This is a genomic window from Photobacterium rosenbergii, assembly GCF_003026455.1.
In the GTDB taxonomy this organism is placed as follows: Bacteria; Pseudomonadota; Gammaproteobacteria; order Enterobacterales; family Vibrionaceae; genus Photobacterium; species Photobacterium rosenbergii.
In genome coordinates this window covers 1-57,671 of sequence record NZ_PYMB01000023.1, presented here as the reverse complement: position 1 = coordinate 57,671, position 57,671 = coordinate 1, and the positions used below count along the sequence as shown (strand labels likewise).

The window sequence follows — 57,671 nt, the reverse complement described above, 5'->3', positions numbered from 1 at the left end:
AAGTGCAAGTGGTGCACCGAACAAAAACCCGCGAGCTTCAGTTCCGATCACTTTGGTGATCCCTTTGTCCTTGTAGCGATCGATAAGGATCTGCATAGTTGCACGGTATGCTTCTGGATCTTCCATCAGGCTCGTGACATCGCGGAACAGGATCCCTGGCTTTGGATAATCAGGGATGGATTTGATGCTATTTTTGATCAACGCGAGCTTTTCTTGAGTCATAATCTTTTTCCATTAAACAATACGGCAGCATGATCACAGGCCACCGAAAAACTGGTTCAAATAGTAGTTTTTTTCCCCAAGCGGAGCAAGGATTGTGATGCACTCATCGCTGATAGGATGATCCAGATAGCATCAATCGAAGGCGTTAGAGCGACTCTCCCTGCGGCGCAGGGTCGTCCCTCTCAGGCAGGCGGTTAAACCAAACCAGCAAGACCACCAGCATGGTGACCAACATCGCTTTGTGCCAAAGCAAAGGGACAAGGTAAATAGATAAGGCAAAACTGGCCACAATCATAATATTTGCCCGCCGTTTAACCTGTTTGGAGACCGCACGGTGGTGGTGCCAATTGTGCAGAATAGGACCAAATTTAGGGTGGTTGAGCAACCAATGGTTCAACTTTGGCGAACCACGCATAAAGCAAGCGCTGGCTAGCAGTAAAAAAGGCGTTGTCGGCAGCAGTGGCAAAAAGGCGCCAAGTAGCCCCAGGGCCACACAAATCCAACCACACAACAACAGAAGTGTTTTTCTAACCATACTGCTTAACCATTCTTTGTAACTTGCTCAAACCCTTTATACGAGTTTATACCTAATGCTAGCGCAAACAAAAATACCAACATCCATATCTTGTCAGTATGAATTGTTGGTATTTGTTTCAGGATTAGCAGACTTGCCGAACTTGTTACCTTGCCTTACGACGACAGCATGCCAACCCAAGTCAGGATAGCGGGTAGCGTCGGCAATGACAGCACGGCAATAAACCCGAAGAAATATTTAACGTTGTATGGATCTTGAAATCCCTGCTCCATGGTACACTTCCTTTATTGACTGATTACCTATTAATGGTTCATTGACCATCTTTTATTAATACCGCCAATATAGCGGAATCACCCTCTAACAAAAACCGAGAGAATTTAGGGTTATTGTCATACAACCCCATAATTGTTTGATTCAAATCACAATCGTTCTCAGGAATCGTCTTAGACTGAAATAATCACTAATAACAACAATGAAAGGCTTATGACAACGTCAGATAAAGTTTACGAGCAGCTGCAACAGCGCCTGGAGCAAGAGCACGGGATGTTGTCACGCGAGCTCAAGCACGAAATGCTACTCAATACCCTGGTACCATCGGCAACCGCGATTGAGAATGCAGAGCTTAGCGAATTGATCGTAATGGCCAAATCCTCCTTTATTCCCAACCTGTTCGATTTGGCAACCCGGATGGAACGAGTCGACGCCGCAGTATGCTCGGTCAAACTCGGAATGTACGGACTTTGCGTGGATTGCGAAGAAGAGATTGCAATCGATGATCTTGAACAAGATCCAGCCCAGCCACGCTGCAGCAGTTGCCGCGAGCACAGCCGCTACCACCACGACAGCTAAAACGACAATAAGCGGGATCTCCCGCCTATTGTTTTCTGCCATCTCACGTATCTATATCGGCCTTATTGAGCTGACTGCTGTTTTACCCACTGCTCAAAAGCAGCTCTTTCCTCAGCATTGGCCTTGCTATACCAAAGCTTAAGCTGGACAAATGCATCGCCAGTGATGCTCACTTCCCCTTTATCGCTCACTTCGACGGCTGCCTGCTCTAGGTCAACCGCATAACCTTCTTCGAAGGTAATACCGTTCTCACGGTTATAATCTGCGACCAAACCTTCCATATCGCTATAAGCGGCAAAGCCTTTACCCTGCAGCTCAACATGATCAAGAGTCCGGGTAGTACCATCAGCCAACTCAAGCTGCCACTCAGGTCCGCGCTGGAAGTAGGCTTTCGCTTGGCTCATTGTAGACAGACGAGGCAATACAATCGTGGCATCTTGCTTGGGCACGTCCATCTCAAAAAGGTAAGGGCGTGTGGTAAATATCTTGTTTTTCGAGCCATCTCTCAATTCACCATCAAAGCGTACCACCACCTGATGACGGCCTTCTGTCAGTTCGATACTGTCTGCTTCAGACCAAAATGATGAATCAACTTTTTTGCCATCGACTACCAACAACTTAATGTTGTCGCCAGTACTCAACGTGGCTGCCTGCAGGCCCAACGGCAGTACCAATAACCCTAGAGTCACTAACCATTTGTTCATTGTTATTCCCTTACTAACTGTCATAACACAATTTTGTCATCACTAAGATAACAAAAAGCCGCCCAGGGGAGGCGGCTTTTTTAGGAGAGTTTTCTTATCGTAGAAAACGATTAGAAGATTACTTCCATACCTACTAGGTAACCCATATCCAAGTCTTTTGAATCTTGGTCAGCCCAACCTAGTTCACCGTAAACTTTCACGTTGCTGTGTAATTGGTGAGTGATGTTACCGTATACGTTGTCGATTGTATCGTTTGAAAAATCATCATCAATACGGTTGTAACCTAGAGCAAATGTGTTTTTGCCCATGGTGTAAGAACCAGCTAGCTCGATTGCATCTGCATCAAAATCTGTGCTACCACCAATTTTTTCTTCAACTTGGCCGTAAGATGCCGCGAATGCCCACTGGCCCATTACGTATTCAGCTTCAATGTTGAATGCATCTGTTTCTTCTTTAGTTGTGCCAGTACCAGCTTCAAATGTGTAGTAGTAAGCACGTACATCGAAGTCTGCAAAGCGCGCACCGATACGACCATCAGTGATAGTACCATCGTTACCTTGGAAATCAGTACCATCAGCGTCTAGGTCATGAGAAAGACCAAAGTAGAACTGACCGTTATCGAATACGTACTTGATAGTTTCGTTACCTTCAGCACGGCCAAAACCGATTTGCTCGAAACCTAGTTCGTAATCTTTACCGATACCAGCATCATCAGCAATCAGTAGCTGACGACCGAAAGTTAGCGTACCGAAGTCGCCGCCAAGACCAACCCAAAGCTCATCATTAGATACGTTTGATTTGCTGTCATCAAAATCTAGAGGTGCTTCAAATCTAAAGCCAAGGCCAGAAACTACGTTTAGCTGGTCGTTTACTGCGATAGTAGTGTTTAGCTGTAGGTCACCGTCATCAATACGGATACCTGCGTCGTTGTCATTGTTTTTGTCTTGGATCTTCTGGATGTACTGAACTTCAGCTGCACCAGAAAGGTCAACGATAACGCCGTTTGCGTCGTATAGGTTAATGCCAGCTTGTGCTGAACCTGCTGCTAGTACTGATAGTGCTAGAAGAGTCTTTTTCATGATATCCACTGCCTTTTCTTATTTAGACTGGAATTCCTGTTTCCAGAATTCCTTTTCTTTTTTTATCCCCAGTTTTCCATGCCTTATAAACATACAACGCATTAAGAAAACTAAAGAGTCGAAATTTATGGAACTCATCCTGACAGAAGATTCCTCTTCATGTCAAATCTTCTAAAGGCGAACTAAAAAAACATCAACACCCATCAAATTCAACAACTTACACAACACCTGAATGCTAATTGAGCATTGTTTTTATATAAAAAATGTCTATTCATAAAAAAGTAACCTGCAAAATATCAACACAAAAAACTACAAATTTAGCAAAATAAAGCAAATAGAAGCACAAAACACCATGACTAGCAGATATTTGTGGTGATTTAGGGTTGAAAACGAGTTGCACAGATCCGCTTTTAACTAGTTCAATCTTATTTCGTGAACTGGTTCTCATTTTTAAAAGGCAAATAACAAAAACCTGCGAGCGGTCACATTCAGATGTTCGTGCTATACTGCGCGCCCCTGTCCCGATGAAGTTTCAGTTATGCTACACAACCAGATAAAGAGTGATATCAAGCAGTGCTATGAAAACCTGAGCAACCAACTCGATAACTTTATACCTAGAAGGGCTCAAAACTATCTGGTGGCAGAAATCGCCAAGACCTTGGGTGGGGAATACCATGCCAAACACCGCATGCTGGTGGGTGAAGCAGGAACTGGGATCGGTAAATCTCTCTCCTACCTATTAGGTGCAATTCCTTTTGCTGTGTTCAATAACAAAAAGGTGTTGATATCCACCGCGACTGTGGCCCTGCAAGAGCAGCTCATCAACAAAGATTTGCCGCTATTCAACCGTATTTACCCTAAAGAGTTCAGCTTTATCCTCGCCAAAGGCCGTCAGCGCTATTGTTGCAACCATAAATTGGAGGCCAGCTGTAGTAGTGATGAAAATCAACAGGTTAGCTTGTGGGAAGAAAAACCTAAAAAGGCTGATTTAGATCTTTTGAAGCGGATGTTGAAAGCCAGTGAGAGCGGTAAATGGGACGGTGACCGTGACAGCTGGCCAACAACCATTCCAGATCGCGTCTGGCAACAGATTGTCGCCGACAAACACAGCTGTCATTCCGGCCTACCCAAACACCGGGACTGCCCGTTTGCCAAGGCTCGTGAGCACCTAGAAAAAGCCGACGTCATTATTGCCAACCATGCCCTATTGATGGCTGATATTGAATTGGGCGGCGGTATTATCTTGCCTGAGCCGGAAAAAACCATCTATGTGATTGATGAGGCACACCACCTGCCCCAAGTCGCGCGTGACTTCTCATCAGCCGCGGCGAGCTTGAAAGGGGCCGCTAGCTGGCTGGAAAAGCTCAATCAGTCTGTTGGTAAACTGGCAGAATTGGCCGATTACAAGAAATCTGGCCGCTTCCAGACCGCATTGAGCGAAAACATCGCTTTACTGATCCCGTCACTGCGTCAAATCGCCAGTAATATCGACGAATCGCAGTTCAATAAAGATGGTGTCTACCGGTTTGAGCATGGCGAGTTGCCAGCCTGGCTACAAGAAGAAGCCAAAGGCTGTAAAGATGCTAGCAAGAAAGCCTTGCAGGCACTGGGGAAAATCCACGATTTGATTTCCGAACGCAGCAAAGACAATGAAATCTTGCCTCGGGTTGGTGAGCAGGCACTTGCCGAGTCTGGCTTTTATCTACAACGGCTAGAAAACCTTGAAAAAGTCTGGACCTTAATGGCCCAGCCTAACAAGGACAAAGGCGCACCTTTGGCTCGCTGGATAGAAAAAAGCCCAGACCGTGAAAATGACTACATCATTGAAGTCTCACCGCTTGAAGTCGGCCATCGTCTCGACCAACTGTTGTGGAGCCGCGCCGTGGGTTCAATATTAGTGTCTGCGACCCTGCGAGCCTTGAACCAATTCGATTATTTTTGCCGGCAGGCGGGAATATTCGAGAAAGAAGCTACCCGCTTCTTGGCGCTGGCTTCGCCATTTGACTACAAGAACAACGCACGTTTGGTGATCCCGGCCTTGCCACTTGAACCTCAGGCAGAAAAGTTTACTGATTTGCTTATCGACACCTTGCCGGAATACCTTGAGGGGGAGACCGCCAGCTTGGTGTTGTTCTCTTCCTATTGGCAGATGAACCAAGTCGCGGACAAATTACGGCCATTGGCTAAGAAAAACCGCTGGGAGCTGCTCATCCAAGGTGAAGAATCGCGCCACATCATCCTAAAAAAACATAAAGAGAACTGTGAAAAAGGTAAAACCAGCATTTTGTTTGGCACTGGAAGCTTCTCTGAAGGGCTTGATTTACCAGGTAATTTACTCAAAAACCTGATCATCACTAAAATTCCTTTCGCGGTTCCTACCTCTCCGGTAGAAGAAGCCCATGCCGAATATATCGAAAGCCGTGGCGGTAACCCGTTTTTGCAAATTTCAGTTCCAGAAGCGAGTAAAAAACTGATCCAATCCGTCGGCCGCTTGCTACGTAAAGAAGAAGATACTGGCCGAGTAGTACTCCTCGACCGTCGGGTGATCACTCGACGTTACGGTAAAGCCCTGCTCGACTCGTTGCCACCCTTCGAGCGTGTCATCGAGCACGTCTAACCCAGATCGCTGTCACGATTACTGATAGAAATTGATGATGATTGAAATGATTGAGCCAGGAATGTGGCTCTTACTTGGATTGGTTGCCTTACTTGCCGGATTTATTGATGCGGTCGCCGGTGGCGGTGGCATGCTAACTGTCCCCGCCCTGCTCTCTATTGGTTTACCTCCGCATATTGCACTGGGTACCAATAAACTGGCGGCGACATTTGCCTCTTCAACGGCCGCTTGGACCTATTATAAAAAACAGCTATTTTCACCGTTGTTTTGGCGCCAATCCTTTATTGCCACGCTCATTGGTGCCATCGGCGGGACCTTGGTTGTCGATTTGCTCTCGACAGAGTGGCTGGAAAAAGCGTTGCCTTTAATCATTCTCGCGACAGCCGTGTACACTGTTTGGCACCCCCACCCTAAGGGAGACAAGCATAGCTTGCCCGAGAAATCGGCCAGTCTGACCCAAAAGCAATGGCTACAAGGTACCAGCTTGGGCTTCTACGATGGTGTGGCTGGTCCTGGGACTGGGGCATTCTGGACGGTTTCCAATATGGCCCTTTACCGGTTGGATATCCTGATGGCTTCAGGCCTTGCCAAGGCCATGAATTTCACCAGTAACCTGACCTCTTTGGTGACTTTTGCTATCTTAGGCCATATCAACATTGTATTGGGTCTGACGATGGGGGTTTGCCTGATGCTCGGTGCTTATATCGGCGCCCATTCAGCCATCCGCTTCGGCTCGCGCTTCATCCGCCCAGTCTTTGTTACCGTTGTTATTATTCTGGCAGTCAAACTGGCCTTGCAGGCTTGGTTTTAATCCGCCGCTGTCACTTGGAGTTATTCCGTGCTTGATTTCCGACGACTGGAAGATATTGCTACCCAGCTAGCTCATGAAGCGGCCAGTACCGACCGTAAACGTGGTGAAGCTCCGCGCCCATTATTCGATGAGCAGCTGTTTCATTGCCGAAGTAAATTACTGGTACCTTGCGTAAATGAAATTCGTGACGAGATCCGCGCCCTCAACCGGGAGCACAAAGCTGGTAAACTACACCCTAGCCGCACCCAGCATGTTTGTGAGCGTATCGTGTCTCAGATCCAGGCTGTACAACGTGAGTTAGCAACCCAGCAAATTCGTAAAAATGAACCTAAGCGATCTGCAGGCTGGCGCAAACCTATCCATGAACTCTACCAAGATCTTGCCCAGCACCAAGATTGGGAAAGACGTCTGGCGGCAATGCAGCGCGACAAAGAACTGATGATCGCCCGCTGCACGACACTTGCTGAACAACAAAAAATGCAAAAAGAAGTGTTGGCGCTCGAAGGCCGTTTGGCTCGTTGCCGCACAGCACTCGCCAAAATAGAAAAAGACATCAGCTTGCGGGAGCGTAAAGGCTAATGGCACTTCACCTGGTTTACCACCCAATATATTCACAGCTAGAATTGCCACCAGAGCACCGCTACCCGATAAACAAGTACCGGATGCTGTATCAGCACCTGGATCAAGAGTTGGATTTCGAATCGCACCCTGATTTGCAACTGCATCAACCACAAGCTGTCAGTGTTGATGAAGTCAAACAACTTCACCATCCTGACTATATCGATGCATTGTTTGGTAACACACTTCCAGCCGCAAAAATGCGCCGAATAGGTTTTCCGTGGAGCCCGCAGCTTATCGAACGAACCTTGACCTCTTCCGGTGGCACCAAGTTAACGGTTGATTTGGCCTATCAGTATGGCATCGGTATTCACCTCAGCGGCGGCTATCATCATGCCCATCATGATTTTGGTAGTGGCTTTTGTTTGGTCAACGATCTCGCTCTTGCCGCCCGCCATGCAATGACGCTTGATGGTATCGATAAAGTCATGATCGTTGATTGTGATGTTCACCATGGTGACGGCACCGCAACCTTATTGGCGGATGATCCTGACATCATCACCTTTTCCGTACACTGCGACAAAAACTTCCCGGCCCGCAAACCCGATTCCGATATTGATCTCGCCTTGCCGAGAGAGACCACAACCGAAGAATACTTGGATGCCTTTGGTGGCTTGCTGCATCTTGCTCTGGCTCAACACCAACCGGATATGGTGATATACGATGCTGGCGTCGATATCCACCAGCAAGATGAGTTGGGTTATTTCAATGTCTGTACAGACGGGATCTACCAGCGGGATCACTTGGTACTGAGCCTATGTGATCAGGCCGGGATCCCTGTCGCGGCTGTTGTCGGAGGCGGCTATCGTAGCGAGCACCAGCATCTGGTCAACCTACATGCCCAGCTTATATACTCCGCATTAGATGTACTAGCCAAGCGCTAGCCCTTTTACTTACCTTTGAACGAGCACTATGACTGAACCCACCCCATCATCACTCGACAATGCACCTGAAGACATCAAGCTCGCTGTCGATCTCATTTACCTTCTCGAAAGTAACGAGATAGACCCAGAAACAGCACTCTCTGCCCTCAAGATAGTCAAAAGTGATCTAGAGGCAAAAGTTAAAGCCAAACAAGGGAAGTAACCACTTCCCTTTCCTTCATCCGTCAAATAAATCACACTCTCGCCAAGTTGCGCTGTCCTTTACTACCCAGCACCACCCCTGACACCTCATCACCCGAGTATTCACCCCGAATAAAAGGGCATTATAAAAGTCAGCATTAACGTCAAAATAATGGCACAAACAAACCACTCCTTTTTGGCTATATATATTTCAATATTTAATAGCTCAAAAGAAAAAATATTATATTAATAAGTATTTATCTTGTTTTTATATCGTTCTACAATTCTTTCCTTCAAGAAAACTAATAATAATTCTTTATATTATTTTAACTCATATACACCAATTGGAGCCGTAATGAAAAAGGGACTAACATTAACAGCCATTGCTGTTACTGTACTTCTATCGGGCTGTGCATCAGATTCCGATGCGACAAAAACTCTTCCGCTAGAAAGTAATCAATCGGAAGCATCAACCCAAATCCACTCAATCGCAAACCAAATCAGTCAAGCTGAAGAAAAACATAACAACGCAAAGTCTGATGAACTTCAATGGTTTGCAACCAAGCACTTTCAACAAGCAGACAAAGCGTTGAAAGAAGCAAAAGAATACTACGCAGTGTTTGAAACTGACCCGAGTAAAGCCCATAGTAGTACAGGTTTCTTTAGCTCGAGAACCAATCTACAAGCCTCAGAAGAAGCATTGAATCAATTTAATCTCAGTATTGCCAAAGCCGAAATGATTCGTGAAAAAGCATTATCTACTTTAGATGAAGCTTTTTCTTATCGCGCTCAGTTGCAGTCTTTGAATGTTAATAAATATTATCCAAAATCCAATGAGCGGTTAGAATCTCAGTTAAAAACCTTGGTTAACTATATTGCTGATGACCGAGCTGAACGGGCAACATCAGGTCAACCGGATCTTGTCAGCAAGCAACGTGCACTTGAAGTCAAAACCGTTACTCGGATTTACCTTTCGGAAGCAAAAAAAGAGCTCGCACGCCTGAAAAATAGCAATACAGCACTTCATGCGCCTGATACCTTAGCCGTTGCCTCTACTCGAATAACGGCAGCAGAAGCCTTTATCGGTGCAGAGCCACGTGCCTATGGCAAAATTGAAGAAAAATCGGCTGACGCCGAATTTGCACTCAAGCATGCCGAGCATATTGCTGATGTTGTGCAAAAACTTAAAGCACTTCCAGAAAAAGACTACGAGCGTCATGTTCTCGCCTTCGAAAAATTGCTGGTCAATATTTCTAAGGCCCTAGGTAGCGATGATCTGCGTGACAACCCAATAAACCAACAGGGCAAACTGCTTGTCTCCCTGATTGAAGAACAAAAAGCTCAATCTAGCGAAGGGGAGCAAAATCTGCAGAATATCCTTGCACAGCTATCAGAAGAGCAAGAGAAAGTTAACGACCTAGAAGCATCTCTGTCAGACGAGAAGCAAGCAAACTTTCAATCAGGCGAGAAAGTAAAACAGCTTGAAACTAAGATTGCGGAGCTCAATGCATCTCTCGTTGCCGCTTACACCATAAAAGCGGATCACGCTGTAAAAGCCGAAGCCAGTACCGAGGCAAACCCAGAGAACCTTGAAGAAGCGGTCACCATTGCTGCTGCCGAGGAAGAGCAAGTCGCCATAGAAGCGGTTGCCGAAGAGGCTGCTGAAGTAGAAACGGCTCCGCAAAAACTGACTGCGGATATTGAACCGGATACTGCCAGCTAATCCTTAAAAGCGTATCAAAAACAAGAAGTGGCTAATTTGCCACTTCTTTTTTATTGACCTTTCCCTAGGGGCAAGGTTTAAACTTGCTGAAGTATTGTACTTTTTTGTGTCTTGTTGATGACCTTTCGCCGACCACATAACATGCTGGCTCTACTTATGGTGTTGATGATTAGCCTAATTATCAACCCAGCTTTTGCTATGCCTGGTCACCAGCTAATGTTTTATCAGCAGTCCACAACGGGTCACCATACCAACTCTGATATCTCTTCTGCCCAAGAGATGCCTGCAGTCCAAAATCCATCTATGGCCCACGCCGGTTCTCACCACCCAGTTAAGCAGCAGGAAATGCTCCACTGTAATGACTGTAGTAGCGGAACAATGATGGACTCAGACCATTGCGGTAATGATGGGGACAGTAAGCACTGCAAAAGCTGTAATAGCAGCCATTGCCAGTATTCTGCCCTACCGGTATTCCATCTCGCCCAGTCAAATTTATCCAGTCAAGAGGCCCCCCTGCGCTTGCTGGTAAGTGCCCCTATCTCACGCCAAGAGACTAGCCTCCGCCCCCCTATTCACTAATTCGAACTTTGTCGTCACTGGACATCGATACCTGAGATCCCTATACGTCTGTACGGTAACTCGCCATATCTATGCCCAGCCATTAGTTAATGTCGAATAAGTGAAAACAACATGCATAACAATAAGATCTACCGTGCGCTAGGCATGGTGTCTTTGATAGGTTTTGCGGCCAGCTCTTGGGCCAGCAGTGAACCTATCAACACGCTAGCGGCGCCAGCAACGTTACCAGGCTTAATTGAGTGGGCCGTTGAACACGATGTAGCCCAACAACAAATTCAGTACCAAGCCGATGCCATCAGTGAAATGGGCATCGCCAATAGCCAATTGATGGACCCGAAAATGAAAGTCGGCATCGGTGGTTTACCCGTCGATAGCTTTGCTTTTGATGAAGATCCTATGACCAATATTTCTGTGGGCCTCATGCAGCAATTTGGTCGCGGTAATAGCTTGTCTTTGCAGCAAAAACAGAGCCAGCAGCAAGCAGGCAGTGTTCGCAAGCAAGCGGATGTGCGCAAGCTGGATGTCACCAAAGCCATCACCACATCATGGATCGAACTGGCTTACCTCGAGCAAAGTCATCAGCTGATTAAACAAAACCAAGATCTGTTCCGCGAGCTTACCCGCTACCTGAGTACTAACTACGGTGTCGGGGCCAGTCAGGCGCAGGACTTGATCCAGGCTGAGCTGCAAGTCAACAAAATTGATGAGCAACTGCAGTCAAACCAGCAGATGCAGCAACGCCTCCGTGCCCAACTATCCGAATGGTTGGGCGAGCAAGCATGGCAGGTAAAACCCCATGCCTATCCGCAATGGCAGGTACTGAATACCTATTTCAACGCCTCTCCGCTGGACCATTACCCAGCGCTTGCCAGTCACCCGAGCATTCAAGTGGCTGATGAGCTGATCAAAAGTAACGAGACGGGTGTAGAGCTTGCCAACGAGTCCTACCAGCCGCAGTTCGGTGTCGAGGTGATGTATGCCCATCGCCAGGCGGACCGGATGGACGGCTCCCCTGCACCGGATCTTGTTAGTGCTTTTGTCACTGTGGATCTCCCGTTGTTCACAGAAAAACGCCAGGACAAAAAGCTGTCTGCCGCCCAGCATCAGGTTGGGGCAGCCAAAACCCAGCGTGATCTGATGTTGCGCCAGATGAATGCGCAAATCCGTGCTGCTGCCATCGACCGTGAGAACACTCTGCAACGTTTGGAGCGATACCGTTCAACGTTACTCAAACAAGCCAAAGAAAAAACCCAGGCTGTCGAGCGAGGTTATCAAAACAACACTAGCCAACTGGATGAGTATATCCGGGCCGCCAGTGAAGAATTGGTTATCGAACTAGAGCAGGCACGCCTTGCCGCCGACTTACAACAAGCAAATAACAACCTGGCTTACCTGCTGAACAAATATTAAGGGATACCATGAAACAGTCATTTTCTGTTGCCTTCATCGCTCTCGCCATCGGTGGCGCCCTGGGCTATTTCGCAAACGGTTATTTTGCCGACGGGCAATCAAGCAGCAACAATAAAGCCGCCAGCAATGAGCCGCTGTACTGGGTTGCTCCGATGGACCCGAACTACAAACTTGACAAGCCCGGCAAGTCACCAATGGGGATGGATTTAATCCCAGTCTATGAAGATGATCTTGCCGGCGGTAATGATGACCCGACAGGCACGGTTACCATCAGCCCTGCTGTCGAAAATAACCTTGGTGTCAAAACCACCCAAGTCAAGCGCCAGCAACTTGCACCGAAGATTGATAGCGTCGGCTATGTCAGCTTCGACGAAAGCCAACTGTGGCAAATCAACAGCCGGGTCAGCGGCTGGATCAAAAACCTCAGTGTCAACGCTATCGGTGAGCGTGTGCTGGCCGGACAGGTATTGTTCGAGGTCTACTCACCTGATTTAGTCCGGGCACAAGAAGAGCTTATCAATGCCAAGCGAATGGGCAAGGCCGTGCTGGTCAACGGTGCTAAGGACCGCTTGCATTCATTAGGTGTGGATAACGGCCAGATCAACGATATCCTACGCCGTGGCAAAACCCGCCAATACATCGCAATCAAAGCCCCTGCTGACGGCGTCATCGCGACCCTAAACATCCGGAATGGTGCTTACCTGTCGCCACAGCAAACCGTCATTAGCGGTGGCTCTTTGTCCGATGTCTGGGTTGATGCCGAAGTCTTTGAGCGACAGGCCCATTGGATCACACCGGGAACCAGTGCGGATATGTGGGTTGATGCCCTGCCGGGTAAAAGCTGGCAAGGCAAGGTCGACTATATCTACCCGATCCTCGACCCGGCAACCCGTACTTTGCGGGTGCGATTAAAATTCAGCAACAGTGAAGCCAACCTCAAGCCAAATATGTTTGCAAACCTCAACCTGATCCCTCAAACCAAGGAATCAGTCTTGGTGGTACCAGAGCAAGCCGTGATCCGTTCCGGAAATATGGCACGAGTTGTCCTTGCCCTTGGTGAAGGGAAGTACCGCTCTGCCCGCATTGAAACCGGCCGAACAGCGGCAGGCATGGTAGAGATTATTGATGGCCTAACAGCCAATGATACTGTAGTGACTTCAGCTCATTTCATGCTGGATTCTGAATCGAGCCAAAGTGCTGACCTGAGCCGGATCAATGCGCCTACCCCAACCGAGCCCGTCAATCAGGTCCACACCACCGGCGTGATCAAAAACATCATGCTGGGTCATAAAATGCTGACACTGGATCACCCACCTATCCCTGAATGGGGCTGGCCGGCAATGACTATGGATTTCACTGTCAGCGACGACAGCGATCTAAGCCAGTTGGTCGGAGGGCAGTCAGTCCGGTTTCTAATGACCAAACAAGATAACGGCCAATATACGCTGTCTGAAGTCAAAGTCGATGATGGGCAAAGTGGCGCCATGGATCACAGTACCATGGACCACAGCACCATGGACCATAGCACCATGGACCACAGCCCTCAGGCTCCAGCGAATCAGGAGGCTGAGCAATGATCAGTGCCGTGATTCGATGGTCAATACAAAACCGCTTTCTGGTTTTGGTTGCCACCGCTTTTTTGGTTGCTTCAGGCATCTACAGCGTCAAGCAAACCCCGATTGATGCAATCCCAGACTTGTCTGACGTACAGGTCATTATCAAAACCAGCTACCCGGGCCAAGCGCCGCAGGTCGTTGAAGATCAGGTTACCTACCCGCTGACCACAGCCATGCTGGCCGTACCGGGAGCCGAGACAGTACGGGGATATTCGTTTTTCGGTGACTCCTATGTGTATATCATCTTCAACGATGATACTGACATGTACTGGGCGCGCTCACGGGTACTGGAGTACCTAAGTCAGGTCACGCCAAACTTGCCCGATAGTGCCAAGCCCACACTGGGCCCTGATGCGACCGGTGTAGGCTGGATTTACAGTTATGTATTAGTTGATAAAACTGGCCAGCACGACCTGAGTGAGCTTAGAAGCCTGCAAGACTGGTTCCTGAAATACGAACTGCAAACGGTTGAAGGGGTCTCGGAAATCGCCACTGTCGGCGGTATGGTCAAGCAGTACCAAGTGCAGATTGACCCGAACAAACTGCGTGCCTACAACCTGACCCTGCAGCAGATAAACATGGCGATCCAAGCCGGTAACCAAGAAGCTGGGGCGTCTGTGGTCGAACTTGCCGAAGCGGAACATATGGTTCGTGCAACAGGTTATGTCTCTAACATTGACGACCTTAAGAGTCTGCCATTGAAAGTCACCGAGAAAGGCACGCCACTGTTACTTGGGGATATTGCCGATATCAACCTCGGGCCACAAATGCGCCGTGGGATCTCAGAGCTAAACGGTGAGGGCGAAGCGGTGGGTGGTGTTGTCGTCATGCGCTTTGGCGAGAATGCCCAGGAAGTGATTAGCAAAGTCAAAGACAAACTGGCGGATCTCGAACGCAGCCTGCCTGACGGGGTAGAAATCGTCACCACCTATGACCGCTCAGGCCTGATCGACGACGCGGTCAATAACCTGTATGAAAAACTCATCGAAGAGTTCATTGTCGTTGCTATCGTCTGTGCCCTGTTCCTGTTCCATTTCCGCTCATCTTTGGTGGTCATGATCAGTTTGCCGATTGGTATCCTGTCAGCTTTCATCATCATGCACTGGCAAGGGATCAACGCCAACATCATGTCGCTGGGAGGGATTGCGATTGCGATTGGGGCCATGGTCGATGGTGCTATCGTGATGATTGAGAACGTCCACAAGCACATTGAGCGAACCCCACTAACAGATGAAAACCGCTGGCAGGTGATCAGCCGGGCAGCCGAGGAAGTTGGCGCACCGCTGTTTTTCTCGTTGATCATCATCACCTTGAGCTTCGTACCGGTGTTTGCCCTTGAGGGGCAAGAAGGCAAGATGTTCTCACCACTAGCCTTCACCAAAACCTACGCCATGGCAGCAGCAGCCGGTTTGGCCATCACCTTGGTCCCGGTACTGATGGGTTACCTGATCCGTGGCAAAGTGATGCCCGAGCACAAGAACCCGATCAACCGCTTGGTGATTGCGCTTTATCGTCCCCTGCTGAATTTCAGCTTGGCTTTCCCTAAAACGGTCATTGTCATTGCACTGGCATTGATGGCATCAGCCTATTACCCAATGCAGAAAATGGGTAGTGAATTCATCCCACCGTTGGATGAAGGTGATTTGATGTATATGCCAACCACCTACCCGGGGATTTCCATCGGCAAGGCCCGTGAACTGCTGCAACAAACCGACAAACTGATCAAAACCATCCCTGAGGTGAAAACCGTGTGGGGCAAAATCGGCCGGGCAGAAACCGCTACCGATCCTGCGCCATTGACGATGATAGAGACCATTATCCAACTCAAGCCTAAAGAGGAGTGGCGTGAAGGCGTCACCACGGAAAGCCTGCGCCGTGAGCTGGATAATTTGGTGCAATTCCCGGGCTTGACCAACGCATGGGTAATGCCAATCAAAACCCGTATCGACATGCTGGCAACCGGTATCAAGACGCCTATCGGGATCAAGATTGCCGGCCCGGACCTGAAGCAAATTGAAAAAATTGGTTCTGATCTTGAAACCTTGCTGCAAAACGTAGAAGGCACAGCATCGGTCTATGCCGAACGGGTCGCCGGTGGCCGTTACATCACCATGGACATCAAACGCCGTGAAGCCGCCCGTTATGGTTTGAGCATTCGTGATATCCAGCAGGTGATCAGCACCGCAGTTGGCGGGATGAAGGTCGGTGAATCAGTCGAAGGGCTGGAGCGCTACCCAATCAATGTCCGCTATCCGCAGAGTTACCGTAACTCTTTGGATAAGTTACGTAACCTGCCGCTGGTCACCCCCAACGGTGCCCGTATTGCGTTGGCTGATGTTGCCGATATCCGCTTCGAAGACGGCCCACCGATGATCAAAACCGAAAACGCCCGCCCGAATGGCTGGGTCTTCATCGACATTGATGGCCGCGATCTGGGTTCCTATGTCCAAGATGCCCAGCAAGTGGTTGCGGAGCAACTTGCATTACCAGCGGGTTATTCGTTGGTATGGTCCGGCCAATACGAGTATATGGAACGGGCCAAGGCTCGGCTGACCGTCGTCGTACCTGCCACGATTGCCATCATCATGATGTTGCTCTATCTCAGCTTCCGCCGTGTCGGCGAGGTGATGATCATCATGGGCACCCTGCCACTGGCAATGGTCGGCGGTATCTGGCTGATGGAATGGCTCGGCTACAACTTCTCGATTGCTGTCGGTGTGGGCTTTATTGCCCTCGCCGGTGTTGCGGTCGAAATTGGCGTCATCATGCTGGTTTACCTCAACCAGGCCTGGAAATACCAATTGGAAGAAGCCGAACACGCCAAACAACCGCTTACACTTGCCTCACTCAACAAGGCTATTCAAGAAGGCGCTGGCTTGCGTGTACGACCAATCATGATGACTGTTTCCACCGTCATCATCGGCCTCATTCCCATCATGTATGGTTCGGGCACGGGATCAGAAGTGATGCAGCGCATTGCCGCGCCGATGATCGGCGGTATGTCCTCGGCACTGCTACTCACACTGGTGGTATTACCTGCCGCTTTCCAACTATGGAAGCGTTTTAGTTACAAACTAACGAAATAACAACTAACGATTATCCCGGTGCTCGGCACCGGGTAAGGATTTATGATGAAAGTAAACGCTGCGCTAACCCTTGCTCTAATGCTAACAACACCGGTAACTTTCGCGGCCGGCGATCACGCCCATACTCATGTTGAAGGCCACGAAGGCCATGGCACTATGTCGGGCCACCATGAGATGTCAGGTCATCACGATATGTCAGGACACGGGGCGATGGCTTCTGCAGTCGGTATGCCGGCACCAGCAAACCAAGCAACTCAAACCTATAACGTCATTCTGACCGATGACATGAAAATGCAATTCGAACCAAGCTTGGCCATCAAGCAAGGTGATGTAGTGCGCTTTGTGGTGACCAACAAAGGCCAGATCCCTCATGAATTCTCGATTGGCAGTATTGACGAGCAAGCCAAGCACCGCGAGATGATGCGCGCTATGCCAGATATGGAACACCACGACGGCACCACGGTCACTCTGGCTGCGGGTGAAACAGCAGAGATGGGCTGGCACTTCATGGGACAGAACTTTGTTGAGTTCTCTTGCAACATTCCAGGCCACTCTGAAGCTGGCATGAAGCGTAATACGATTTTGAAATAACAGGATGGAACACACGATGAAATACTTACTACCTGCAATTTTCCTTGCCCTCAGCAGCAGCCACGCTCTAGCCAGCGTTGATACCTTAGACAAAGCACAGGCCTTCGCTGAATTGACACCACAACAAGCCCTTGAGCAATCACATCAATGGCACCGCACAGGAGAGGCAACAGTGCGCGTCATGCCAGATGCTATCCATGCCGAGTTTGCTGACGGCACTAAAGCTTCAGTGCCCGTTAAAGATGACTTCCTGCTCTCTATCGCCCCCTTTGAGCAAGTCACCCACGGCTGTACTTACCATGTTCCAACTGGCTGTCAGGGGGAAATGGTCAACAAAGCGATGATGGTAGAAATCACCGACACCCAAACCAAAGAAGTGATCCAGTCCGGTATGGTCAAAACCCAAAAAGACGGATTCATAGATTTCTGGATGCCAAAGAACGGCAACTACCAGTTCACCTTCACCTACAACGGCAAAACAGCCTCAGAGGTCTTGAGCACCGAAGGTAACAGCCGTACCTGTATCACTACCATGCAGTTGCTATAGATAATCAACATCCCTCCTGTAGACATATGGCTGTAGGAGGGACTTCATATTTCATACTCTTCACTCTTCTTCGACCCTCTTATCTCGTCTACAATATACTTTGACAATCAAACTATATGACCACAAAATACATTGATGATCAAAATATATAATTTTCAAACAAAATAGCTTACACCAAGGTGAGGACCACCCATGCACAGCGAGAATTTGCAGCAATGGCAACACAACCATGATTTTGTTTCTATTAATCGACAAGGTGAACGTCGGACGTTATGGGTCCTCGGATTAACACTCGTCACTATGGTGGCAGAAATCACCGCAGGTACAGTATATGGATCTATGGCATTACTAGCCGATGGTTGGCATATGGGTACCCATGCTGCAGCTTTCCTCATCACCCTGTTTGCCTACCGCTATGCCCGCAAGCATGCCAACAACCCGGCATTTTCATTTGGTACCGGTAAGGTCAGTGTTTTAGGGGGGTTTACCAGTGCCATCGCCCTTGGCCTGGTAGCCTTGATAATGCTGGTCGAATCGGTCCACCGCCTGTTCAACCCACAAGCGATACAATTCAATGAAGCGATTATGGTCGCAGTGATTGGTTTAGTGGTTAACGTTATCAGTGTGTTCCTGCTGCATGACCATCATAGCCATGAGCACCACCATGGACACAGCCACGGTCACGGCCACGACCATAACCTCCGAGCGGCTTATTTCCACGTGCTAGCAGATGCCCTGACCTCACTGCTGGCGATTGTCGCCCTGCTATTTGGTAAATATCTGGGCTATGACTGGCTCGATGCCATTATGGGAATGGTCGGGGCAGTAATTATCACCCGTTGGGCGTGGGGGTTGATGAGACAGACCAGCCCAATTCTGCTCGACGGCAATATCGACCATAACTACCAGCAAAAAATTATCAATACCCTTGAGCAAGACGCCGATAACAAGGTCAGCGATATCCATATCTGGAAAGTCAGTGCTGACCATTATGCTGCGATGATTTCACTGGTGACTCACCACCCGAAAGCAGCTAATGAATACAAGCAATTACTGTCGGAGTTCGATAAACTTAGCCATCTCACCATAGAGGTCAACAAGTGCCAAGAGGCACACTGACAGCGAGAACAAAATGAAAGACATTGAGCAGTTGAACCACACCATTATCGAATTCTACGAAAAGCTCTCTTCTTGGGAGCAATCTGTTGTCCGTGGCAAGGGCTTTTCCCTGCCTCAGGTCCATGTCGTTGAAATTCTTGGTGCCCACGGTGCAATGAGGATGAAGGAGCTAGCCGATAAAATTGGCGTTACAACCGGTACCCTCACTGTTCAAGTCGATAAGATGGTCAAGCTGGGCTTGCTGCTACGCCGCCCCCATGAATCGGATCGCCGCTCTATTCTGGTTGAGCTAACCGCTGAAGGTGAAGAGCTTTATCGTGAACATGATCAGCTTCACCTCAGCCTGACTCAGGACATTACCGCCAAGCTCAGTGCTGAAGAGTGTCAACAGCTGCTTACCAGCCTGACAAAAATAAACCAAGAATTCTAAACGACTTACTCTTCATTCTCTGCATGATTTCGCCATATAGGTACTCGTCCGGTACCTGTATGGCCACTCCAAATACGCACTAGCATTAATGCGCACTCATGCTCTTATATATTGGCCAAATAAGCGTCACATAATTTGTCTTCTATCAATAAATAGTTGGTAAGCTCTGATCTCCCGACTAAAATACTGAACCTTTCCTGAATAACAGTTGCCTGCTTCTAGACACAACATTCAATACACGGCGATATACCGCCTTGGCCACATAGCTTGCTTGACTGGTATAGACATGATTAAGCTTGGCCTGACACGGATACGGACATGAGTGATACCACCTACGGGCAATATAACCCGGCCTTCCAGTTTTCTTTTTTACACCCTCGCCACTGGCTCATTTGGGCAGCAATGCCACTGATCCTGCTACTGGCTTTACTACCACATAGCGCTCGCAAGGGTATTGCCCGTTTTGCCGCTAAGCTGATATTGAAGAAGAAAAAAGGCGCCAAGCGCCGGGCACTTAAGAACATTGAACTTTGCTTTCCTGACTACAACGAAAACCAACGCCTAGCCTTACTCGAAGAGACCTTCACTGTCGCAGGCTGTATTTTACTCGGCTTTGCCCAACCCTTTATCAAAGGCCGCCGCTACGTACTAAACAGCCATGATGTTCACGGGCTTGAACACCTAGAAGCCCTCCAAGGCCAAGATAAAAACATCATCATGCTGGTGCCACACAACTGGGCGATCGACTTCTCGGCACTTTATTTTGCAGCCAATGACATGCCGATGGTGGCAATGATCAAGCCGCAAAACAGCCCTATCATCAACTGGTTAATGAACATTCAACGCAAGCAATTTGGGGGTAGGATCTACCAGCGCAGCCAGGGTATCAAACCTTACCTACGCTCTATCAAAGAGGGCTACCTAGCCTATTACCTGCCAGATGAGGAACACCAGCTTCAGCAAAGTGTCTTCGCGCCATTCTTTGGTCACGAGAAAGCGACCGTTAAGGGGGTTGGCAAACTCGCTAAGCTATCGAACGCCGCCGTGTTGCCCGTTTTTCCTGCCTACGATTTAAACACAGGAAAATTTACCATTTCTATTCAGCCACCTTTGGCAGATTTTCCTTCCGGCAATGAATATCAGGATGCAACACGGATGAATCAAGAACTAGAGAACATGATCCGCCAGCAACCCGAACAGTATATGTGGATCCTCAAGATCTTACGTACCCAACCAGATGGCAGCCGACGGTATTAATTTCCTTGTCGCACGATGAATAGCTGAAATGAAAAGAGCCGGGCGCATTACGCGTCCGGCTCTATTTATTATTGTTGGTCTGTCTTTTCTACACGTTGTTACAACGAGAAACCGCTACGCAGTTTCTAGCACTTTCACTCTCAAGCCATCATCAACTTGCTGCAAGGCTTCAAGTAGTTGCTCGGTATCGACTTCAGTTGGCACATCAACCTGCAGCTCAGCAAAAAACAAAGCCTGACCCAGATCGGGCACACCAATACGATGGTTTTCAATTTTAACAATACCGATCCCGATATTATCCAAGATACGGGTAATGTCATTCACGATACCCGGGCGGTCACTCGACTCGACTTTTAAGGTGAGGTGATCGGTTTTGATCTCGCCTGCTTCCTGGGCTTCAATAATACGGATATCCAATGCCTGCTGGGCTTGGAATAACTCCCTCAACTGGCTAACAGACTGCGCAGGAATATCAATTTTCAAGATCCCGACAACCTGATTATCCAGCCTATTGATTTTACTGATCAGCCATTTTCCCCCAAGCTCGTGGGTTTTAGCTGCTAATTTATTGATAAGTTGAGGATGATCTTGTCCCGCTAGCGTGACGGTTAATTGAGTATTCATACGCGCTCCCCCTCTACAATCCAGCCAGAAACACACTGGCTATATAGTCAGACTAGCAAGCAAGATGAAACTGTGCCGTGATAAGGCTCGATTCTGGTTACGAAAATCTCTAATAACCTTGTATTTAATTCACAAATCCGCATAAAAAAGCCAGTTACTTGCGTAACTGGCTCATTTCTAACGTGCTGGTTTACTCGCTTTAGCCGTTGGTGCGATATTTCTGCAAAATCTCACCTAGCTGGCGGGAGGTATCACCCAAACTTGAGCTGTTATGTATCGACTGCTCACTCATGGTACGGATCACTTCCGACTGGGAGCGGATATCATGCAGCTCAGAGGCAATATCATTAGCAACGGTTGTCTGCTGGTGGGCTGCCGTCGCTATCTGGGTGCTCATATCCATCACCTGCCGGGCCGACTCAGCGATACTATTTACATCATGGCCAATCTCGGTGATCATCTCACGGCTTTGGTGGGATTGCTCCATGGTCACCGCAGTGATATTGGAAATACTGGAGGTTTCCAGCTGCAGCTTGTCAATCATGGCCTGGATCTCAACCGTTGCCTGTTGGGTTCGCCCTGCCAACGTCCTTACTTCATCAGCCACCACGGCAAAGCCACGGCCTTGCTCACCGGCACGAGCCGCTTCAATCGCCGCATTCAACGCCAGCAAATTGGTTTGCTCGGAAATCGCATTGATGGTGGTGATCACCGCATTGATTTCCTCGGCCTTCTCGTTAAGGCTACCTACCGCGCGAGAGGCTTCATCGGTTTGCTCTGACAACTGGGTCACCTTGATGATCGCCTGCTGAACATTGCGGTTCCCCTGTTCGATACTTTGCATGTCAGAGTCAGACTGCTCTGAGGTTTGCTGGGCTAGGCCGGCAATATCTTTTGCCGAGGCCGTCATTTCTTCCATAGCGGTAGCGACGGAATCCAGTGAGGTATATTGCTGATTCACCTGCTGGCCCGCGCCTTGTGCATCATTGCTAAAATGACCTGCTGCAACCTGCAAGTTCTGGGCGCTTTGCTTCACTGTGTCCACCAACTCGCTCAACGTGTCCATGGTACGGTCCAGCTCAAAGCCAATGATACCGAATTCATCACGGCCAACATGGAAGCCCAAACGGGAGGTCAAGTCACCATCCGCAATACGCTTGGTGGCCTGGTGCATTACCCACAGTGCACCACCCAAGAAGGTTGCCATCCAATAACACAGCAGACCAATTGGTAGAAGGGTGAGAAGGGAATAGAAAAAGCGCTGCAAGGCCTGATCTTTTCCAGCATCAATAGCCTGTGAACTGCCCTGCGGCAAACTTGCGGTTCCTAACGGGGTCACAGCAACGACATCTTTACCAACGCCACGGGAAGTGAAGTTAACCCCCTGTTGTTGCAATATATTACGCTGGGCATCTGCATCCAGCCCTGTTGCCTGAACGATGTCGACCATCACCGCAAGCCTAGTTTCAGTAAGGGCAATCTGCTGTTGTTCCAACTGTCCCACCGTTTGGCGGTATTGCAGGCCTGCAATCGCCGTCACTACTGTTGCAATTAGCGCAAAGAGCACCCAAAACTTGTCATTAACCGACATTTTGACAAACATCCGGTCAATAGTACGGAATTCAACCTCTCTCATCGTCGTTCCCTGTAATCATTATGGTTTGCGGCATATGGTAGCAGCTCGCCAACCACAGTTGTGATAGAGGGTTTATTTTTCAGACAACAGAATCTATCAATTTCACTAAAAGTCGATCTTAATCACAGTTGCAATTACTCTTCTGCTTTTATCCAAAACAAAGACATAAAAAAACCGGCTGCAACTATCCTATCAAGGGTAGTTCCAACCGGTTTTTACTAAACAATTGAAAGCGAGAGGGTTAAATACCGGCGCGCTTGAACAGGCCAGCCATCAACGGTGAGTTTGCTTTCACTTGCTTCGATTTGTTTTTAAACTCTTTAGCCAGCGATGTATCGTTGATTGAATTGGCGATGTAAATCATTGACTGGTACATATCGCCCGCAGTCTTGATACGAGCCGTATCATTCATCGGGCTAATGATGTTCACCACATCAGTTCCTTTCATACCATTTTTAGTCGCGTGGTTCTCAACTGAGTCCAGCAACTTATCTAAATCCACAACGAAGTCAGAGTTTTCAGCACCTAACTTCTTAATCTCTTTCAGGTTACGCTTGCGAACCCGATTAATAATAAATGAAGGCTTGTTGATAAACTTAAAGCCAGCAAAACCAGCAACAATCAGCAAGGCAACACCACCAGCTACATAACCCCAAATCGAACCCGAAGATTCAGCAACCGGCTGGATCACTTCGGCGGCGGTTGTAACAGACACTGGTACATCAGACATATTGGTAACCTTTCATTTCTCTGGAACAGAACAACAGTGACATTATGCACTCCAGCAACAAAGAACTATGCGTTTTATCAATTTTTGTTGCAAATAGGGTGATCGACTTCAAGCTTTGGCAAAAGCGTGGGCGTCAATATCGTGCCACAGAGCATAACATTTCATAAAACCCATGTCGAAAATTCAAATTTCGACGGTTGAAGTACGGCAACCTTTTGCTACCGAAATGAGGCTACGGCCCCACTATTGGACGTTATTCTGTGTCACAAAGAGAACGGATGGATAAAAGTGCTCGCAACAAGGTTTATTATGTCGCTTGATATAAAAAACCGCGAAATTAATCAAGAAAGTTATATTATTTAATCCTAAAAAGATAAATAAATATTATTCAATTAGAAATTAAGAAAAGAATACCAAGTAAATAAGACTCGTAATAAAACTGACGATAAACATCCCTGCACTGATCTTAATATAAAGCCAAAGGAATTTTAACACTATCGCCTCCATTTCTAACTACAAAGGACTTACATAAAAATCTGTTATTACTTAATAAACTTAGTTACTAATACCAGCGTTATTTGTCTCATAGTGGCAACTAACTATTTAGGTCGCTGAGATAAAATAAAAAATTGGATTGTTGATCAGTTGAATAAATAACGAAATACAAGGGGAGTTGAAGAAAAAGATTTTGCAGATTACAAAAACGCTAGATGGGTGGAAGCCCCACCAGCCACATCTCGGCACACACGTCGCTCGCTGCGGCTGCTCCCTTCCGGGCCTGACCGGGTTCACGAGGTAGTGTTGCGAGAGGACCAGCAGGGCCTCCATAGATTCTTTGTCTCTTTACGAGAACGGGATGGATTATCCGCTATGGTCGGAGCGATTGCAATAGCACAATCGCACATTCCCGACTGACTGCCGATTTATTACCCAAACCTTACCAATTTCACACAGTTACTGGTGCTTATAGCTCTTCTTCTGGGTCTTCGAGCAGATACTCCCCTAGCAAAGCTCCGCCTAGCACCAGTAGCCAAGCAACCAATATCGGATTGGGTACCTCAAACCACGGAACGAGCACCAGTGTGGCAAAACCGACGGCAGGCAAAATCCACATCATTCGTGGTACCCACTCATTGAGTTTGCTTTTGGCCATCCCCTGCAAAGACGCAATCAAACCTGTCACACACAGGGCGACCAATGCGGCATGGGCTAATCCACCGACCCACAGCGGGATCACTAAAAACAGTGGCCACCAGGTATTACCTTGAACCGGCCGCCAACTTCGAGCGGCAATCCAGATAACGCCAACCGCCAGGATCTGGATAATGGTATAAACCGGCGCCCCTTGAAGCTTACCCTCAGTTTGCAATGCCATGAGGCCAACATCCATCGCTAGTACGATAGAAATCAACAATGCAGCCAATTGCCATGAGCTTTTGGGCGAAAAGCTGACAGCAAACACTGGTAGCATCATAAAGACACTGATTGAGAGTGCGACAGGTTGTTCGGGGAGAACAAAACCAAAAGTGCCCAGGCCAATCAACAATAGCCAGGCAGACACACCACCTTGTGGTAGCAACCACAAAGCGGGAATGGCAAGGGCTAGTGCAGGCAGCTCTCCTTGGCTTTGCCCCAATGCACTAACTCCAACAACGGTCAACGCAATGCTGACCATAACAAGTAACGCGGCATACAACATGGCAGCACCTCCTTGCGTTCTCTGATAACCGTAATACCATGATCGGCAATCAGGTTTTGTTTGGTACAGGTATAAATATGGATGATTTTGCGGCGCAAATCTACACCCAAGTTCACCAAATTCCACATGGAAAAGTCGCAACTTATGGTGATATTGCCAAATTTGCAGGTTTTCCCGGTTATGCACGCCAAGTGGGGCGATTGATGGCTACCCTGCCAGAAGGTTCAACCATCCCCTGGCATCGTGTCGTAAATGCAAAAGGGGAGATTTCCCTGACGGGGCATGATTTACAGCGCCAACGCCGTAAATTAATCGAAGAAGGTGTGGAGGTTAACGAGACTGGCAGACTTAAACTGAGAGTGTATCGCTGGGACGGTTTTTGATAACACCTAGAGTAAGTCGTTGCCGCTTACTCTAGATGATAACTAACCGATAGTGGGTATCCCTTGGGTTAATTGACCTTCACTAAAACCAAATCCTTACGGGTCGATTCAGCCTGGTCAGTCAACACATGGTTAGCCGTGTCAGTGATAAACAGCAACTTGCCATCTACCTCAATACGCGCACTCACCGCATAGGTATGGTTCGGGACAATTTCCTGACGAGAAAAGTTAAGCTGGTAATTGAAAGGCACTTGCTGGCCATCAGCCAGAAAAGCCTGGCTGCTGATAACATCAGCCGCTACATCCATTTTCGACACATCAGCCAGCGTAACCGTAATACGGGCATTGTTTGGCAATGCAATACGCTCTTTGTAGGTCAAGGTTCCCGTCACCGTTTCCAAATCTGCATCTTGTTGAATCATACTGGTACAAGCCGACACAACTAATGCCACTGCCAATGCCGAAATCAGTGCAAAAACCTTTTTCATTGTCTCTCCTAATGCAACACTGTCATTTTCATGTGTGACAAGCACTTGAACTCACGTTTAAACTGAATGATCATCATCCAATATTTGAAGAGTTTTGCACTCTCCCACGGCGCGTAATAATAACATTATTTTTGGAGATCCGATGAGCAAAGAACTGAATGAACTTCTCAATCTGCTACATTTAGAACAGCTTGAACAAGGATTATTCCGTGGACAAAGTGAACATTTGGGTTTGCCACAAGTTTACGGCGGGCAAGTGCTTGGACAAGCCCTTTCAGCGGCGAAAGAAACCGTCGATGAAGACCGCCAGGTACATTCTTTCCATAGCTATTTTCTCCGCCCTGGTGATCCGCACAAACCGATTATTTACGATGTGGAGAACTTACGTGACGGCAACAGTTTCAGTACCCGTAGGGTAAAGGCCATTCAATACGGCCGTCCAATTTTCTACATTACCGCCTCATACCAAGGGGAAGAAAAAGGCTTCGAGCACCAATCGCCAATGCCAAATGCGCCTTCTTATGAAGGATTGATGTCTGAGCAACAACTGGTTTTAGCCATGGCCGACAAACTCCTAAAAAGTGCGGTAAAGCATTTTGGCCGAGAGCGCCCGATTGAGGTTCGCCCCGTCAATGTGGTCAACCCATTGGCACCGAAACCAACCGAGGCCAAGCAATACCTGTGGATCAAAGCCAATGGCGAAATGCCAGATGACCCACGGATCCACCAGTACGTCCTAGCCTACGCATCTGATTGGGGATTCCTCGTCACCGCCCTGCAACCGCACGGGGTAAGCCTATTCAACCCTCAAATGAAGGTGGCGACCATCGACCATTCAATGTGGTTCCACCGTCCATTCCGTATGGATGAGTGGCTGCTATATGCTATCGACAGCCCGTCCGCAAGTAATTCCCGAGGCTTGGTTCGAGGTGAAATTTACAACCAGAAAGGCGAACTGGTTGCTTCTGCGGTGCAGGAAGGGTTAATGCGCCACACCGGAGAGAAATAGAGCGGCAGGTGCCGCTCTCATTGAGTTTCTACCTGAGGCGGCTTAGCCCGCCTCTTGCTTTTCAGTGCGAGAAGTTTCGTCTATTCCTCTCTCGCCCTCGAGTTGCTGCAAGTGATCACCCAATTGTTGCAGTTGGTACATCTGCCGGTAATGCCCATCATACTCCAATAGCTCATGATGCTTACCGCGCTCAACAGCTTCTCCACGATGCAAAACCAATATTTCATCGGCATCGATCACCGTCGATAGGCGGTGGGCAATCACCACCACACTCATATCCTGACGCAAGTTATTCAGAGCCTGCTGAATATGGCGTTCGGTCCCCGAATCTATATTGGCAGTGGCTTCATCGAGGATCAGAATTTTCGGTTTGCGATACCACACCCTCGCCAAGGCCAGTAACTGTTTCTGCCCCGCAGACAGGTTAGCAGCACCACTCCCAAGCAAGGTGTCCAAACCCTCATCATAACGCTGGACTTGCTCGGCTAACCCGACCGCTTCCAAGGCTTGCCAAATGACCCGATCATCAACTTCGCTGGCAGACTGCCGACCCAATGTTACGTTCTCTCGCACCGAAGCGCTGAGGATATGCGGATCTTGCTGCACCATGGCAACTCCGGAACGCAATACCTCATGGGACAAACTGGATAACGGACGCCCATCAAGGGAAATCAGCCCTTTTCCTACCGGGTAGAAGCCCATCATCAAAGAAGCAAGGGTGCTCTTACCGCTCCCGGTATGTCCGACTAAGGCAAGAAAACCACGGTGGGACAGACCGACATTAATCCCCTGCAATACGGGTTGTTTACCGTCATAACTAAAATCAACCTCACGGCACTCTAACCGTCCGCTTGCCAGAGGCTTGGGATCGTCTCCATACCCTTGCTGTTTAGCGTCGATAAATCCAAAAATGCGCTCACTGGCGACCAATGCCTGTTGCAACAAAGAAAGCTGCTGCGTCAGTTCAATAAGCGGTTCAGTCACCCGCCCCAAATAGCTAATAAAGGCATACAGCACCCCGACTCCGATGAGTTCCACCCCACTGACGCCAAACAAAGCAACCAGCGACAGCAAGGCGACACCAGAGAGGAAATCGATCAGCGGACGGAGCATAAAACCGTTGAGCTTAATCACGCTTCGCTGGGCAGCCAAATGCTTAGCTGTCAGTTCGGAAAACTGGTTATAGAACGCTTTTTCCTGACGCATTAACTGGATAAGGCTCATCCCTTGTATTGACTCACTCATCGAGGCGTTGATATCGGCCAGTAAATCCCGCATCTTGCGGTAAGCCTCGGAACTGTTGCGCTGATATAGCATCATAACGCCAACCACCACCGGAAGCAGCACCAAGACCACGAGGGTTAACCGCCAACTGAGCAACGACATCGCCACCAGCATAACCAGTATCAATGTGACATTCTTGAGTACCGTGCCAATAACATGGACGTAAAAGTCCTTGAGTGACTCTGTATCATTAGTGATCCGCGAGATCAGTTTCCCCGATGGCATGTAATCAAAAGCCGACAGAGGCTGGTTAATGATCTTGCCGAACAATTGCTTGCGGACAGTTTGCACGACCCCGATCGCCAACTCATTAAATCTTAATGACTGCAAATAACGCAGCCACGCCGTAGTTATCATCAAGCCAATATACGCAGCCGCCAGTATCACTAGCTCAGAAGTGGGAAAACTGTCCTTCGCGATGTTGTTATCAATAAAATGCTGGATGAGCCATGGCCCAGAAACATCAGCAACCGATGCCAAAAACAATAAGCCCAGAGCGACACCCAGTTGTTTTTTATCTGCCAGCGCGTAGTTCAGCAACCGGGTCAACACAGACAGTTTGATGGTTTCTTTTTCCATTATGTGTTCTCCATCGCCTGTTCGAGTTTCTGGTAGCGATACATTTCGGCGTACCAGTTGTCCTGCGCCAACAAACTCGCGTGATCGCCCTGCTCGCTGATCCGCCCTTGTTGTAATACCAAGATATTATCCGCCTCTTCCAGGGCCGTTAAACGGTGGGCAATAACAATTACAGTCTGCTTTTTCTGCCGCCGGAGGTTTTCAAGGATATGGTGTTCGGTTTTGCCATCAACCGCTGATAGCGCATCATCCAATATCAGCACTTCTGCCTCTAGCAATAAGGCGCGGGCAATCGCAATACGCTGTTTTTGACCACCGGATAAGGTGATCCCTTTCTCTCCGACCAAGGTCTGGTACCCGTCCGGGAACTGCAAAATATCGTCATCGATACAGGCTGCCTGTGCCGCTGCACGAATGTCATCCATACTGGCCTGTGGTTTACCAAGCGCGATATTGTCGGCAATCGAACGGGAGAACAAAAATGGTGACTGGCTAACAACAGCAAAACGGCTGCGCCATTGTGATAAGTCAGCCTGCTGTAACTCTACACTGCCATAGTGTATCTGGCCGTGCTCAAGCTCTTGCTGGCGAAGCAGCAAGGATAGCAAGGTCGATTTACCACTACCGATAGGGCCAGCGATACCCAACATACTTCCGCTCTGCAAGGTGAAGTGAACATCTGCCAAGGCTGGTTGACCTTGTCCGGGCCAACAAAACGCCTTGATAGCCACCTTCAATGGTTGGTAGGTCGCAGCCAGCGGCACATCACCGCTGACAATATCTGGGCTCTCGTCAAAAATATGGGCCAAGCGGTTCCACGCCGCCGAGCCTCGCTCGAGGATATTAAAGAGCCATGCCATTGCCAGCATTGGCCAAATCATCAAGCCTTGATAAAGCGTAAATGCTGTTAAATCACCCAGTGTCAGCCGCTGCTGGCTGATCAAGTAAGCGCCACCAGCAATACTGAGGAAAAAGGACATCCCTATCGCAATTTGGATCACCGGATCAAACTTGGCATCAACCCGGGCAACTGACAGGTTTTTATCGCCAACATCATCAACCACAGTGGCAAAATCATGCTGCTGGCGTTGCTCCAAACCAAAGGCACGGATCATCCTCACCCCATTAAGGCTTTCCTGAGTTTTGTCAGTCAGGGTAGAGAACGCTGCTTGCGATAGGGAAAAACGGCTGTGCAATTGACGGCCAAGGAAAAAAACCACAATCGCCATCAAGGGCATCGGCAGCAATGCCAAAATCGTCAGTTCCCAGCTAATAAAAGTGGTCATGACAAACAGCACAGCGATACCGGTAATGAGAGAGTCCGCCGCTGTCAGCACCCCTTCCCCGGCGGTCATCACCACCGCATTGACATCATTGGTTGAGCGGGCCATCAAGTCGCCCGTTTTATAACGCTCAAAAAAGGAAGGCGAATGGGAAGAAAAATGGCGGAATAAGCGGTTTCGCAGTACAGTCCCCAACTCAGAGGCCGCGCCGAACAACCAATAGCGCCAGATCACCCGGAGGAAATAAACGATAAGCCAAATGGCCGCCAAACCGGCCAGCCATCCCATCATCATTGTAGGTGTCATATTTCCACTGACAACACCATCAACAACCCAGCCAATCGCTTTCGGTGGTAAAAGTTCGAACAGGGAGACAAGAACAAGAATACCAATCGCACCGCTATAGCGCCGCCATTCCTGACGGAAATACCATTTGAGTTGCCAGAACACCTGCATAACACTCTCCTCCCTGCCATGTTAAACCTTTGTTGCAAGTGATATTATGCTGATAGTTACGCTTTTATTTCAATAGCTTATAATTACTGCCCTGCAATTTGATATTTCATCCTGATTTTCATTCAATTGCATATCTAACAACTGAAATCAGGGTAGTTGTTGGCGAGATACGGGCGCAAAATATTACACAGGCAACGCCGTGGTGTACTTGAGCGGTTCCATAGCAAACGTCGACGTCACATTGGTGAGCCCTTCAATACTATTTACGAGCTTTTTGTAGAACTGATCGAACGCAGCCATATCAGCAACCTGAACCTTCATCATATAGTCATACTCGCCTGCCATACGGTAGAACTCCATCACTTCAGGGAAGTCAGATACCGTGCCCACGAATTCGTGGTACCACTCCTTAGAATGATTGCTCGTCTTAATTTGGACAAAGGCAGTGAAAGACAGGCCGAGCTTCACCGGGTCAAGCAAGGCCACTCGCTGGCGTAAAATACCGTTTTCTTCGAGGCGCTTTAACCGTTTCCAACAAGGCGTTGTTGTAAGGTTCACCGCTTCTGCCAACTCGGCCAAGGCCAAGGTGCCATCTTGTTGCAGTAATCGTAGGAGTGTTCTATCAGTTTTATCGAGATCAGCCAATTCGTTTCACCTGAAATGTAGGATTTAGAATAATTTTCTCCATTTTAATCGATATAGAGTAAATTTGATAAAGATTTTTCCTGCGCTTAGTCATACATTACTTACATAATATATACAGCCAGCACCACAGCAAAAGGAACGACCATGAGCCACGACCCACAATGGATCCACACAGCGATCCGCAAAATTGAAGCCGATTTTCAACGCTCTGCCGATACCCATCTGATCAAGCTGGATATCCCTTCGCTAGACGGCATTGACATCTATTTGAAGGATGAAAGCACCCACCCAACCGGCAGCCTAAAGCACCGTTTGGCCCGCTCATTGTTCCTGTTTGCCCTATGTAATGGCTGGATAGGCAAAGATACCCCGATCATTGAGTCTTCATCAGGCAGTACCGCTGTCTCTGAAGCCTACTTTGCTCGTTTACTTGGTTTACCCTTCATTGCTGTGGTGCCACGTAAAACCGCCCGCAAGAAAATCGAGCAGATCGAGTTTTATGGTGGCCGTGCGCACTTAGTCGATAGCCCAAGTGAAATCTACGAAGAATCACGCCGTTTGGCCAAAGAGCTTAATGGCCATTATATGGATCAATTTACCTACGCCGAGCGAGCAACCGACTGGCGTGGAAACAACAATATTGCCAACAGCATCTTTGATCAGATGAAACTTGAGGAGCACCCGATCCCAAGTTGGGTCGTTATGAGCCCGGGAACCGGCGGGACATCAGCCACCATTGGTCGCTACATTCGCTATCAGATGCACAGCACCAAATTATGTGTCGTTGACCCAGAAAACTCGGTATTCCATCAATACTACAAGACCCGTGATGCTTCTCTGACCGGCGAGTGTGGTAGCCGTATCGAAGGGATTGGTCGCCCACGTGTCGAACCTAGTTTTATTCCAGATGTTATCGATGAGATGCGTACCATCCCTGATGCCGCCAGTATTGCGACAGTCCACTGGTTGGAAAAACTGCTGGGTCGCAAAGCAGGTGCATCGACAGGTACTAACCTATATGGTGTGCTGCAACTTGCCAGCGAGATGAAGGCCCGAGGAGAGAGTGGCTCAATTGTCACCTTGCTGTGTGATAGCGGCGAGCGCTACCTAGACACCTATTTCAACACAGCGTGGATTAAGGACAACATTGGTGATATCAGTGGCTACCTTGCCCAACTCGAGCAGCTAGAACAAACCGGCCAACTAAGCTAAAGACTCTATATCTTCAAGCCGCCTATTTCGAGGCGGCTTTTGGTTATTTGGTTAAATACCTTAGCTTACTTTTATCTATGACCTTGCGCTTCTGGGCTTTTCTCTTTGCTATTGCTGCGGTAGCATGAGCCTGCCAATAGAGAACCTGCTGTTGGCCTACCCTTATTACTAAAAGGGGTAGTCCCTACCGACTGTTTTTCGGTACGACAACAACATAGGAAATTTTTCATGCGCAAAGCCGTAGTTGTATTTAGTGGCGGCCAAGACTCCACAACCTGCCTGATCCAGGCCATGGCCCATTATGATGAAGTGCACTGTATTACTTTCGATTATGGCCAGCGCCATAAGCTGGAAATCGAAGTGGCTGAATCTGTCTGCAAAGAACTCGGTGTCGCTGCACACAAGGTAATGGACGTGGGCTTGCTCAATGAACTGGCGATCAGCTCACTGACCCGCGACAATATCCCTGTTTCTCACGAATTGCAGGAAAATGGCCTGCCGAACTCATTCGTCCCTGGCCGTAACATCCTATTCCTAACCCTTGCGGGTATCTATGCTTACCAGATTGGTGCTGAGGCAGTGATCACTGGTGTGTGCGAAACCGACTTTTCTGGCTACCCGGACTGCCGTGACGAGTTCGTCAAATCCATCAACCAATCACTGGTATTGGGTATGGACCGTGCCCTTAAGATTGAAACGCCTTTAATGTGGCTCAACAAGGCTGAAACTTGGGCGCTCGCCGACCAATACGGCAAACTAGACTTCGTCCGCGAAAAAACCCTGACTTGCTACAACGGCATTATCGGCGATGGCTGTGGTGACTGCCCATCTTGCGACCTGCGCAAAGCAGGCCTTGATGATTACCTTGCCAACCAAGCCGCTATCATGGCCGAACTAAAAGCCAAACAGCAGGCGGGCAATGCCTAAGCTAAGCTTAATCACTGCCATTTAAGCATAAAAAAACCGAAGCCTGGGCTTCGGTTTTTTATTACGGCATATCGAGATTAATCACGGTAAAACGCAAACTCATCAGCACACTCAAGCAATTGTTCACGGGTTAGCATGAACACACCGTGACCGCCGTTTTCGAACTCGATCCAAGTGAATGGAATATGCGGGTACTGTTCTTCCATATGGATCATTGAGTTACCCACTTCACAGATCAACACACCGTCTTCTTTCAGGTAATCCGGCGCGTTAGCTAGAATACGACGAACCAGTTTCAGGCCATCGGTACCGGCAGCAAGGCCAAGCTCAGGCTCATGGCGGAACTCATCTGGCAAGCTGTCCATATCTTCCTGATCCACATACGGTGGGTTAGTCACGATCAGGTCGTATTTGTCTTTTGGCACGTCACGCAGTAGATCAGAGCGTAGCGGGATCACCTGCTGCTCAAGGCCGTGGTCCTGGATGTTCTGCTCGGCAACGGCAAGGGCATCAGTAGAGATATCAACGATATCCACCTCAGCTTCCGGGAAAGCATGGGCACAGGCAATACCGATACAACCAGAACCGGTACACAGATCCATGATGCGGGTCGGGCGCTCTTGCAGGAACGGTTCGAAGAAGTTTTCGATCAGCTCACCGATTGGCGAACGTGGCACAAGTACGCGTTCGTCGACAAAGAATTCCATCCCACAGAAGTAAGCCTTGTTCGTCAGGTAAGCCACTGGGGTACGCTCGTTGATACGACGGATCACGCGCTCAACAATGCGATGACGCTCGCTGCTGGTCAGGCGTGAATGACGTACTTCTGCTGGTACATCAAGAGGTAAGTACAGGGTTGGCAGCACAAGCTGTACCGCTTCGTCCCACGCATTGTCTGTACCGTGACCATAAAAAAGACCGGCAGCATTGAAACGGCTAACCGTCCAACGTAGCATGTCCTGCAATGTATGAAGTTCGTTGACGGCTTCGTCGACAAAAATCTTATCCAAAATAGCCTCCGAATGGCGCTACAATACCGCTATAAAGTTGTTGGAATTTCACTATGAGCAAAAAAGATACTAACCTGGACGACGATCTGATGCTCTTCCAGGAAGCGGTTAAGGGCGTAAAAAAGATCACTAATGATACCATAATCACGCCCCGCCGACAGGGTCCAAAGACTGATAAACCAAAAGTCTCGGCAAAAGAAACACAAAATCACGAGTTTTACTTCTCTGACGAGTTCGAGCCGCACCTCAACGAGAACGGCCCGACCCAGTATGCCCGTACCGGTGTGTCGAAGTATGAAGTGAAGAAGTTGCGTCGTGGTGTTTATGTTCCCGATATGTATCTGGACATGCACGGCATGACCCAGAAAGAGGCAAAGCGTGAACTGGCTGCAATGATCGCTGCCTGTATCAAGGAAAAGGTCGCCTGCTGCTGTGTTATGCACGGTATCGGCAAGCATATCCTCAAGCAGAAAGCGCCAATGTGGCTGGCACAGCACCCCGATGTAATGGCCTTCCACCAAGCGCCGCTGGAGTTCGGCGGTGACGGTGCCTTACTGGTACTGCTGGATATTCCGGAGAGATAAGGCTATGGGCCCGCTAATCCATAGCCGAATGCTTCTAGCCTGGATTAATACACGAAGCGGGCTAGCGAACCTACGTTGATAACTTGGCCTTCCACGAGGAGGGTCACTTCCCCGCTATCGCAAATATTCATCCGTGTTTTCACCGCCTGCTCGCTGTAATAGTGCTCGCAGGCACCGTTTCGTGCGCTGTCGATACGAGAGAAGATGGTGATCCCCCCCGGGTTAAACAGGCTTTGCGGTGATGCGAATGTCAGGGTGCTCCCCGACGCCGAAATGTGCATATCTTCAGTGATACCATTGGCCCATTTAATGGCGCCATTGGCATTAATGCTCGGGACTGGCGGCATTTGCACACATCCAGCAAGCAGTGCGACACCCATCGCTAGTGATAACTTTGCTTTCATCAAAACGTCTATGAATTCAAGAGGGTTAGAGAAACGAAACTTTCTCTTGTATCGGCACTCCCCGAAAAAACCTTAGGACTTTTACTCAAGGTTTTCCGGGGGTGTTATACCCGAGCAACAGGGTGCTTGGCATATATCGCTAGCCTTCAGGGTTGGCATGCCACAGCAGGTCACCGCTGTCGCTGTCAGGCTGGTAATCTATTGCGGCAATAGAGGAAGTAATAAACATCGGAGGCTGCAAGCCCGGTACCATTTCGGCAGTGAGGTAACCGACCAGTGGCAGGTGCGATACCACCAGCAGGTTTTCCGGTTGTTCGATATTGATCACGGCTTTGAGATAAGCAGCCACATCTTCGGCATCGCCATAAGGGGTGATGTCTTCAACCGTCATCAGGCGCTTAGGTTCAGGCAAATGGGAAGCCATTGATTGCCATGTTTGTTGCGCCCGAAGGTAAGGGCTCACCCAGACCATATCCAGATCATTGTCGAACTGGCCGGCAAGTTGCAAAGCCATTTGCTCAGAAAGGGCGGCGCCTCTGTCCGTCAACGGGCGTTCTGCATCACTGGCTGCAAAGTGCTGGGCTTCACCATGACGCATTATATAAATTCGCATAATTTATCCAATTTCACAGTCTGATACCCGATCACACACTTATTTATAATTACTATCAGTGGTTAGTGATCGATCAAACTCAGGCTTACTTATCCGACTTCTCACCATCAGAAAAGACGTACTTTCAAGCTATGCTAGCAAGTAAAGCCTGCAGAAAACAGAGATCCTGCTCACCCTGTTTGAGGTTCCGTGACCACGGTTGGAATTCACCTCGCTAAGCTTTTGTTTCTTGGCAAATAAACATGGGTTAAATTTGCCACCCTTTCTAATGAGCGTCATAATTAGTCTACTTTCCTTTGAATAATAGGCTCTTCCTGTGCATACAAGTCCGAATGACCTTAAGCAGTACCGTTACCTCACCCTACCCAATGGTTTGAAGGTGCTGCTGGTACATGATGCTGAAGCCCCACGTTCAGCGGCTGCACTGTCGGTAAAAGTCGGCCACTTTGACGATCCTATCGACCGTCAGGGTATGGCGCATTTTCTCGAGCACATGCTGTTTCTCGGCACCGAAAAGTACCCACGGGTTGGTGAATTCCAGACCTTTATCAACCAAAGTGGCGGTAGCAACAATGCCTGGACCGGCACAGAGAACACAACCTATTTCTTCGAGGTCAGCCCCCATGCTTTCAGCGAGGGCTTGGACCGCTTCGGCCAGTTTTTTACCGCCCCGTTATTCAACGAGGAAGCCGTCGACAAAGAGCGTAACGCGGTGGATTCGGAGTACAAACTCAAACTGAAAGACGATGTACGCCGCCTCTATCAGGTTCACAAAGAAACCATCAACCCTGAACACCCCTTTGCCAAGTTCTCGGTCGGCGATCTCACTACGCTGGAAGACCGTAACGACAATTCGGTCCGCGACGAGCTGATCGCCTTTTATCAGACCCATTACTGTGCCAGCCTGATGGGGCTCGTGCTACTTGGCCCTCAGTCGCTAGAAGAGCTAGATGCATACGCCCAAACCTTCTTCCGTGATATTCCTAATACCGGAAACAAAAAAGCGGAAATTGCCGTACCTTTGGTATCGGATAACGAGAAGGCCAAATTCATATCTATCGACCCGATCAAGGAAGTACGCAAGCTCACATTGTCTTTCACCTTGCCGGCAGTTGATCAGTACTATCGCGAGAAGCCACTTTCCTATATCGCCCACCTACTAGGCAACGAGGGCAGTGGCAGCCTAATGTCATTATTAAAATCACGCGGTTTTATCAATACCCTAGCAGCAGGCGGTGGGGTCAGCGGAAGTAACTTCCGTGAGTTCACTGTCGGCCTTAATTTAACCCCTAAAGGGCTGGAAAACGTTGATGAAATAGTAAAAACCGTTTTCCAATACATCGAGCTGATCCGCCAGCAAGGCTTGGATGAGTGGCGCTTTAGCGAGAAAAAATCTGTGCTGGAGATGGCATTCCGCTATCAGGAAAAAAACCGTCCTCTGGACACGGTAAGCTATCTGGTCATGAACCTGCTGCACTATTCGCCGGACGATATCATCTACGGCGATTATATGATGGCAAACTACGATGAAGCACTAATTGCCTCTTTGCTTGATCAACTTACTCCGCAAAATATGCGCTTGGTACTCGTTGCCCAAGGCCAGGACAACGACAGGATTGCCAAGTGGTATCACACACCTTATGGCGTCAAGCCATTCACTGAGCAGCAATTGGCTAGTTGGCAATCACCAGGCGCGGATCCAGAGCTCACACTCCCAGAGCAAAACCCTTACCTGTGCGAAAGGCCGGATCCGCTGCCACTTGCAGATGATGCCTCACAGCCACCCCAGCTTATTCAGGACCTCCCAGGCTTCCGCCTGTGGTACAAACAAGAGCATGAATTCCGGGTGCCAAAAGGGATTGTCTATGTGGCTATTGACAGCCCGCATGCCGTCAACTCGCCGCGTAATATTGTCAAGACCCGCCTATGCGTCGAAATGCTGCTTGATGCTATCAATGAATCAGCCTATCCCGCTGAAATTGCAGGGATGTCGTACAATCTTTACGCCCACCAAGGCGGCGTCACATTGCAGCTATCCGGTTTCAGTGAAAAACAGCCCCTGCTGCTAAAACTGCTACTTGACCGATTCGCCAACCGCGACTTCAACCCTGATCGCTTTAAAAATATCAAAGCCCAGATGCTTCGTAACTGGCGCAATGCTGCGCAAGACAAACCGATTTCTCAGCTATTTAACGAGTTAACTGGGGTATTGCAGCCGAACAACCCTCCGTATCCAGTTCTGCTTGAAGCACTGGAGAGTATCGAGGTTGATGAGTTACCGGCTTTCGTAGAAGCCATGTTTGCCGAGCTTCATATTGATACCTTTATTTACGGTAACTGGGGCAAAGACGATGCGCTTGCTTTAGCCGAAACACTAAAAGATGCCTTCCGGGTAACCGACCAACTCTACGGTGAGTCACAAAGGCCTTTGGTAAGACTGGGGGATTCTGGCACCCTCAGTAACGAGATCAGCTGCAACCATGCTGACTCTGCCCTATTGATGTACTATCAATCACGGGAAACAACGCCGCGTAAAATTGCCATTTACACCTTGGCCAATCACCTCATGTCGACCACTTTCTTCCATGAACTGCGAACGCGTCAACAGTTGGGGTATATGGTTGGTACTGCCAATTTGCCACTCAATCGCCACCCGGGCCTTATCTTATACATTCAGTCACCCGTCGCTGCACCGACCCAGTTACTTGAGGCAATTGATGAATTTACCAATGCCTTCGCGTTGGTGTTACTTGAGCTCAACGAAGCGCAGTGGCAGGCCAGCAAGCAAGGCTTGATCGCACAAATTTCCGAGCCGGACACCAACCTCCGTGCCCGCGCCCAACGCTTCTGGGTTAGTATCGGCAATAAAGACAATGAATTTAACCAGCGCCAAAAAGTCATTGAGGCCCTCGAGGCCATTACCCGTGCCGACATGGTGAAGTTTATTGTTGATGTGGTGAAGCCGCGCACCTCCAACCGCATTGTGATGCACTGCCAAGGCCAAGCTCATAGCAATTTAGAGCCTCTCCATATTGGCACGCCCATCGGCTCTATCGAGGAATTTCAAAAAGGCGCTTACTAGCCCCTAAGCTAAAATCTAAACAAACGCAAAAACCCGGCCTGGCCGGGTTTTCTTTCTTTCACAACAAGTTAAAGTCAATATATTTGCAGATTTTATATTTTTTATAGTTTTTCACTGCAATAGACATATCTGGCAACTAATTCTCAGAACTATTCAGTGGCACAATGCTGAACCAATCCACAAGATCGGTCGTCTTATAAATACGTGTTACGGTTATAAGCATCAATTTGCCTACAGTAACACCTCGCCAACTTTGTAAGAGTATCTTGAGGAGAAGCGTTACCATGAGCCAGCACTGCCCACATTGCCAGCAGACAATTGCAAGCCCTTCGTTAAGCAGCTACGAAGACTTTTTTGCCTGTCCGCACTGCCATAGTGCCCTTGCTCACCATGAGGCCGATATCATGCTGTATGCTTTAGCCTTCATCGTCATCCTAACGACTCCGCTTGTTACTTTGACTGGAATGAACATTCTTATCGCGATGGCAGTCACCATGTTGGCTTATCATTTCCTCCGCCCAGTATTGTTTGAGCCGCGTTTTCGCCTTCGCATTGTGAAATTCTTCCCGGAGCAGTAGCGCAAACAAAGAAAGCCATAACATAGGCATAGAAAAAGCCAGTTACTGTCGCAACTGGCTTTGATAACAAGGTTTCTTTCAGGTTGAGCGATAGTGGTTATTCTGAATAATAACTCTGTCCGGCCTCTGCCATATCAAGCAATGCTTGGCACGGTTTGAAACGCTCACCATATTTATCGGCATGCTCGGTCAATAGCTCAACCACCCGCTTGATGCCTAACTGGTCCATGTAACGGAAAGGACCGCCAAGGAAAGGTGGGAAGCCAATACCAAAGATTGCCCCGATATCCCCATCGCGAGCAGAGCGAACCACGCCTTCATCCAGACAGCGGGCCGCCTCATTGAGCATCATCAGCGTACAGCGCATAGCAATCGCCTCGGCATCGGCTTTCTTCTCTGGATCAAGCCCAAGCAACTTATAAACACTCTTATCGACAGCTTTCTTCTTGCTGTTGTAGAGGTAGAAGCCTTTACCCGTTTTACGTCCTTTACGGCCATCATTCAACAGCTTGTCGAATACATCCGGCCCTTGGAAACGCTCACCCAGTTCACCAACCAATACCGGCATGATTTTCGCGCCGATATCAACGCCAACTTCGTCGAGCAAGGTGATCGGGCCCACCGGGAAGCCGAAATCAAGCAAAGCGGTATCAAGGTGTTCAATCGGCTCACCCGCTAGCAGTACCTGCGCCGCTTCATTCATGTATGGCGCCAGAATACGGTTAACGTAAAAGCCAGCTTTATCACCCACGACAATCGGTGTTTTGCCCTGCTTCTTAGCCAGTGCCACCACTGTCGCCACAGTTTCCTCGGAGGTGCCGTCATGTGGGATAACCTCAACCAAAGGCATCTTCTCTACCGGGCTGAAGTAATGTAGACCGACTACATTTTCAGGACGCTCTGCCGCTTCAGCAATCTGGTGGATTGGAAGGGACGAGGTATTGGTTGCAAAGATTGTCTCCGGTTTGGTATTGGCCTCGATTTCCTTGACCATCTGGTGCTTCAGACCTAAGTCCTCAAATACCGCTTCAATCACGACATCCATGCGGTCAAACGCGGTGTAGTCGATACCACCTGCAATACTTTGCATTTGCTTCTGCAATGCCGCTTTGCTGATAATACGGCGCTTACGCTTCTTATCCAGTAACTTGTAGTTGTATGACATCGCATTAAGGATGCCATCGTTATTGATGTCCTTAATCCGGACTGGGTAGCCCGCCTTGCTTGCTGTGACATGGCTGATACCACCGCCCATCAGGCCGCCACCGAGCACGCCGACATGCCCGATCTTACGTGGCTGCGCTTCCGAGCCGGTCTCTTTCTTCATCGTAGTGGTAGCAAAGAAGATGCTGCGCAATGCCGCCGATTCAGAGCTCATCACCAGATCACCGAACAACTTCGCTTCGCGGGCCAAGCCTTTGGTCATGCCGTTTTGCAAACCATATTTGATCACATCCAAGATGGCATCAGCGGCTGGGTAGTTGCCCCGGGTTTTATCATGGGTCTTCTTGGCAGCCTGATCGAATACTAAAGAGCGCCCCAGAGAGTTTCCGCCCATCGCACGATCTTGCAGTGACAGCTTACGCTTGGGCTTAGGCTTCAAGGCCTGCTTCTCGGCAATATCCAACAGAATACTCAGCGGTACGGCTTCATCGACCACACCTAGCTTTTTCGCTTTTTTGGCACGAAGTTGCTTGCCGGTCAGGATCATATCTAGCGCACCAGCAACACCAATCAGGCGAGGCAGACGCTGGGTACCACCAGAGCCCGGCAATAAGCCAAGTTGGACTTCAGGTAAACCGAGGCGGGTCTTGTCATCATCTGAACAAACACGACTATGACAGGCTAGAGCAAGCTCTAACCCACCACCCAGACACGGGCCATGAATGGCAGCGACGGTATGGAATGGTAAATTTTCCAGTTCAGCAAACAGCTTCTGCCCTTGCTCAGCTAGCGAGGCGGCTTCCTCAGCCGTGGTACAGGCTGCCAGCATACGGATATCGGCGCCAGCAACAAAGTTATCCGGCTTCCCCGAATAGACCACCATCCCATTGATATCATTTTTGTTTTTCAGCTCTTCCAGCACAGCACTGACCTGTTCGCCAAACTGCGCCTGCAAGGTATTCATCTTTTCATTAGGCACATCGATTTTGAGCCAAGCCACGCCATTTTCAGCGTAGGACAATGAGAATGCAGATTGTTGTTCAGTCATTATTCGGCCTCCAAAATCATTGCGGCTCCAAGGCCACCAGCAGCACAGGCAGTATTCAAAGCTAAACCACCACCACGGCGCTGTAGCTCCCTCAGGGTCTGAGTGATCATCCGCGCACCGGTTGCGGCAAACGGGTGCCCGTAAGCAATCGAACCACCAAGGACGTTAAACTTATCCATATCGATTTCGCCAATGGCCTCGCTGCGGCCCAGCTTTTCTTTGGCAAACTGCGCCGAACCGAACATCTTCACATTCGATAGCGCTTGCGCTGCAAAGGCTTCGTGCATGTCGATCAGGGTAAGATCACGCAAGGTCACGCCGGCGCGATCCAATGCCATCGGGGTGGCATAAGATGGCCCCATCAACATATCTTGTTCAACACCAATTGCAGAAAACGCGTAGGAGCGGATATAACCCAAAGGCTTCAAGCCCAACTCTTTTGCCCTACCTTCACGCATCAACAATAGCGCGGCAGCACCATCTGTTAGCGGAGTTGAGTTAGCGGCCGTTACCGTACCGAACTTACGGTCAAAGGCCGGACGCAATTTGGCGTAGGACTCAAGGCTAGAGTCTTCACGGATATTGTTATCTTTGTCGATCCACTGACGGTAAGGTTCAGGGAAGGCGGTGATCACTTCGTCCTGGATCAAGCCATCCCGCCAAGCTTGTGCAGCCAATGTATGCGAGCGGTGTGCCAGCGCATCTTGCTCTTGGCGGGTAGTGCCGTGGCTTTTGGCCATCTGCTCGGCAGTTTGCCCCATGCTCAAGCCTGTTGAGTATTCAGCCACCGCTGGGGGCACTGGCATGAGGTCTTTCACACTGAGTTTGCTGAGCAGTTTTAAACGCTTACTCATGGTTTTCGCCTTGCTCAGTGCCAGTAGTGTTGCCGCAAGGTGCTTAGACACGCCAATAGGTAACACCGACGATGAATCTGCGCCACCAGCAATGCCGATATCAATAGTGCCCGATATAATGCTTTCCGCCACGTTAGCGGCAGCCTGGAAACTGGTCGCACAGGCACGGGTTACACTATAGGCATCGGTACCGATGTCCATCCCTGTACCCAGCACGATTTCACGGGCAATGTTCGGCGCTGCTGGCATCTGTACGACTTGGCCAAATACCACCTGATCTATCAGCTTGGGATCAATATCCACTTGCTGGAGCATTTCACTGACAACCATTTTACCCATGTCCAATGCCGGTACACCGTCAAAGGCAGTTGACTGGCGGGCAAAGGGGGTACGTAATCCACTTACAACGGCGATGCGCTCACCCTGTGAGGTCGTGAGCTTTTGGAGACGTGTCATCGCTACTCCTTATTAATATGTCGGGTACGGGGAACCTTGCCCCAGAATCTACTTTAGAGGTCTGACCACAACAATTGTAATGCAGTTGTTATCAGAATCAAACAAATGTTTAAAAAGTGGGATCTCTATGGCAACAGATGCATTATAGGAATTTATCAGGCCTGAAAATCAGCGCTGTGAGGAAAAATTTGACGGCAAGTGAAAAACTTAGCTATCAATAAAGACAGATATGAGAAGGGTGCGGTTCAGTTTGCTAAGATAAAAAAAAACCATACCGAAACGGTATGGTTGTAATTTACACGGAAAGCAATCCATGTAAGGTATAAGTCAATTAACATAAAGCCAATTGCAAATCAGGCAAGCCTGATAGGAGAAAGTAAAGTCAGCCTTCAAAAGGAAGTTGTCATCTTGCTCAACAGATATTGAACCCTGTTATCGCACAAAATCCACTGTACGAGTCGCAAAGCTCAGTATCAGATGACGTTGACTACTATAACTTTCTCACCAAGACACAATTTGAACCAGATCAATTTTAATGCGGATTATTGGATGAATCAGCGGAACATTGTCGTTTTTCTCGCAAATTTAGCGGCAAGGTTCGGCATGAAACGGACACTTTTATGATTAAGTCATTTTTTCGAAAGAAAAAGCCTGATGCCTCGGTCTCTGTGGATATGAATAAGCAAAGACGATACGAAGCCCTAGTAAGGGCCTGGCATCGGGATCTCTACCGCTACGCATACTGGTTGTGCCACGACCCCCATATCGCGGAGGACTTGGTTCAGGAAACCTGTTTGCGAGCATGGCGCTCCCTCGATAGCCTTCAAGATGATAAAGCCGCCAAATCATGGTTGATTACGATCCTGCGTAGGGAGAATGCCCGTCGCTTCGAACGTAAGCAACTCGACTTGGTTGATATCGATGACTATGCCATTGCCGACACCCAGCAAAATGGCAACGAAAGTGACTTGGAGCAACAAATGCTACGCAAGCAGATAATGAAACTGGCTCCGGAATACAGGGAACCGTTAGTATTGCAGGTGATGGCCGGATTCAGTGGGGATGAGATTGCCGATATCCTTGGCCTCAATCGCAATACCGTAATGACGCGCTTGTTCCGCGCCAGAAACCAACTCAAAGAACAACTCGAAAAACACACCGATCGGAGGGGGCAGCAAAATGGATGATCTAGAATTCCGTCGCCGACTCTTGGCTGATCCTTTTGACAACAGCCAAGACATGGCTGAAGCACGCAATGCGTCTATCACCAACCGTAAGCTATCCGACGAACTGCAGCAGCTCGATAGTAAACTCGAGCAGGCAATGAAAGTGGATGTTCCGGACGATCTCGCCGACCGTATCCTGTTCCATCAATCAGGCCAACCAAGCAAGAAAAATTGGAAGCCACGCGCCTTAGTCGCCATGGCCGCATCCATTGCCTTTGTGTTCGGTATCTTCGTCGGACAATACAACCAGGGTGTGGGTCCCGATAACCATCATTTGGAAATTGCACAGATTGCGATGGACCATGTTAAGCACGAAGCGGGATTTGTGGCCAATATCGATGAGTCGGTCAGCCTCAGTCAGGTCAATGCCAAGCTGACACCGTTTGGTTCAAGCTTCAATGAAGTCCCCGGGCATATCTACTACGTTAACCATTGTGGCTTTGGCGACAAGTTTGCCCTGCACATGGTCATGGGGACGCCGGAAGGCAAAGTAACCGTTTTTGTGGTGCCTGAACAACAATCATCGGATATGACCCAATTTGCAGGTTCAGACATGCAAGGTGTGGTAATGCCAGTACAAAATGCCAGCCTGATTGTGGTTGGTGACAAGGGACAAGACGTCTCTCCTGTAGCCAAAAGCCTTAGTAGTGAACTGAACTGGGAAATCTAAAACTTTCTCTTTAATTACCAAAAAAGCCATAAAAGCATAAATAAACCCTATGCTTTTATGGCTTTTTATTTGAGATAGATATACTGATTGGAAAATGTTAGCTCCGTTGCATATTTTAACTTTTTTGCTCCCTCCTCCTACCAGTTTTACCATACACTCGTTAGCTGATTGTTAACCAAGCACTAACAATCAACAGGTTGCCAACTGGTCAGATTTGATCAAATCCCAACCAACCATACAATCTTGCGCAATCTGCACAAAGAGGCAGATAAAAAAGTTATATAAGAATTAGGAATAACTATAAATATGAACAAGAAGCGTCTGTTTACAAAGTCACTGGTTGCGGTTGCGATCACGATGGCTTCTCAACAAGCAATGGCAGCTGGCTTCCAGCTAAACGCACAATCCGCAACTGGCCTTGGCCGCGCATTCGCTGGTGATGCAGTAATCGCTGATAACGCATCAGCAATGGCGCGTAACGCCGCAGCTATGTCTCTATTTGATGCGCCAGCACTTTCTCTGGGTATCAATGCCGTTGATACGGATATCGAAGTAAAAAATTCAACCTATACTGTTGCAAACCCAATTACTGGTGATATTACTAGCACTGACCTGAGCAACCAGTCTATTGGTGATGTCTCCTACGTACCGAACATCTACTACATCCACCCGATCAATGATCAGTGGACGCTAGGCGGTGGTATCTATTCAAACTTCGGCACCAAAACAGAATTCAGTAATGATTTCGCGGCCAACGAATACGGCGGTCTAACCGATGTTAAGAGCATCAACTTTGCCCTTTCTGCATCTTACCGCATCAACGAGCAATGGAGCGTTGGTGGTGGCCTAGACATCATCTACGGCGAAGGTAAACTTCAACGTTCTAACGAAGGCCTTGAAGCCCTTCTCAGTCTGCAAACTGGCGGTCGTCAGGGACCTCTTCTTGATGTCGATGCCGACGGTGTTGGATTCGGCTGGAACATCGGTACCGTTTACGAGTTGAACGAAAATAACCGTTTCGGTCTATCTTACCGCTACAGTCCAGAGCTAGAAGTTGATGGTGACATGCACTTCATGACTTCACAAACTGGCAGCGCTAATATCAGCGGCGACAAACTGAAAATTGCCCTTCCAGATATGGCTGAGTTCTCTGGTTACCACCGTTTGAACCAGCAGTTTGCGGTTCACTATAGCGTACAATGGATTGGTTGGAGCTCGTTTGAAGATTTAAAAACGACTGGCGGTGATGTACTTAACACTTACGAGTGGCAGGATGGGTGGCACTACGCAATCGGTGGTACTTACTACCTGAACAACGACTGGACACTACGCGCCGGTTACATGCATGACACCAGTGCTCAGGATAAGAGGACCTCTATCTCTGTACCTGATTCTGACCGTAACTGGTTCTCGGGTGGTTTCACCTACCACATCGACAGCAAATCTAACATCGATGTGGGTGTAACCTACCTAGTTGGTGAAGATGTTGATGTTGTTGAAAACAGCACTGGTGCAACCCAAATAGAAGCTACAACCCGTGCTAACGCATGGCTATACGGTATCCAGTACAGCCGTTCGTTCTAATTCAGCGAACATAAACAAGTTAGTTTGAAAAAAGGAGCCTGATGGCTCCTTTTTTATTTTCATGTTAACTACCTGATATTTCGTCTACCCACCACCACATCTCGACTTTTCCCGTTTTCACTCGCTACTTTTAGTGTACACCCCGTCGCTGAAATGCTTGTATTTAGATACAGATGTACGCTGAAAACTCATCAGACCAGAACCTATTGGACAATCATTACCAGATTAATCACTAATTACCTGTTGATTATCGATACTTTTCACCTATTAGCTTCGCCACCACAAGAAAAACTTAAAGCTTTTACTCTAAGGCGTATGATTCGCTCCATTGAATTTCAGCGAACATATTAGACTGATGAACAAAAACAAAATTACTCTTTCGCTAGCAGCAGCGTTAACACTTGGTATCAGCACCAGCACGATGGCAGCAGGCTTCCAGCTTGCCGAATATTCAGCAACCGGCCTTGGCCGCGCATTTGCAGGCGAAGCGGCAATGGCAGACAACGCCAGTGCCCAGTTCCGCAACCCTGCGATGATGACCTACCTTGAAGGTACCCAGGTTTCTGTTGGTGCTATCTATGTTGATCCAAACATCGATGTAGAAGGTGATGTCAGCCTGCTTGGACACAAAGTGGCAACAACTAAAGCCAATGACATTGCCCACTCTGCAGTGATCCCGAATTTCTACATTTCACACCGCGTCAATGAGCAGTGGGCGGTTGGCCTAGCGCTGGCCACCAACTACGGCATGGAAACTGAGCTTGGCGGCGATTTCCTTGGTACTATCTTTGGTAACCAAGCTAATATCATGTCGGTAGAAATTAACCCTAACGTTGCCTACAAAATTAACGACCAATTCAGCATTGGTGCGGGTGTTCGCTATGTCATGGGTGAAGGTCACTTTGGTGCTTCAATTCCTAACAATCTGCCACAAACAGGCAATGCTGGCATTGATAACCTTATTGGCAAAGCCCAAGGGGCAGATCTTAAATATATGGAAGGCGATGATTCCGCATGGGGCTGGCAACTAGGTGCCGCTTGGCAGATCAACGATGCTAACCGCATTGGTGTGAACTATCGCTCAGCTGTAGATCTTAAGCTTAAAGGCGAAGCATCTGGTGCGTTTTACGATCTAGCTCATATGCAGCTTGGTGGTAAGTATCCTGGCACCATGGCACTGACCCTGCCAGCAACGGCTGAAATTGCCAGCTTCCACCAGCTAACTGACAAGCTAGCCATGCACGCCAGCTTCAACTGGACTGACTGGAGCAGCTTCGACAAGCTTGAAGCTAACATCCCATCTTACAAGCCAACTCCAGATCTTATTAAAGAAGAAAACTGGGAAGACAACTACCGAATTGCTCTGGGTGCTACGTACCAGTACACCAACAAATTGGCAGTTCGTACCGGTGTGGCTTACGATACCTCGGCAGTGAGCAGCGAACACCGTACCCAAACTATCCCTGAAACTGACCGCCTATGGCTGAGTCTAGGGGCGGGTTACCAGTGGTCTGACGCATTAAGCTTTGATGCTGGCTTTACCTACATCTTCGCCAAAGATGCATCTATTAACGAAAGTCTAGATGTAGAAATTCAAAATAAAGAGCTTAGCCTAGCTAGCTTTAAGGGTGAAACCACTGGCAACGTATGGCTAGTTGGTGTTCAGGCGAACTACAAATTCTAAGGCTAAAGGCTAAAGGCTAAAGGCTAAAGGCTAAAGGCTAAAGGCTAAAGGCTAAAGGCTAAAGGCTAAAGGCTAAACAAGCTTATCGAAGAGTGCCCTGATGGCACTCTTTTTTTATATCTTTCTCCCCCGCTTTGCTCTTGCTCTTGCTCTTGCTCTTGCTCTTGCTCTTGCTCTTGCTCTTGCTCTTGCTCTTGCTCTTGCTCTTGCTCTTGCTCTTGCTCTTGCTCTTGCTCTTGCTCTTCCAAGAGCCTAGGGCCTTCTTTTCCTAGTTCCACTCTTTGATACATGAATTGATTTCATGTATCACAAAATTCATTTCATTCGACGCCAGTAAAAACGAGGCATAAAATCGCAACCTCTTTCAGGTACCCTTATATACATCTAATTAAATCATGCTATTAACAACTCTCTACATCATCGGAATCACAGCTGAAGCTATGACTGGGGCTTTAGCTGCAGGTAAGCGCCATATGGACTGGTTTGGCGTCATGCTGGTTGCCAGCGCTACCGCTATCGGTGGCGGTACGGTGCGTGATGTGTTGCTGGGTCACTACCCATTAGGCTGGGTGGCTAACCCGCAGTACTTAGCCATTACTTGCCTTGCCGGGCTATTCACGACCATGGTGGCGCCACAAGTGGTTCGCTTCCATAAAGTGTTTGTCTTGCTTGATTCTTTAGGGTTGATTGTCTTTAGCATTATTGGCTGTCGCGTGGCGATGGATATGGGGCTGTCCCCACTTATCTGCCTTGTGGCTGCCGTTGTAACGGGTGTATTTGGTGGCCTGCTAAGAGATATGATCTGCCGCCGCCCGCCACTGGTGCTGCAAAAAGAGTTTTACGCATCAGTTGCCTTCATTGCGGGTGGCATGTACTACGGCTTGCTCTATTTGGGCGTGGAAGAAACCATTGTGACTATCGCTACGCTAGTCGTGGGTTTCGCTATTCGTATTGCCGCCGTACAGTTCGGTTGGAGCTTACCAGTCTTTCGATTCGAGGAACTAGAGACCGTTAAGGAGAAGCTAGACGCACCAGAAAGTTAATAAAAAAACGGAACGAACGGAACACAAAAAAGCGAGGACATGTCCTCGCTTTTTTGTATATTGCAGAAACTAAAGATGTATTAAATCTTTGGTGTATCTGTCATCACATCAGCATTCTGGCCTCGGTGGCGCAATAGGTGATCCATCAGGGTGATCGCCAGCATTGCTTCGGCGATTGGCACAGCACGAATGCCCACACAAGGGTCGTGACGACCTTTAGTGATCACTTCGGCAGTCTCGCCTTGTTTTGTGATTGTTTCGCCCGGAACAGTAATACTTGATGTCGGCTTAAGGGCAATGTGGGCAACAATATCCTGACCCGATGAGATACCGCCCAAGATGCCCCCAGCATGGTTAGACTTGAAGCCTTCCGGCGTCATCGCATCGCGGTGCTCGCTGCCGCGTTGCTCAACCACATCGAACCCATCACCGATCTCCACCCCTTTCACCGCATTGATACTCATCAGCGAGTGGGCAATATCAGCGTCAAGGCGGTCGAATACTGGCTCTCCCAAGCCAACAGGAACATTGTTGGCAACGACTGTCAGCTTGGCACCGATAGAGTCACCTTCTTTTTTAAGCTTACGGATCAGCTCATCGAACGCTTCTACTTTATCGGCATCCGGACAGAAGAAAGCATTTTGCTCGACCTGCTCCCAGTCAACCTTATCGATTTTGACGTCGCCCATCTGCGAAAGGTAAGCACGCACTTCGATACCATGTACCTGCTTGAGGTACTTTTTGGCTACGGCACCGGCAGCAACACGCATGGCGGTTTCACGGGCAGAAGAGCGGCCACCACCACGGTAATCACGGATACCGTATTTCTGGTGGTAGGTGTAATCAGCATGACCCGGACGGAACAAATCCTGAATATTTGAATAATCTTTCGAGCGCTGGTCGGTATTTTCAATCAGCAGGCCGATTGAGGTACCTGTGGTTTGGCCTTCAAACACCCCAGAAAGGATTTTGACTTCATCTGGTTCACGACGTTGGGTCGTATATTTCGACGTACCTGGACGACGACGGTCCAAGTCATATTGCATATCCGCTTCAGTCAGTTCCAGTCCCGGTGGGCAGCCGTCAATAATGCAGCCCAGCGCTAGACCATGACTTTCACCAAACGTGGTGACGCGAAATTGTTGTCCAATAGTATTGCCTGCCATTACTTCCTCTGTGAATTCTTACCGCTTGATCGCCGCTTAGGGACGTATAACCAACATTGTCGGCAAGGCCGGCCAAGTGATAATTCGGTTATCGGGTGTTTTCGTCAATGAGTACAATAGTGCAAATTCGCTGACGGGATTGCAAGAGAGAATGTGACAGAAATTTTGCCTTCTAGCAGATACAAAAAAGCGGGCTGATTAAGCCCGCTCTTTAACTTCATTCTAGATAATGATTTGGATGGGGGTTAAATTTCAAAACCTCCCCAACATGGACGTTGGGTTGGAGCGACATGGATGTCTAAATGCGTTTTTGAAATTTCATCTCCGATTCAAATCTTAGAATATACTGAATTATTCAGACTTTGGTGATTTCCACTTCTGAATACGGCTTGAGCCGCCGTTGCTATTACGTGTACGCGGCGCTTCGTCATCACGCTGGTTACGGCGATGGCCCGGTTGCACGCCACGACCAGGACGCGGGCTTCTGCGCTCATCCTGACGGTTCTGGCCTTGACTACGACCTTGCCCCTGACCACGGCCACTCCCTTGCGGACGGCGGTCATCTCGTTCACTACGCTCACCGCCACGGCGACGATTCGGCTCACCCTTGCCTTTGTAGGTCTTATATTTGATCTTACCATCGCCATCTTCCTTAGCCTGCTGGCGGCTATCGAATAGCTTGGCATCGGTGGCCTTCTTGATACTTTGGCCTTGACCATCGACCTTAGAGGCTTCTTCAGTCTTGCTCGAATCCGCAATCAGGCTGTGGATCTCAGCAATTTCGCCATCTGTCAGATAACGCCACTTACCGTTTGGCAAACCATCAATACTGACATTCATAATACGCACACGGCGAAGCTTGAATACGTCGTAGCCCAACGCTTCACACATACGGCGGATCTGGCGGTTCAGGCCCTGGGTCAACACGATACGGAATGAGTAGTTGGTTTCCTTGGTAACCTTACAAGGCAGGGTCACGGTATCTAGGATTTCAACACCCGAAGCCATCTTGTCGATAAACTCCTGAGTGATTGGCTTGTCGACACGAACAACATACTCTTTCTCGTGCGAGTTACCGGCACGCAAGATTTTATTGACGATATCGCCATCGTTGGTAAGGAAAATCAAACCATCTGAAGGCTTATCCAAGCGGCCAATCGGGAAGATACGTTTACGGTGACCGATGAAATCAACGATGTTGTCTTTGATATGGCGTTCGGTGGTACACGTAATACCGGCCGGCTTGTTCAATGCAATGTAAATCGGCTGCTCTTTGGCACGAAGTGGCTTGTCATCCACCAGCACTTCATCACCTGGCATCACTTTAACACCCATCTCAGGCTCTTGACCGTTGATGGTCACCCTTCCTTGATCAATAAGCTTGTCCGCCTCACGGCGTGAGCAATAGCCTGTATCACTGATAAATTTGTTAAGTCGAACTGCTTTGGCCTGTTCGCCATTGGCAGCACTCTTGTTAGGCTGATTTTGAGACATAGTTTTCTTCTATACTGCGCGTTTCACAACGCGATCAAGGTTAGTCACGACATAATTATGGCCGGGTATTCTAGCAACAGCCCAGCATCATGGGAAAGGAAATAAAAAATGCCACCAAACGGTGGCATTTCATCAGTGCGGATTATGACTCCGAGAGAGGTTCGCCTGTTGGCCCTACTTTCAGGCCATCATTCTGGACCAGTGCCTTTTCCAATTGCTCCGCGACATAACCCGGGGACTTGGTATTGGCAGCCATCAAGCGATACATCGCCGGAATGACAATCAAGGTAACAAAGGTCGCAAAGGCCATACCGAAGAACACCACCACACCCACAGCGATACGCCCTTCGGAGCCAGCGCCGGTTGAGAGAATCAACGGCACCGAGCCGAACAAGGTCGTAAACGCGGTCATCAGGATTGGGCGCAAACGGCGCTCGGAAGCATCGATAATCGCCTGCTCGAACGGGACTCCCTTATCACGAAGCTGGTTGGCAAATTCGACAATCAAGATACCGTTCTTGGTTACCATACCTATCAACATGATCATGCCGATTTGGCTGAAGATATTGAGGCTCTGATCCATAATCATTAGGCCCGCCAAACCACCGAATATCCCCATAGGTACTGTCAGCATGACCACCATCGGGTTGATGAAGCTTTCGAACTGGGCCGCTAGGACTAAGTAGGCAACCAGTAGGGCTAGGCCGAACACCATCAGGATACTGCTCTGGTTTTCGCGGAAGTCTTTCGACTCACCGGCGTAGTCAATCACAATATCACTCGGCAGCATCGACAATGCCTGCTCATCCAAGAAATCCAGTGCCTGACCTAGGGTGTAGCCCGGCACCAAGTTGGCCTTAAGGGTGATCGACTTCTGCTTCTGGTTATGGCTCAGGCGCTGTGCCGAGGCGACTTCTTCCACTTCAGCCAACGATTCCAAAGTGATCAGTTGGCCAGCGCGGGTACGCACATAGATCTGGCTCAGGTCCGATGCGTTATTAAAGCTGTTTTCATCACCACGCAGGTAAACATCATATTCTTCACCACGATCGATGAAGGTCGTTTCACTGCGTCCGCCCAGCATGATTTCCAAGGTTTCGGCAATATCATTGACCGGAATACCAAGCTCAGCCGCTCGCTGGCGGTTAACCGATACCACCAACTCAGGCGTGGTTTCCGCGTAGTCGAGATCTGCACCTTCCATCATCGGATTGTCTTCGGCAATATCTTTGAGCTTGCTGGCCCACTGGAACAGCTCATTGTAGTCCGCGCCGTTTAGTACGAACTGGATAGGCTCGGAAGACCCACCTCGGAAGCCTGGCATAAATGGCCATACGCGGACATCCGGGATCCCCTGCAGCTTTTTGCGCACCATATCCAGCGCATCCGACGCAGAAACATCACGATCTTCCCAGTTTTCCAACTGCATGATCACAAAGCCAGTCTGGTCTCCGGCACGGCCACCAAAGGCCGGTGTCTGGATAGAAACAGACTTAATCACACCCTGACCAACCATTGGCAGCAATCGCCCTTCAACCTCTTCAATGTTACCGACCATACGGTTGTAACTGGTCCCCTCCGCACCTTTAACAAAGGCAAAGATAACACCACGGTCTTCCTGTGGGGCTAGCTGTGAAGGAACGGTTTTCATCAATACAACACTGAGGCCAACGAACGCCAATACAATCAATGGCGCGCCATAGCGGTAGCGGACAGAGACAGTGACAACCTTGCGATATGCCTTCTCCAAACGGCCAAACATACGATCAACCCACACGTTGAACTTGCCAGGTTTCACGTTGGCTTTAAGTAGCTTACTCCCCAGTACCGGGCTCAGCGTCAATGCGATAATAGACGAGAAGATCACAGCCATTGCCAGCAACACCGCGAACTCGGTAAATAGCGGGCCAACCATTCCGTCCATGAAGGAAATAGGCAGGAATACCATTACCAATACAACAGTGGTAGCTACTACCGCAAAGCCTACCTCACGGGTACCTTTATAGGCTGCCAACAAAGGCGGCTCGCCACGCTCGATATGGTGGTAGATGTTTTCCACTACCACGATGGCATCATCAACCACCAAACCGATAGCCAGAATCAAGGCCATCAAGGTCAACAAGTTAATCGAGAAACCAAGGAAGTACGCCACCATGAAGGCTGAAATCAGCGAGACAGGTACTGTGATCGCTGGGATCAAGGTCGCCCGCGCCTGACCGATAAAGATATAGAGCACCATGACAACCAGAAGGCCGGTCACAAACAAGGTGCTGTAAACTTCCTGGATCGAGCGGTCAATAAAGACTGTCGAGTCATAATCGACATAGAGCTCGGTGCCTTCCGGCAAGAAGCGTTGCATGCGTTCCACTTCTTCGTATACCGCTTTGGACACATTCAGCGGGTTGGCATCTGTCATGGTGACCATGCCAAGGCTCAGGTTGGAAATACCGTTGTTTTTGAAGGTGGCATTTTCGTTCTGCGCGCCAATACCTACCTCAGCAACATCTTTAAGGTAAATCGGTGAACCATCTTCAGCAGTACGTACGACAAGGTAGTCGAAGTCCGAAGCATCTTGGTATAGACGCGCCGTGCGGACAGACATGGTGGTGGTATCATTACGGACCTCACCACCTGGTAGTTCAACGTTTTCCAATTTAAGCGCGTTGACAATGTCATTGGTGGTTACGCCACGGCCGGCCATTTGATCAGGCATAAGCTTGACATACATAACCCGGTACAGCGCACCGCTGAGATCCACCGAGCTCACACCATTGATCAGGCTGAAGCGGTCCATCAATACACGCTCGGCATAATCGGTCAGCTGGGTACGGTCCATGATGCTCGATGTCAGGTTGACATATACCGCTGGCTCACCAGAACCGTTGTCTTTCGATACCACAGGATCATCGGCTTCATCAGGTAGACGGCGCTGAGCACGTGATACCGCATCACGGACATCACTGACCCCTTCAGTCAGGTTCCAGCCGAGCTCAAACTCGATGGTGATCCGCGACGATCCATTACGGGTGGTAGAAGTAATACTCTCGATCCCACTGATCCCTGAGAGCTGGTCTTCCAGCACCGTGGTGATCCGGCTTTCCATAATGGTGGCCGAGGCCCCAGAGTAGCTGGTTGATACCGTCACAACCGGGTTTTCAACATCCGGCATTTCACGAACGGACAGCTTAGAAAAAGACACCAAGCCAAAGACCACCAACAGCAAGCTGAGAACGATAGCGACAACCGGACGCTTTACCGATACATCAGATAACCACATTAAACTTCATCTCCAACTGGGCTTTGTTGCTTCGGCGCGCCATTGGCTTTCTGAGCCATGATGTCATTGACCTGCACCCCGTCACGCATATTCACCAGTCCCTGGACCACAATGCGATCGCCAATGCCAATCCCTGACTCGATCACGACTTCGTTTTCTACCCGGGCACCCAGTTGTACTTCCGTACGGTGGGCTTTACCGGCTTCATCCACTAGGTAAACAAAGCGTTTGGTACCAGAATATTCCAACGCCTGAACTGGAATAACAGCCGCATCCTGTGGCGCAAAACCGATATTGGCCGCCATTAGCATGCCTGGCTTAAGCAAGCCCTCTTGGTTATCAAACACTACACGGACACGGATATTAAGAGAGTCGGCCTGAACGCGGGAATCAATCGCTTTGATCTCACCGCTAAACGCTCGGCCTTGCCAAGCTTGGCTGGTTGCCTCAACGGTCATGCCTTCACGTAAGAAAGATAAATACTGTTCCGGGACTTGAATATCCAGACGCATTGAAGACAGATCATCGAGCGAGAACAACTCGCTACCCACTGTCAGCATGTGGCCTTCGCTGAAATCCACCAAGCCAACAGTACCGCTAAATGGTGCACGGATAGCGTGGTCATCCAAATCGGCTTTTGCTGCTTTGAGGCGGGCGTCGGCAATACTGACACTGGCTAACTGGGCATCCAATTCAGTTTGGGTAATGGCACCACGGCTAACCAGCTTCTGATATTCGCTGTACTTACGCTTCTCGTCGTTGAGGTAAGCTTGCGCTTCTGCATAAGACGCTTGCGGTTTCGCATCATCAAGCTGAACCAATAAATCGCCTTTTTCGACCTTGCTGTTTACTCCGATCGCAATTTGCTCGACACGGGCCGCAACCTGAGTCGCCACATTGACCGAACGCTGCGCCTCAAGCTTGCCAACTAATGACAGAGACTGAGCAACAGGGTGGGAACTCACTTCACCGAGCGTTACTGGGATCTCACGTGCCGAGCGTCCAGCCGGCTGCTCGGCTGCCACTGACTGGCTCTGGAAGTAGAAATAACCGCTACCTGTTAGCGCGGCAGTCACCAATGCCGCAACAAGGACCTTTTTCATTGTGGAATCCAATTTTTATAAACTGCATGCATGATATCTGAACAAGGGCTGGATCGGGGTAAAGAAGTGTAAAGAAAAGCAATGTCACATTTACCAATAAGGCTATATTGTTGCGAAAAACGCTGATAACGCCATCACAATCAACAATATGATGAAAATACCAGCAAGCAGACAAAAATAGTAAGGAAAAGGGTTTACAGAACATCTCGGTTTGCTAATATGCGCTCCGCACTTGTGGAGGGGTTCCCGAGTGGCCAAAGGGAGCAGACTGTAAATCTGCCGGCTCCGCCTTCGATGGTTCGAATCCGTCCCCCTCCACCATTATTCTTGAAAGGTGTTCCTGACTTGTGTAAGGTACGTCTTTCCGCTAGTTGAGATTACTCCTAGCAACCAGAACCCTGTGGAGGGGTTCCCGAGTGGCCAAAGGGAGCAGACTGTAAATCTGCCGGCTCCGCCTTCGATGGTTCGAATCCGTCCCCCTCCACCATCATTTTGAAAATTGTTTAACTCATAAGAGTTGCCGACAGTTTTCTGGCTATATAAGCCAACACAAATTGCAACACCCCGTGGAGGGGTTCCCGAGTGGCCAAAGGGATCAGACTGTAAATCTGACGGCTCTGCCTTCGATGGTTCGAATCCATCTCCCTCCACCACCATTATTGAAAACGGCATTAGCGGTTTTCTGGCTATAAAAGCCAATACAAATTGCAACACCCCGTGGAGGGGTTCCCGAGTGGCCAAAGGGAGCAGACTGTAAATCTGCCGGCTCCGCCTTCGATGGTTCGAATCCGTCCCCCTCCACCATCATTACTGAAAACG

Annotated in this window: 50 protein-coding genes, 4 tRNA genes and 1 other RNA gene (1 of these 55 running past the window's edge); 32 read left to right on the top strand and 23 right to left on the bottom strand. The window is 48.9% G+C overall.

All coding sequences use genetic code 11. The features are described 5' to 3' along the window. Both apt and C9J01_RS24660 read right to left on the bottom strand, forming a co-directional pair. A protein-coding gene (gene apt, locus C9J01_RS24665) for an adenine phosphoribosyltransferase (protein ID WP_107300771.1) crosses the window boundary here: on the bottom strand, window positions 1-222 show its beginning. It extends 324 nt beyond the left edge of the window; the window shows 222 of its 546 coding nt (coding positions 1-222); it begins with the start codon at window positions 220-222; the stop codon falls past the left edge of the window. A gap of 145 nt (window positions 223-367) precedes the next feature. Beyond that, on the bottom strand, window positions 368-757 hold the full coding sequence (locus C9J01_RS24660; RefSeq protein ID WP_107300770.1) for a YbaN family protein: 390 nt from the start codon (window positions 755-757) through the stop codon (window positions 368-370). Window positions 758-1,240: 483 nt separating this feature from the next. Between C9J01_RS24660 and C9J01_RS24655 the strand changes: the two genes are divergently transcribed. After that, window positions 1,241-1,606 carry a TraR/DksA C4-type zinc finger protein gene (locus tag C9J01_RS24655; RefSeq protein ID WP_107300769.1) on the top strand — a complete coding sequence of 122 codons (366 nt, stop codon included), beginning with the start codon at window positions 1,241-1,243 and terminating at the stop codon, window positions 1,604-1,606. A gap of 62 nt (window positions 1,607-1,668) precedes the next feature. Here C9J01_RS24655 and C9J01_RS24650 read toward each other — a convergent pair whose 3' ends face one another. Both C9J01_RS24650 and C9J01_RS24645 read right to left on the bottom strand, forming a co-directional pair. After that, on the bottom strand, window positions 1,669-2,310 hold the full coding sequence (locus C9J01_RS24650) for a YccT family protein (protein WP_107300768.1): 642 nt from the start codon (window positions 2,308-2,310) through the stop codon (window positions 1,669-1,671). A gap of 110 nt (window positions 2,311-2,420) precedes the next feature. Continuing rightward, window positions 2,421-3,389: a porin gene (locus C9J01_RS24645; protein WP_107300767.1), complete on the bottom strand. Its 969-nt coding sequence runs from the start codon at window positions 3,387-3,389 to the stop codon at window positions 2,421-2,423. Window positions 3,390-3,927: 538 nt separating this feature from the next. Here C9J01_RS24645 and dinG point away from each other — a divergent pair. The 15 genes from dinG to lpxM all read left to right on the top strand — a co-directional run bounded on the left by dinG (window position 3,928) and on the right by lpxM (window position 20,857). Next, window positions 3,928-6,006, top strand: a complete 2,079-nt coding sequence (dinG, locus tag C9J01_RS24640) for an ATP-dependent DNA helicase DinG (protein WP_107300766.1) — start codon at window positions 3,928-3,930, stop codon at window positions 6,004-6,006. A gap of 37 nt (window positions 6,007-6,043) precedes the next feature. Beyond that, window positions 6,044-6,817, top strand: a complete 774-nt coding sequence (locus tag C9J01_RS24635) for a sulfite exporter TauE/SafE family protein (RefSeq protein ID WP_158264597.1) — start codon at window positions 6,044-6,046, stop codon at window positions 6,815-6,817. A 27-nt stretch (window positions 6,818-6,844) separates the two neighbouring features. Next, complete coding sequence (locus tag C9J01_RS24630) at window positions 6,845-7,396, top strand: primosomal replication protein (protein ID WP_107300765.1); 552 nt, start codon at window positions 6,845-6,847, stop codon at window positions 7,394-7,396. Continuing rightward, on the top strand, window positions 7,396-8,319 hold the full coding sequence (locus C9J01_RS24625; RefSeq protein WP_107300764.1) for a histone deacetylase family protein: 924 nt from the start codon (window positions 7,396-7,398) through the stop codon (window positions 8,317-8,319). Before C9J01_RS24630 ends, C9J01_RS24625 begins: the two co-directional genes overlap by 1 nt. 28 nt (window positions 8,320-8,347) lie before the next feature. After that, the gene (rsmS, locus tag C9J01_RS24620; RefSeq protein ID WP_107300763.1) at window positions 8,348-8,521 is read left to right on the top strand and encodes a pleiotropic regulatory protein RsmS; all 174 of its coding nucleotides are present in this window, start codon (window positions 8,348-8,350) and stop codon (window positions 8,519-8,521) included. Between the two features lie 240 nt (window positions 8,522-8,761). After that, complete coding sequence (locus C9J01_RS24615; protein WP_146157115.1) at window positions 8,762-10,222, top strand: hypothetical protein; 1,461 nt, start codon at window positions 8,762-8,764, stop codon at window positions 10,220-10,222. 165 nt (window positions 10,223-10,387) lie between these two features. Further along, window positions 10,388-10,801: a hypothetical protein gene (locus C9J01_RS24610; RefSeq protein ID WP_237157064.1), complete on the top strand. Its 414-nt coding sequence runs from the start codon at window positions 10,388-10,390 to the stop codon at window positions 10,799-10,801. 111 nt (window positions 10,802-10,912) lie between these two features. Then, the gene (locus C9J01_RS24605; RefSeq protein ID WP_107300760.1) at window positions 10,913-12,211 is read left to right on the top strand and encodes a TolC family protein; all 1,299 of its coding nucleotides are present in this window, start codon (window positions 10,913-10,915) and stop codon (window positions 12,209-12,211) included. An 8-nt stretch (window positions 12,212-12,219) separates the two neighbouring features. Next, window positions 12,220-13,788, top strand: a complete 1,569-nt coding sequence (locus C9J01_RS24600) for an efflux RND transporter periplasmic adaptor subunit (protein ID WP_107300759.1) — start codon at window positions 12,220-12,222, stop codon at window positions 13,786-13,788. After that, the gene (locus C9J01_RS24595; RefSeq protein WP_107300758.1) at window positions 13,785-16,913 is read left to right on the top strand and encodes an efflux RND transporter permease subunit; all 3,129 of its coding nucleotides are present in this window, start codon (window positions 13,785-13,787) and stop codon (window positions 16,911-16,913) included. The genes C9J01_RS24600 and C9J01_RS24595 overlap by 4 nt, the downstream gene beginning before the upstream one ends. A 42-nt stretch (window positions 16,914-16,955) precedes the next feature. Beyond that, on the top strand, window positions 16,956-17,504 hold the full coding sequence (locus C9J01_RS24590) for a cupredoxin family protein (protein ID WP_237157063.1): 549 nt from the start codon (window positions 16,956-16,958) through the stop codon (window positions 17,502-17,504). Between the two features lie 16 nt (window positions 17,505-17,520). Further along, the gene (locus C9J01_RS24585) at window positions 17,521-18,051 is read left to right on the top strand and encodes a CueP family metal-binding protein (RefSeq protein ID WP_107300756.1); all 531 of its coding nucleotides are present in this window, start codon (window positions 17,521-17,523) and stop codon (window positions 18,049-18,051) included. 192 nt (window positions 18,052-18,243) lie between these two features. After that, window positions 18,244-19,170, top strand: a complete 927-nt coding sequence (gene dmeF, locus C9J01_RS24580) for a CDF family Co(II)/Ni(II) efflux transporter DmeF (RefSeq protein ID WP_107300755.1) — start codon at window positions 18,244-18,246, stop codon at window positions 19,168-19,170. A gap of 13 nt (window positions 19,171-19,183) precedes the next feature. Beyond that, on the top strand, window positions 19,184-19,600 hold the full coding sequence (locus C9J01_RS24575; protein ID WP_107300754.1) for a MarR family winged helix-turn-helix transcriptional regulator: 417 nt from the start codon (window positions 19,184-19,186) through the stop codon (window positions 19,598-19,600). 318 nt (window positions 19,601-19,918) lie between these two features. Further along, complete coding sequence (gene lpxM / locus C9J01_RS24570; RefSeq protein ID WP_107300753.1) at window positions 19,919-20,857, top strand: lauroyl-Kdo(2)-lipid IV(A) myristoyltransferase; 939 nt, start codon at window positions 19,919-19,921, stop codon at window positions 20,855-20,857. A gap of 114 nt (window positions 20,858-20,971) precedes the next feature. On the opposite strand, the gene C9J01_RS24565 is transcribed toward lpxM, so the two are convergent. The 5 genes from C9J01_RS24565 to C9J01_RS24545 all read right to left on the bottom strand — a co-directional run bounded on the left by C9J01_RS24565 (window position 20,972) and on the right by C9J01_RS24545 (window position 25,546). Beyond that, window positions 20,972-21,481 (bottom strand): glycine cleavage system transcriptional repressor, encoded by a 510-nt coding sequence (locus C9J01_RS24565; RefSeq protein ID WP_107300752.1) that lies wholly within the window; start codon window positions 21,479-21,481, stop codon window positions 20,972-20,974. Between the two features lie 199 nt (window positions 21,482-21,680). Beyond that, complete coding sequence (locus C9J01_RS24560) at window positions 21,681-23,117, bottom strand: methyl-accepting chemotaxis protein (RefSeq protein WP_107300751.1); 1,437 nt, start codon at window positions 23,115-23,117, stop codon at window positions 21,681-21,683. Window positions 23,118-23,358: 241 nt separating this feature from the next. Beyond that, window positions 23,359-23,847, bottom strand: coding sequence for a hypothetical protein (locus tag C9J01_RS24555; RefSeq protein ID WP_107300750.1), 489 nt, complete (start codon window positions 23,845-23,847; stop codon window positions 23,359-23,361). A 721-nt stretch (window positions 23,848-24,568) separates the two neighbouring features. Continuing rightward, window positions 24,569-24,665: signal recognition particle sRNA small type (gene ffs / locus C9J01_RS24550), an RNA gene on the bottom strand. Between the two features lie 146 nt (window positions 24,666-24,811). Beyond that, on the bottom strand, window positions 24,812-25,546 hold the full coding sequence (locus C9J01_RS24545) for a VP0952 family biofilm-associated protein (RefSeq protein WP_107300749.1): 735 nt from the start codon (window positions 25,544-25,546) through the stop codon (window positions 24,812-24,814). Between the two features lie 77 nt (window positions 25,547-25,623). On the opposite strand from C9J01_RS24545, the gene C9J01_RS24540 reads away from it, so the two are divergent. Further along, window positions 25,624-25,929, top strand: a complete 306-nt coding sequence (locus tag C9J01_RS24540; RefSeq protein ID WP_107300777.1) for an MGMT family protein — start codon at window positions 25,624-25,626, stop codon at window positions 25,927-25,929. 68 nt (window positions 25,930-25,997) lie between these two features. Here the strand turns inward: C9J01_RS24540 and C9J01_RS24535 are convergent, their stop codons facing one another. After that, window positions 25,998-26,417 (bottom strand): YbaY family lipoprotein, encoded by a 420-nt coding sequence (locus tag C9J01_RS24535; RefSeq protein ID WP_107300748.1) that lies wholly within the window; start codon window positions 26,415-26,417, stop codon window positions 25,998-26,000. A 142-nt stretch (window positions 26,418-26,559) separates the two neighbouring features. Between C9J01_RS24535 and tesB the strand changes: the two genes are divergently transcribed. Then, a complete protein-coding gene (tesB, locus tag C9J01_RS24530; protein WP_107300747.1) occupies window positions 26,560-27,426 on the top strand; it encodes an acyl-CoA thioesterase II in 867 nt (288 codons plus the stop codon). 42 nt (window positions 27,427-27,468) lie between these two features. Here the strand turns inward: tesB and C9J01_RS24525 are convergent, their stop codons facing one another. The 3 genes from C9J01_RS24525 to C9J01_RS24515 all read right to left on the bottom strand — a co-directional run bounded on the left by C9J01_RS24525 (window position 27,469) and on the right by C9J01_RS24515 (window position 31,673). After that, window positions 27,469-29,289: a SmdB family multidrug efflux ABC transporter permease/ATP-binding protein gene (locus tag C9J01_RS24525; protein ID WP_107300746.1), complete on the bottom strand. Its 1,821-nt coding sequence runs from the start codon at window positions 29,287-29,289 to the stop codon at window positions 27,469-27,471. Beyond that, on the bottom strand, window positions 29,289-31,028 hold the full coding sequence (locus C9J01_RS24520) for an ABC transporter transmembrane domain-containing protein (protein ID WP_107300745.1): 1,740 nt from the start codon (window positions 31,026-31,028) through the stop codon (window positions 29,289-29,291). Before C9J01_RS24520 ends, C9J01_RS24525 begins: the two co-directional genes overlap by 1 nt. 183 nt (window positions 31,029-31,211) lie before the next feature. After that, on the bottom strand, window positions 31,212-31,673 hold the full coding sequence (locus C9J01_RS24515; protein WP_107300744.1) for an Lrp/AsnC family transcriptional regulator: 462 nt from the start codon (window positions 31,671-31,673) through the stop codon (window positions 31,212-31,214). A 144-nt stretch (window positions 31,674-31,817) separates the two neighbouring features. On the opposite strand from C9J01_RS24515, the gene C9J01_RS24510 reads away from it, so the two are divergent. Continuing rightward, window positions 31,818-32,885, top strand: a complete 1,068-nt coding sequence (locus tag C9J01_RS24510; RefSeq protein ID WP_107300743.1) for a PLP-dependent cysteine synthase family protein — start codon at window positions 31,818-31,820, stop codon at window positions 32,883-32,885. 228 nt (window positions 32,886-33,113) lie between these two features. Continuing rightward, entirely contained in the window at window positions 33,114-33,812 is a 699-nt protein-coding gene (queC, locus tag C9J01_RS24505) for a 7-cyano-7-deazaguanine synthase QueC (protein ID WP_107300742.1), read from the top strand. A gap of 77 nt (window positions 33,813-33,889) precedes the next feature. Here queC and prmB read toward each other — a convergent pair whose 3' ends face one another. After that, window positions 33,890-34,822: a 50S ribosomal protein L3 N(5)-glutamine methyltransferase gene (gene prmB / locus C9J01_RS24500; protein WP_107300741.1), complete on the bottom strand. Its 933-nt coding sequence runs from the start codon at window positions 34,820-34,822 to the stop codon at window positions 33,890-33,892. Window positions 34,823-34,875: 53 nt separating this feature from the next. Here prmB and smrB point away from each other — a divergent pair, with 53 nt between their 5' ends. Continuing rightward, window positions 34,876-35,406, top strand: a complete 531-nt coding sequence (gene smrB, locus C9J01_RS24495; protein ID WP_107300740.1) for an endonuclease SmrB — start codon at window positions 34,876-34,878, stop codon at window positions 35,404-35,406. Between the two features lie 44 nt (window positions 35,407-35,450). On the opposite strand, the gene C9J01_RS24490 is transcribed toward smrB, so the two are convergent. Both C9J01_RS24490 and sixA read right to left on the bottom strand, forming a co-directional pair. Continuing rightward, window positions 35,451-35,810: a hypothetical protein gene (locus C9J01_RS24490; RefSeq protein ID WP_201797866.1), complete on the bottom strand. Its 360-nt coding sequence runs from the start codon at window positions 35,808-35,810 to the stop codon at window positions 35,451-35,453. Between the two features lie 139 nt (window positions 35,811-35,949). Beyond that, entirely contained in the window at window positions 35,950-36,423 is a 474-nt protein-coding gene (sixA, locus tag C9J01_RS24485) for a phosphohistidine phosphatase SixA (protein ID WP_107300739.1), read from the bottom strand. A gap of 316 nt (window positions 36,424-36,739) precedes the next feature. Here sixA and C9J01_RS24480 point away from each other — a divergent pair, with 316 nt between their 5' ends. Continuing rightward, a complete protein-coding gene (locus C9J01_RS24480; RefSeq protein WP_107300738.1) occupies window positions 36,740-39,505 on the top strand; it encodes an insulinase family protein in 2,766 nt (921 codons plus the stop codon). Between the two features lie 284 nt (window positions 39,506-39,789). Next, window positions 39,790-40,083 (top strand): hypothetical protein, encoded by a 294-nt coding sequence (locus tag C9J01_RS24475; RefSeq protein WP_107300737.1) that lies wholly within the window; start codon window positions 39,790-39,792, stop codon window positions 40,081-40,083. Between the two features lie 97 nt (window positions 40,084-40,180). Here C9J01_RS24475 and fadJ read toward each other — a convergent pair whose 3' ends face one another. Together fadJ and fadI are read right to left on the bottom strand one after the other, a co-directional pair. Then, a complete protein-coding gene (gene fadJ, locus C9J01_RS24470) occupies window positions 40,181-42,295 on the bottom strand; it encodes a fatty acid oxidation complex subunit alpha FadJ (RefSeq protein WP_107300736.1) in 2,115 nt (704 codons plus the stop codon). Further along, on the bottom strand, window positions 42,295-43,605 hold the full coding sequence (gene fadI, locus C9J01_RS24465) for an acetyl-CoA C-acyltransferase FadI (protein ID WP_107300735.1): 1,311 nt from the start codon (window positions 43,603-43,605) through the stop codon (window positions 42,295-42,297). The genes fadJ and fadI overlap by 1 nt, the downstream gene beginning before the upstream one ends. Window positions 43,606-44,225: 620 nt before the next feature. Between fadI and C9J01_RS24460 the strand changes: the two genes are divergently transcribed. The 4 genes from C9J01_RS24460 (at window position 44,226) to C9J01_RS24445 (ending at window position 48,769) form a co-directional block, all read left to right on the top strand. Then, the gene (locus C9J01_RS24460; protein ID WP_107300734.1) at window positions 44,226-44,792 is read left to right on the top strand and encodes a sigma-70 family RNA polymerase sigma factor; all 567 of its coding nucleotides are present in this window, start codon (window positions 44,226-44,228) and stop codon (window positions 44,790-44,792) included. Beyond that, a complete protein-coding gene (locus C9J01_RS24455) occupies window positions 44,785-45,501 on the top strand; it encodes a DUF3379 domain-containing protein (protein WP_107300733.1) in 717 nt (238 codons plus the stop codon). The genes C9J01_RS24460 and C9J01_RS24455 overlap by 8 nt, the downstream gene beginning before the upstream one ends. A 306-nt stretch (window positions 45,502-45,807) precedes the next feature. Next, window positions 45,808-47,085: an outer membrane protein transport protein gene (locus tag C9J01_RS24450; protein ID WP_107300732.1), complete on the top strand. Its 1,278-nt coding sequence runs from the start codon at window positions 45,808-45,810 to the stop codon at window positions 47,083-47,085. 355 nt (window positions 47,086-47,440) lie between these two features. Further along, window positions 47,441-48,769, top strand: coding sequence for an outer membrane protein transport protein (locus C9J01_RS24445; protein ID WP_107300731.1), 1,329 nt, complete (start codon window positions 47,441-47,443; stop codon window positions 48,767-48,769). Between the two features lie 65 nt (window positions 48,770-48,834). Here the strand turns inward: C9J01_RS24445 and C9J01_RS29695 are convergent, their stop codons facing one another. Beyond that, complete coding sequence (locus C9J01_RS29695; protein ID WP_107300730.1) at window positions 48,835-49,059, bottom strand: hypothetical protein; 225 nt, start codon at window positions 49,057-49,059, stop codon at window positions 48,835-48,837. Between the two features lie 105 nt (window positions 49,060-49,164). Here C9J01_RS29695 and C9J01_RS24435 point away from each other — a divergent pair, with 105 nt between their 5' ends. Next, the gene (locus C9J01_RS24435; RefSeq protein WP_107300729.1) at window positions 49,165-49,812 is read left to right on the top strand and encodes a trimeric intracellular cation channel family protein; all 648 of its coding nucleotides are present in this window, start codon (window positions 49,165-49,167) and stop codon (window positions 49,810-49,812) included. 80 nt (window positions 49,813-49,892) lie between these two features. Here the strand turns inward: C9J01_RS24435 and aroC are convergent, their stop codons facing one another. From aroC to C9J01_RS24415, 4 genes are all read right to left on the bottom strand, one after another. Beyond that, a complete protein-coding gene (aroC, locus tag C9J01_RS24430) occupies window positions 49,893-50,978 on the bottom strand; it encodes a chorismate synthase (RefSeq protein WP_107300728.1) in 1,086 nt (361 codons plus the stop codon). Between the two features lie 351 nt (window positions 50,979-51,329). Continuing rightward, window positions 51,330-52,472: a 23S rRNA pseudouridine(2604) synthase RluF gene (rluF, locus tag C9J01_RS24425; protein WP_107300727.1), complete on the bottom strand. Its 1,143-nt coding sequence runs from the start codon at window positions 52,470-52,472 to the stop codon at window positions 51,330-51,332. Window positions 52,473-52,614: 142 nt separating this feature from the next. Further along, the gene (locus C9J01_RS24420) at window positions 52,615-55,749 is read right to left on the bottom strand and encodes a multidrug efflux RND transporter permease subunit (protein WP_107300726.1); all 3,135 of its coding nucleotides are present in this window, start codon (window positions 55,747-55,749) and stop codon (window positions 52,615-52,617) included. After that, the gene (locus tag C9J01_RS24415) at window positions 55,749-56,852 is read right to left on the bottom strand and encodes an efflux RND transporter periplasmic adaptor subunit (RefSeq protein ID WP_107300725.1); all 1,104 of its coding nucleotides are present in this window, start codon (window positions 56,850-56,852) and stop codon (window positions 55,749-55,751) included. Before C9J01_RS24415 ends, C9J01_RS24420 begins: the two co-directional genes overlap by 1 nt. A gap of 236 nt (window positions 56,853-57,088) precedes the next feature. On the opposite strand from C9J01_RS24415, the gene C9J01_RS24410 reads away from it, so the two are divergent. The 4 genes from C9J01_RS24410 to C9J01_RS24395 all read left to right on the top strand — a co-directional run bounded on the left by C9J01_RS24410 (window position 57,089) and on the right by C9J01_RS24395 (window position 57,656). Continuing rightward, window positions 57,089-57,173: transfer RNA gene (locus C9J01_RS24410), tRNA-Tyr, on the top strand. Between the two features lie 81 nt (window positions 57,174-57,254). Then, window positions 57,255-57,339, top strand: a tRNA-Tyr gene (locus C9J01_RS24405). 81 nt (window positions 57,340-57,420) lie between these two features. After that, window positions 57,421-57,505, top strand: a tRNA-Tyr gene (locus C9J01_RS24400). Window positions 57,506-57,571: 66 nt separating this feature from the next. After that, window positions 57,572-57,656 (top strand) — tRNA-Tyr (locus tag C9J01_RS24395). Window positions 57,657-57,671: the final 15 nt, after the last annotated feature.

What these genes read in the sequence shown, in the direction of transcription:
- C9J01_RS24585 (WP_107300756.1), top strand. Translation starts at nt 17,521, where the DNA reads ATGAAATACTTACTACCTGCAATTTTCCTTGCCCTCAGCAGCAGCCAC.
- C9J01_RS24460 (WP_107300734.1), top strand. Translation starts at nt 44,226, where the DNA reads ATGATTAAGTCATTTTTTCGAAAGAAAAAGCCTGATGCCTCGGTCTCT.
- C9J01_RS24450 (WP_107300732.1), top strand. Translation starts at nt 45,808, where the DNA reads ATGAACAAGAAGCGTCTGTTTACAAAGTCACTGGTTGCGGTTGCGATC.
- C9J01_RS24645 (WP_107300767.1), bottom strand. Translation starts at nt 3,389, where the DNA reads ATGAAAAAGACTCTTCTAGCACTATCAGTACTAGCAGCAGGTTCAGCA.
- C9J01_RS24415 (WP_107300725.1), bottom strand. Translation starts at nt 56,852, where the DNA reads ATGAAAAAGGTCCTTGTTGCGGCATTGGTGACTGCCGCGCTAACAGGT.
- smrB (WP_107300740.1), top strand. Translation starts at nt 34,876, where the DNA reads ATGAGCAAAAAAGATACTAACCTGGACGACGATCTGATGCTCTTCCAG.
- C9J01_RS24590 (WP_237157063.1), top strand. Translation starts at nt 16,956, where the DNA reads ATGATGAAAGTAAACGCTGCGCTAACCCTTGCTCTAATGCTAACAACA.
- C9J01_RS24575 (WP_107300754.1), top strand. Translation starts at nt 19,184, where the DNA reads ATGAAAGACATTGAGCAGTTGAACCACACCATTATCGAATTCTACGAA.
- C9J01_RS24565 (WP_107300752.1), bottom strand. Translation starts at nt 21,481, where the DNA reads ATGAATACTCAATTAACCGTCACGCTAGCGGGACAAGATCATCCTCAA.
- C9J01_RS24560 (WP_107300751.1), bottom strand. Translation starts at nt 23,117, where the DNA reads ATGAGAGAGGTTGAATTCCGTACTATTGACCGGATGTTTGTCAAAATG.
- C9J01_RS24610 (WP_237157064.1), top strand. Translation starts at nt 10,388, where the DNA reads ATGATTAGCCTAATTATCAACCCAGCTTTTGCTATGCCTGGTCACCAG.
- queC (WP_107300742.1), top strand. Translation starts at nt 33,114, where the DNA reads ATGCGCAAAGCCGTAGTTGTATTTAGTGGCGGCCAAGACTCCACAACC.
- dmeF (WP_107300755.1), top strand. Translation starts at nt 18,244, where the DNA reads ATGCACAGCGAGAATTTGCAGCAATGGCAACACAACCATGATTTTGTT.
- C9J01_RS24625 (WP_107300764.1), top strand. Translation starts at nt 7,396, where the DNA reads ATGGCACTTCACCTGGTTTACCACCCAATATATTCACAGCTAGAATTG.
- C9J01_RS24635 (WP_158264597.1), top strand. Translation starts at nt 6,044, where the DNA reads ATGATTGAAATGATTGAGCCAGGAATGTGGCTCTTACTTGGATTGGTT.
- C9J01_RS24535 (WP_107300748.1), bottom strand. Translation starts at nt 26,417, where the DNA reads ATGAAAAAGGTTTTTGCACTGATTTCGGCATTGGCAGTGGCATTAGTT.
- C9J01_RS24445 (WP_107300731.1), top strand. Translation starts at nt 47,441, where the DNA reads ATGAACAAAAACAAAATTACTCTTTCGCTAGCAGCAGCGTTAACACTT.
- C9J01_RS24520 (WP_107300745.1), bottom strand. Translation starts at nt 31,028, where the DNA reads ATGCAGGTGTTCTGGCAACTCAAATGGTATTTCCGTCAGGAATGGCGG.
- fadI (WP_107300735.1), bottom strand. Translation starts at nt 43,605, where the DNA reads ATGACACGTCTCCAAAAGCTCACGACCTCACAGGGTGAGCGCATCGCC.
- C9J01_RS24490 (WP_201797866.1), bottom strand. Translation starts at nt 35,810, where the DNA reads ATGAAAGCAAAGTTATCACTAGCGATGGGTGTCGCACTGCTTGCTGGA.
- fadJ (WP_107300736.1), bottom strand. Translation starts at nt 42,295, where the DNA reads ATGACTGAACAACAATCTGCATTCTCATTGTCCTACGCTGAAAATGGC.
- rsmS (WP_107300763.1), top strand. Translation starts at nt 8,348, where the DNA reads ATGACTGAACCCACCCCATCATCACTCGACAATGCACCTGAAGACATC.
- C9J01_RS24650 (WP_107300768.1), bottom strand. Translation starts at nt 2,310, where the DNA reads ATGAACAAATGGTTAGTGACTCTAGGGTTATTGGTACTGCCGTTGGGC.
- C9J01_RS24660 (WP_107300770.1), bottom strand. Translation starts at nt 757, where the DNA reads ATGGTTAGAAAAACACTTCTGTTGTTGTGTGGTTGGATTTGTGTGGCC.
- C9J01_RS24595 (WP_107300758.1), top strand. Translation starts at nt 13,785, where the DNA reads ATGATCAGTGCCGTGATTCGATGGTCAATACAAAACCGCTTTCTGGTT.
- lpxM (WP_107300753.1), top strand. Translation starts at nt 19,919, where the DNA reads ATGAGTGATACCACCTACGGGCAATATAACCCGGCCTTCCAGTTTTCT.
- C9J01_RS24540 (WP_107300777.1), top strand. Translation starts at nt 25,624, where the DNA reads ATGGATGATTTTGCGGCGCAAATCTACACCCAAGTTCACCAAATTCCA.
- sixA (WP_107300739.1), bottom strand. Translation starts at nt 36,423, where the DNA reads ATGCGAATTTATATAATGCGTCATGGTGAAGCCCAGCACTTTGCAGCC.
- rluF (WP_107300727.1), bottom strand. Translation starts at nt 52,472, where the DNA reads ATGTCTCAAAATCAGCCTAACAAGAGTGCTGCCAATGGCGAACAGGCC.
- C9J01_RS29695 (WP_107300730.1), bottom strand. Translation starts at nt 49,059, where the DNA reads ATGTATCAAAGAGTGGAACTAGGAAAAGAAGGCCCTAGGCTCTTGGAA.
- C9J01_RS24525 (WP_107300746.1), bottom strand. Translation starts at nt 29,289, where the DNA reads ATGGAAAAAGAAACCATCAAACTGTCTGTGTTGACCCGGTTGCTGAAC.
- C9J01_RS24600 (WP_107300759.1), top strand. Translation starts at nt 12,220, where the DNA reads ATGAAACAGTCATTTTCTGTTGCCTTCATCGCTCTCGCCATCGGTGGC.
- tesB (WP_107300747.1), top strand. Translation starts at nt 26,560, where the DNA reads ATGAGCAAAGAACTGAATGAACTTCTCAATCTGCTACATTTAGAACAG.
- aroC (WP_107300728.1), bottom strand. Translation starts at nt 50,978, where the DNA reads ATGGCAGGCAATACTATTGGACAACAATTTCGCGTCACCACGTTTGGT.
- C9J01_RS24545 (WP_107300749.1), bottom strand. Translation starts at nt 25,546, where the DNA reads ATGTTGTATGCCGCGTTACTTGTTATGGTCAGCATTGCGTTGACCGTT.
- C9J01_RS24420 (WP_107300726.1), bottom strand. Translation starts at nt 55,749, where the DNA reads ATGTGGTTATCTGATGTATCGGTAAAGCGTCCGGTTGTCGCTATCGTT.
- C9J01_RS24605 (WP_107300760.1), top strand. Translation starts at nt 10,913, where the DNA reads ATGCATAACAATAAGATCTACCGTGCGCTAGGCATGGTGTCTTTGATA.
- C9J01_RS24435 (WP_107300729.1), top strand. Translation starts at nt 49,165, where the DNA reads ATGCTATTAACAACTCTCTACATCATCGGAATCACAGCTGAAGCTATG.
- C9J01_RS24555 (WP_107300750.1), bottom strand. Translation starts at nt 23,847, where the DNA reads ATGTCTGATGTACCAGTGTCTGTTACAACCGCCGCCGAAGTGATCCAG.
- dinG (WP_107300766.1), top strand. Translation starts at nt 3,928, where the DNA reads ATGCTACACAACCAGATAAAGAGTGATATCAAGCAGTGCTATGAAAAC.
- C9J01_RS24510 (WP_107300743.1), top strand. Translation starts at nt 31,818, where the DNA reads ATGAGCCACGACCCACAATGGATCCACACAGCGATCCGCAAAATTGAA.
- C9J01_RS24455 (WP_107300733.1), top strand. Translation starts at nt 44,785, where the DNA reads ATGGATGATCTAGAATTCCGTCGCCGACTCTTGGCTGATCCTTTTGAC.
- C9J01_RS24475 (WP_107300737.1), top strand. Translation starts at nt 39,790, where the DNA reads ATGAGCCAGCACTGCCCACATTGCCAGCAGACAATTGCAAGCCCTTCG.
- C9J01_RS24655 (WP_107300769.1), top strand. Translation starts at nt 1,241, where the DNA reads ATGACAACGTCAGATAAAGTTTACGAGCAGCTGCAACAGCGCCTGGAG.